The 55,990-nt window shown below is 63.5% G+C and carries 56 protein-coding genes (1 of these 56 cut by a window edge); 33 read left to right on the forward strand and 23 right to left on the reverse strand.

Annotated features, from left to right (window positions below; translation table 11 throughout):
• Positions 1 to 418, forward strand: a 418-nt coding sequence (locus NCR35_RS13420; RefSeq protein WP_250534733.1) for a hypothetical protein, incomplete at its 5' end; no start/stop codon positions are given.
• Here the strand turns inward: NCR35_RS13420 and NCR35_RS13425 are convergent.
• Complete coding sequence (locus tag NCR35_RS13425) at positions 405 to 1,181, reverse strand: enoyl-CoA hydratase (RefSeq protein ID WP_250534734.1); 777 nt, start codon at positions 1,179 to 1,181, stop codon at positions 405 to 407. The two genes, NCR35_RS13420 and NCR35_RS13425, sit on opposite strands and share 14 nt — an antisense overlap.
• Before the next feature lie 137 nt (positions 1,182 to 1,318).
• Between NCR35_RS13425 and paaN the strand changes: the two genes are divergently transcribed.
• The 4 genes from paaN to paaK all read left to right on the forward strand — a co-directional run bounded on the left by paaN (position 1,319) and on the right by paaK (position 5,745).
• A complete protein-coding gene (gene paaN, locus NCR35_RS13430; RefSeq protein WP_250534735.1) occupies positions 1,319 to 3,028 on the forward strand; it encodes a phenylacetic acid degradation protein PaaN in 1,710 nt (569 codons plus the stop codon).
• A gap of 129 nt (positions 3,029 to 3,157) precedes the next feature.
• Entirely contained in the window at positions 3,158 to 3,949 is a 792-nt protein-coding gene (gene paaG, locus NCR35_RS13435) for a 2-(1,2-epoxy-1,2-dihydrophenyl)acetyl-CoA isomerase PaaG (protein ID WP_250534736.1), read from the forward strand.
• A gap of 59 nt (positions 3,950 to 4,008) precedes the next feature.
• A complete protein-coding gene (paaI, locus tag NCR35_RS13440; RefSeq protein ID WP_241269903.1) occupies positions 4,009 to 4,395 on the forward strand; it encodes a hydroxyphenylacetyl-CoA thioesterase PaaI in 387 nt (128 codons plus the stop codon).
• Between the two features lie 45 nt (positions 4,396 to 4,440).
• Positions 4,441 to 5,745, forward strand: a complete 1,305-nt coding sequence (gene paaK, locus NCR35_RS13445; protein ID WP_250534737.1) for a phenylacetate--CoA ligase PaaK — start codon at positions 4,441 to 4,443, stop codon at positions 5,743 to 5,745.
• 12 nt (positions 5,746 to 5,757) lie between these two features.
• On the opposite strand, the gene mltA is transcribed toward paaK, so the two are convergent.
• A complete protein-coding gene (mltA, locus tag NCR35_RS13450) occupies positions 5,758 to 6,921 on the reverse strand; it encodes a murein transglycosylase A (RefSeq protein ID WP_502801672.1) in 1,164 nt (387 codons plus the stop codon).
• Here mltA and NCR35_RS30080 point away from each other — a divergent pair.
• Positions 6,920 to 7,069 carry a hypothetical protein gene (locus NCR35_RS30080; protein WP_502800073.1) on the forward strand — a complete coding sequence of 50 codons (150 nt, stop codon included), beginning with the start codon at positions 6,920 to 6,922 and terminating at the stop codon, positions 7,067 to 7,069. The genes mltA and NCR35_RS30080 overlap by 2 nt on opposite strands.
• Positions 7,070 to 7,095: 26 nt before the next feature.
• Here NCR35_RS30080 and apaG read toward each other — a convergent pair whose 3' ends face one another.
• Positions 7,096 to 7,470: a Co2+/Mg2+ efflux facilitator ApaG/CorD gene (gene apaG, locus NCR35_RS13455; protein ID WP_250473135.1), complete on the reverse strand. Its 375-nt coding sequence runs from the start codon at positions 7,468 to 7,470 to the stop codon at positions 7,096 to 7,098.
• A gap of 263 nt (positions 7,471 to 7,733) precedes the next feature.
• On the opposite strand from apaG, the gene rpe reads away from it, so the two are divergent.
• The 8 genes from rpe to NCR35_RS13495 all read left to right on the forward strand — a co-directional run bounded on the left by rpe (position 7,734) and on the right by NCR35_RS13495 (position 14,922).
• Complete coding sequence (rpe, locus tag NCR35_RS13460) at positions 7,734 to 8,423, forward strand: ribulose-phosphate 3-epimerase (protein ID WP_206467084.1); 690 nt, start codon at positions 7,734 to 7,736, stop codon at positions 8,421 to 8,423.
• Entirely contained in the window at positions 8,420 to 9,160 is a 741-nt protein-coding gene (gph, locus tag NCR35_RS13465; RefSeq protein ID WP_175946639.1) for a phosphoglycolate phosphatase, read from the forward strand. The genes rpe and gph overlap by 4 nt, the downstream gene beginning before the upstream one ends.
• Before the next feature lie 408 nt (positions 9,161 to 9,568).
• Positions 9,569 to 11,065 carry an anthranilate synthase component I gene (gene trpE / locus NCR35_RS13470; RefSeq protein ID WP_244847305.1) on the forward strand — a complete coding sequence of 499 codons (1,497 nt, stop codon included), beginning with the start codon at positions 9,569 to 9,571 and terminating at the stop codon, positions 11,063 to 11,065.
• Positions 11,066 to 11,077: 12 nt separating this feature from the next.
• Positions 11,078 to 11,662: an aminodeoxychorismate/anthranilate synthase component II gene (locus tag NCR35_RS13475; protein ID WP_159837057.1), complete on the forward strand. Its 585-nt coding sequence runs from the start codon at positions 11,078 to 11,080 to the stop codon at positions 11,660 to 11,662.
• 4 nt (positions 11,663 to 11,666) lie between these two features.
• Complete coding sequence (trpD, locus tag NCR35_RS13480; protein WP_244847307.1) at positions 11,667 to 12,698, forward strand: anthranilate phosphoribosyltransferase; 1,032 nt, start codon at positions 11,667 to 11,669, stop codon at positions 12,696 to 12,698.
• An 11-nt stretch (positions 12,699 to 12,709) separates the two neighbouring features.
• Positions 12,710 to 13,495: an indole-3-glycerol phosphate synthase TrpC gene (gene trpC, locus NCR35_RS13485; protein ID WP_244847308.1), complete on the forward strand. Its 786-nt coding sequence runs from the start codon at positions 12,710 to 12,712 to the stop codon at positions 13,493 to 13,495.
• A gap of 12 nt (positions 13,496 to 13,507) precedes the next feature.
• Positions 13,508 to 14,161 (forward strand): CYTH domain-containing protein, encoded by a 654-nt coding sequence (locus NCR35_RS13490; protein WP_250534739.1) that lies wholly within the window; start codon positions 13,508 to 13,510, stop codon positions 14,159 to 14,161.
• Complete coding sequence (locus tag NCR35_RS13495) at positions 14,158 to 14,922, forward strand: uracil-DNA glycosylase (RefSeq protein ID WP_250534740.1); 765 nt, start codon at positions 14,158 to 14,160, stop codon at positions 14,920 to 14,922. Before NCR35_RS13490 ends, NCR35_RS13495 begins: the two co-directional genes overlap by 4 nt.
• Positions 14,923 to 14,993: 71 nt before the next feature.
• Here the strand turns inward: NCR35_RS13495 and NCR35_RS13500 are convergent, their stop codons facing one another.
• The 4 genes from NCR35_RS13500 to NCR35_RS13515 form a co-directional block, all read right to left on the reverse strand.
• Positions 14,994 to 15,590 (reverse strand): FMN-dependent NADH-azoreductase, encoded by a 597-nt coding sequence (locus NCR35_RS13500; RefSeq protein ID WP_244847310.1) that lies wholly within the window; start codon positions 15,588 to 15,590, stop codon positions 14,994 to 14,996.
• Between the two features lie 146 nt (positions 15,591 to 15,736).
• Positions 15,737 to 17,548, reverse strand: a complete 1,812-nt coding sequence (locus tag NCR35_RS13505; RefSeq protein ID WP_250534741.1) for a M61 family metallopeptidase — start codon at positions 17,546 to 17,548, stop codon at positions 15,737 to 15,739.
• Positions 17,549 to 17,666: 118 nt separating this feature from the next.
• Positions 17,667 to 18,398 carry a DsbC family protein gene (locus NCR35_RS13510; protein ID WP_244847311.1) on the reverse strand — a complete coding sequence of 244 codons (732 nt, stop codon included), beginning with the start codon at positions 18,396 to 18,398 and terminating at the stop codon, positions 17,667 to 17,669.
• A 79-nt stretch (positions 18,399 to 18,477) separates the two neighbouring features.
• Positions 18,478 to 19,650, reverse strand: coding sequence for a UbiH/UbiF family hydroxylase (locus NCR35_RS13515; protein WP_250534742.1), 1,173 nt, complete (start codon positions 19,648 to 19,650; stop codon positions 18,478 to 18,480).
• A gap of 211 nt (positions 19,651 to 19,861) precedes the next feature.
• Here NCR35_RS13515 and ychF point away from each other — a divergent pair, with 211 nt between their 5' ends.
• Together ychF and NCR35_RS13525 are read left to right on the forward strand one after the other, a co-directional pair.
• Positions 19,862 to 20,956 carry a redox-regulated ATPase YchF gene (gene ychF, locus NCR35_RS13520; protein WP_250534743.1) on the forward strand — a complete coding sequence of 365 codons (1,095 nt, stop codon included), beginning with the start codon at positions 19,862 to 19,864 and terminating at the stop codon, positions 20,954 to 20,956.
• A 122-nt stretch (positions 20,957 to 21,078) separates the two neighbouring features.
• Positions 21,079 to 21,378 (forward strand): DUF3761 domain-containing protein, encoded by a 300-nt coding sequence (locus NCR35_RS13525; protein ID WP_502801673.1) that lies wholly within the window; start codon positions 21,079 to 21,081, stop codon positions 21,376 to 21,378.
• A 41-nt stretch (positions 21,379 to 21,419) separates the two neighbouring features.
• Here NCR35_RS13525 and NCR35_RS13530 read toward each other — a convergent pair whose 3' ends face one another.
• The 7 genes from NCR35_RS13530 to NCR35_RS13560 all read right to left on the reverse strand — a co-directional run bounded on the left by NCR35_RS13530 (position 21,420) and on the right by NCR35_RS13560 (position 28,911).
• Entirely contained in the window at positions 21,420 to 22,610 is a 1,191-nt protein-coding gene (locus NCR35_RS13530; RefSeq protein WP_250534744.1) for an MFS transporter, read from the reverse strand.
• Between the two features lie 550 nt (positions 22,611 to 23,160).
• The gene (locus NCR35_RS13535) at positions 23,161 to 23,859 is read right to left on the reverse strand and encodes an ATP-grasp domain-containing protein (protein WP_250534745.1); all 699 of its coding nucleotides are present in this window, start codon (positions 23,857 to 23,859) and stop codon (positions 23,161 to 23,163) included.
• A 16-nt stretch (positions 23,860 to 23,875) separates the two neighbouring features.
• Complete coding sequence (locus NCR35_RS13540) at positions 23,876 to 25,231, reverse strand: ATP-grasp domain-containing protein (RefSeq protein WP_250534746.1); 1,356 nt, start codon at positions 25,229 to 25,231, stop codon at positions 23,876 to 23,878.
• A gap of 25 nt (positions 25,232 to 25,256) precedes the next feature.
• The gene (locus tag NCR35_RS13545) at positions 25,257 to 26,558 is read right to left on the reverse strand and encodes an ATP-grasp domain-containing protein (protein ID WP_250534747.1); all 1,302 of its coding nucleotides are present in this window, start codon (positions 26,556 to 26,558) and stop codon (positions 25,257 to 25,259) included.
• Positions 26,559 to 26,620: 62 nt separating this feature from the next.
• Positions 26,621 to 27,370 (reverse strand): iron-containing redox enzyme family protein, encoded by a 750-nt coding sequence (locus NCR35_RS13550; RefSeq protein WP_250534748.1) that lies wholly within the window; start codon positions 27,368 to 27,370, stop codon positions 26,621 to 26,623.
• 81 nt (positions 27,371 to 27,451) lie between these two features.
• Positions 27,452 to 27,775 carry a 2Fe-2S iron-sulfur cluster-binding protein gene (locus NCR35_RS13555; RefSeq protein WP_250534749.1) on the reverse strand — a complete coding sequence of 108 codons (324 nt, stop codon included), beginning with the start codon at positions 27,773 to 27,775 and terminating at the stop codon, positions 27,452 to 27,454.
• A 173-nt stretch (positions 27,776 to 27,948) separates the two neighbouring features.
• Entirely contained in the window at positions 27,949 to 28,911 is a 963-nt protein-coding gene (locus NCR35_RS13560) for a LysR substrate-binding domain-containing protein (RefSeq protein ID WP_250534750.1), read from the reverse strand.
• Between the two features lie 222 nt (positions 28,912 to 29,133).
• Between NCR35_RS13560 and ettA the strand changes: the two genes are divergently transcribed.
• A complete protein-coding gene (ettA, locus tag NCR35_RS13565) occupies positions 29,134 to 30,801 on the forward strand; it encodes an energy-dependent translational throttle protein EttA (RefSeq protein ID WP_250534751.1) in 1,668 nt (555 codons plus the stop codon).
• Between the two features lie 136 nt (positions 30,802 to 30,937).
• Positions 30,938 to 32,062, forward strand: a complete 1,125-nt coding sequence (locus NCR35_RS13570) for a DUF748 domain-containing protein (protein ID WP_250534773.1) — start codon at positions 30,938 to 30,940, stop codon at positions 32,060 to 32,062.
• A 30-nt stretch (positions 32,063 to 32,092) separates the two neighbouring features.
• Here NCR35_RS13570 and NCR35_RS13575 read toward each other — a convergent pair whose 3' ends face one another.
• From NCR35_RS13575 to NCR35_RS13585, 3 genes are read right to left on the reverse strand one after another with little or no spacing between them, the layout of a single operon-like run.
• Entirely contained in the window at positions 32,093 to 32,716 is a 624-nt protein-coding gene (locus NCR35_RS13575) for an HAD family hydrolase (RefSeq protein ID WP_250534752.1), read from the reverse strand.
• Between the two features lie 23 nt (positions 32,717 to 32,739).
• On the reverse strand, positions 32,740 to 34,569 hold the full coding sequence (locus NCR35_RS13580) for an aminopeptidase P family protein (RefSeq protein WP_250534753.1): 1,830 nt from the start codon (positions 34,567 to 34,569) through the stop codon (positions 32,740 to 32,742).
• A gap of 40 nt (positions 34,570 to 34,609) precedes the next feature.
• A complete protein-coding gene (locus NCR35_RS13585) occupies positions 34,610 to 34,882 on the reverse strand; it encodes a hypothetical protein (RefSeq protein ID WP_250534754.1) in 273 nt (90 codons plus the stop codon).
• A gap of 305 nt (positions 34,883 to 35,187) precedes the next feature.
• Between NCR35_RS13585 and NCR35_RS13590 the strand changes: the two genes are divergently transcribed.
• The 7 genes from NCR35_RS13590 (at position 35,188) to NCR35_RS13620 (ending at position 41,355) form a co-directional block, all read left to right on the forward strand.
• A complete protein-coding gene (locus NCR35_RS13590; RefSeq protein ID WP_250534755.1) occupies positions 35,188 to 36,000 on the forward strand; it encodes a galactosyltransferase-related protein in 813 nt (270 codons plus the stop codon).
• A gap of 168 nt (positions 36,001 to 36,168) precedes the next feature.
• On the forward strand, positions 36,169 to 37,467 hold the full coding sequence (gene hemA / locus NCR35_RS13595; protein WP_250534756.1) for a glutamyl-tRNA reductase: 1,299 nt from the start codon (positions 36,169 to 36,171) through the stop codon (positions 37,465 to 37,467).
• Positions 37,468 to 37,566: 99 nt separating this feature from the next.
• Positions 37,567 to 38,649: a peptide chain release factor 1 gene (prfA, locus tag NCR35_RS13600; protein ID WP_175946602.1), complete on the forward strand. Its 1,083-nt coding sequence runs from the start codon at positions 37,567 to 37,569 to the stop codon at positions 38,647 to 38,649.
• A complete protein-coding gene (gene prmC / locus NCR35_RS13605; protein WP_250534757.1) occupies positions 38,646 to 39,482 on the forward strand; it encodes a peptide chain release factor N(5)-glutamine methyltransferase in 837 nt (278 codons plus the stop codon). The genes prfA and prmC overlap by 4 nt, the downstream gene beginning before the upstream one ends.
• A 63-nt stretch (positions 39,483 to 39,545) precedes the next feature.
• Entirely contained in the window at positions 39,546 to 39,857 is a 312-nt protein-coding gene (gene grxD / locus NCR35_RS13610; RefSeq protein WP_250534758.1) for a Grx4 family monothiol glutaredoxin, read from the forward strand.
• 13 nt (positions 39,858 to 39,870) lie between these two features.
• Entirely contained in the window at positions 39,871 to 40,470 is a 600-nt protein-coding gene (locus tag NCR35_RS13615) for a UbiX family flavin prenyltransferase (protein ID WP_250534759.1), read from the forward strand.
• Positions 40,471 to 40,569: 99 nt separating this feature from the next.
• Positions 40,570 to 41,355 (forward strand): DODA-type extradiol aromatic ring-opening family dioxygenase, encoded by a 786-nt coding sequence (locus tag NCR35_RS13620; protein WP_250534760.1) that lies wholly within the window; start codon positions 40,570 to 40,572, stop codon positions 41,353 to 41,355.
• 98 nt (positions 41,356 to 41,453) lie between these two features.
• On the opposite strand, the gene NCR35_RS13625 is transcribed toward NCR35_RS13620, so the two are convergent.
• A complete protein-coding gene (locus NCR35_RS13625) occupies positions 41,454 to 43,046 on the reverse strand; it encodes an APC family permease (RefSeq protein WP_250534761.1) in 1,593 nt (530 codons plus the stop codon).
• Positions 43,047 to 43,499: 453 nt separating this feature from the next.
• Between NCR35_RS13625 and NCR35_RS13630 the strand changes: the two genes are divergently transcribed.
• Entirely contained in the window at positions 43,500 to 43,703 is a 204-nt protein-coding gene (locus tag NCR35_RS13630) for a cold-shock protein (protein WP_007000074.1), read from the forward strand.
• A 73-nt stretch (positions 43,704 to 43,776) separates the two neighbouring features.
• Here the strand turns inward: NCR35_RS13630 and NCR35_RS13635 are convergent, their stop codons facing one another.
• Positions 43,777 to 45,027, reverse strand: coding sequence for an Hsp70 family protein (locus NCR35_RS13635; RefSeq protein ID WP_250534762.1), 1,251 nt, complete (start codon positions 45,025 to 45,027; stop codon positions 43,777 to 43,779).
• A gap of 185 nt (positions 45,028 to 45,212) precedes the next feature.
• Here NCR35_RS13635 and NCR35_RS13640 point away from each other — a divergent pair, with 185 nt between their 5' ends.
• Positions 45,213 to 46,700, forward strand: a complete 1,488-nt coding sequence (locus NCR35_RS13640) for an MFS transporter (protein WP_250534763.1) — start codon at positions 45,213 to 45,215, stop codon at positions 46,698 to 46,700.
• 693 nt (positions 46,701 to 47,393) lie between these two features.
• Here NCR35_RS13640 and NCR35_RS13645 read toward each other — a convergent pair.
• Positions 47,394 to 47,990, reverse strand: a complete 597-nt coding sequence (locus NCR35_RS13645) for a nitroreductase family protein (RefSeq protein WP_250534764.1) — start codon at positions 47,988 to 47,990, stop codon at positions 47,394 to 47,396.
• A gap of 73 nt (positions 47,991 to 48,063) precedes the next feature.
• Positions 48,064 to 49,347 carry an MFS transporter gene (locus tag NCR35_RS13650; RefSeq protein WP_250534765.1) on the reverse strand — a complete coding sequence of 428 codons (1,284 nt, stop codon included), beginning with the start codon at positions 49,345 to 49,347 and terminating at the stop codon, positions 48,064 to 48,066.
• Positions 49,348 to 49,459: 112 nt separating this feature from the next.
• Here NCR35_RS13650 and NCR35_RS13655 point away from each other — a divergent pair, with 112 nt between their 5' ends.
• Complete coding sequence (locus tag NCR35_RS13655; RefSeq protein ID WP_250534766.1) at positions 49,460 to 50,119, forward strand: TetR/AcrR family transcriptional regulator; 660 nt, start codon at positions 49,460 to 49,462, stop codon at positions 50,117 to 50,119.
• Positions 50,116 to 50,670 carry a DUF1415 domain-containing protein gene (locus NCR35_RS13660; RefSeq protein ID WP_250534767.1) on the forward strand — a complete coding sequence of 185 codons (555 nt, stop codon included), beginning with the start codon at positions 50,116 to 50,118 and terminating at the stop codon, positions 50,668 to 50,670. The genes NCR35_RS13655 and NCR35_RS13660 overlap by 4 nt, the downstream gene beginning before the upstream one ends.
• Here the strand turns inward: NCR35_RS13660 and NCR35_RS13665 are convergent, their stop codons facing one another.
• Entirely contained in the window at positions 50,671 to 51,540 is an 870-nt protein-coding gene (locus NCR35_RS13665) for a class I SAM-dependent methyltransferase (protein WP_250534768.1), read from the reverse strand.
• Positions 51,541 to 51,925: 385 nt separating this feature from the next.
• On the opposite strand from NCR35_RS13665, the gene NCR35_RS13670 reads away from it, so the two are divergent.
• Positions 51,926 to 52,246, forward strand: coding sequence for a hypothetical protein (locus NCR35_RS13670; RefSeq protein ID WP_061125643.1), 321 nt, complete (start codon positions 51,926 to 51,928; stop codon positions 52,244 to 52,246).
• Between the two features lie 48 nt (positions 52,247 to 52,294).
• On the opposite strand, the gene NCR35_RS13675 is transcribed toward NCR35_RS13670, so the two are convergent.
• Positions 52,295 to 52,993 (reverse strand): FadR/GntR family transcriptional regulator, encoded by a 699-nt coding sequence (locus NCR35_RS13675; RefSeq protein ID WP_350029201.1) that lies wholly within the window; start codon positions 52,991 to 52,993, stop codon positions 52,295 to 52,297.
• A gap of 268 nt (positions 52,994 to 53,261) precedes the next feature.
• On the opposite strand from NCR35_RS13675, the gene NCR35_RS13680 reads away from it, so the two are divergent.
• The 3 genes from NCR35_RS13680 to NCR35_RS13690 all read left to right on the forward strand — a co-directional run.
• Positions 53,262 to 54,392, forward strand: a complete 1,131-nt coding sequence (locus NCR35_RS13680) for a mannitol dehydrogenase family protein (RefSeq protein WP_250534769.1) — start codon at positions 53,262 to 53,264, stop codon at positions 54,390 to 54,392.
• Between the two features lie 119 nt (positions 54,393 to 54,511).
• Positions 54,512 to 55,792: an MFS transporter gene (locus NCR35_RS13685; protein WP_250534770.1), complete on the forward strand. Its 1,281-nt coding sequence runs from the start codon at positions 54,512 to 54,514 to the stop codon at positions 55,790 to 55,792.
• 8 nt (positions 55,793 to 55,800) lie between these two features.
• Positions 55,801 to 55,990: the start of a UxaA family hydrolase gene (locus NCR35_RS13690; protein WP_244847334.1), read on the forward strand. It continues 1,352 nt past the right edge of the window; 190 of the gene's 1,542 nt are visible here — the first part of the coding sequence; it begins with the start codon at positions 55,801 to 55,803; the stop codon falls past the right edge of the window.

Here is a 55,990-nt window from a genome sequence, read left to right on the forward strand (position 1 = left end):
AGATAAACCTTCCTCTGATACTTCGTGTGAGACTCTTGATACTTTCGCTTGCCCGGCTCCGAAGAACCGGCCGCACTCACCATCAAGCGCCCACACTTATCGGCTGTTAGTTTTTAAAGAGCAATCCGCCAAGACTTTCAACTTTACCGCACCGAGAACCTCGCTCAGCACCGCTTCGTCTTGCGTCGCTGCATCAGCAGCAGAGAAACGAGATTATGTACGTCGTTTCGGTCAGTGTCAACAAGTTTTTGAAGCATTTCACTCGTCAACCGCGCTTGGAACACTTCTTATCTTCCAAGCCCACCACGACACCACCTTTCCCGCTTCCTTCGCGTTCGTTGAATCGCGAAGGAACGGAATTCTAGTGACCGGGACGGCAATACGCAAGGGTCCCGCGCAAGAAATTATCGATGTTTGAACGCCGGTTTGCGCTTCTCGACAAACGCCGCCATTCCCTCCTTCTGATCCTCGGTCGCGAACAGCGAATGAAACAAACGCCGCTCGAAGTGGACGCCTTCGGCGAGCGTCGTCTCGTAGGCGCGGTTCACCGACTCCTTGGCCATCATCACCGCGGGCAACGAGAAGCCGGCGATGACGGTGGCAGCCTCGACAGCCTCGTCGAGCAGACGCTCCGCCCCGACCACGCGTGACACCAGTCCCGCACGCTCGGCTTCGGCGGCATCCATCATTCGCGCCGTAAGGCACATGTCCATCGCTTTTGCCTTTGACACGGCACGCGGCAACCGCTGGGTGCCACCCGCTCCCGGAATCACCCCGAGCTTTATTTCAGGCTGACCGAACTTCGCCGTGTCCGCCGCGATGACGATGTCGCACATCATGGCCAACTCGCAGCCGCCGCCGAGCGCGAACCCGGCCACCGCCGCGATGACCGGCTTTCGAATGGACCGGATCGTCTCCCAGTTTCGCGTGATGTAGTCGCCTTTGAAGACGTCCATATAGGAATACTTGGCCATCATGCCGATGTCCGCGCCCGCCGCAAAAGCCTTCTCACTGCCGGTCAGCACGATCGCGCCGATGTCGTCGTCCGCATCGAACGCCTTCAGGGCCGCGCCGAGTTCATCCATTAACGCGTCGTTCAGCGCGTTCAGCGCCTTCGGACGATTCAGCGTAACCAGTCCTACCCGCCCGCGTGTCTCGACCAGCAGATTCTCGTAAGTCATGCGCTCCTCCTAGCGATCCTCAGGTAAGCCCTAATGAAAAGACCTCTTCTCCGTCATCTCGATAATGCTAACATCACCAACCAACCGGTCGGTCAATTAATCCGGCCGCGACGTCCTTCACTTCCGTTCTCGCGACCATGACACATCCGCTATTCACTAAGCATGAGGCGATGCTCGACAAAGCTCTCGCCGCCATCGAAACCCGCGGCTACTGGAGCCCGTTCGCCGAAATGCCCAGTCCCAAAGTGTACGGGGAAACCGCCAACGCGGACGGAGAAGCGACGTTCAAGGCGCACCTCGGCAAGACGTTCGAGCTGGACCAACCGTCGACGGGCGAAACCGTCGGCAAAGAGCAATCGCCTTTCGGCATCGCGCTCGATATTCGCTATCCGAAGGCGGACCCGGACGCGCTCATTCACGCCGCTGCGAAAGCGCAAGCCGAATGGCGCGCCGCCGGGCCGCAGGCTTGGGTCGGCGTGAGCCTCGAGATCCTGTCACGTCTGAATCGCGCGAGCTTCGAGATCGGCTACAGCGTGATGCACACCACCGGACAGGCTTTCATGATGGCCTTCCAAGCAGGCGGCCCGCACGCGCAGGACCGCGCGCTCGAGGCCGTGGTCTACGCCTGGGACCAGTTGCGCCGGATTCCTGCCGAAGCGCACTGGGAAAAGCCGCAGGGCAAGAATCCGCCGCTCGCCATGCAGAAGCGTTACACCGTCGTGCCTCGCGGCACGGGGCTCGTGCTCGGCTGCTGCACCTTCCCGACGTGGAATGGATACCCCGGCCTCTTCGCGGATCTCGCCACCGGCAACGCCGTTATCGTCAAACCACACCCCGGTGCGATCCTGCCGCTGGCAATCACCGTCCGAATCGCCCGCGAGGTGCTTCGCGAAGCGGGCTTCGATCCCAACATCGTCACGCTGCTCGCAACTGAACCGGACGATGGCGCACTCGTTCAGCAGCTCGCGGTTCGCCCCGAGATCAAGCTCATCGACTTCACCGGTAGCACGCAAAACGGCACCTGGCTCGAGCGCAATGCGCATCAGGCTCAGGTCTACACCGAGAAGGCGGGCGTCAATCAGATCGTCATCGATTCCGTCGACGACATGAAAGCCGCCGCCCGCAATATCGCGTTCTCGCTCGCGCTTTACTCCGGCCAAATGTGCACCGCGCCGCAAAACATCTATGTGCCGCGCGACGGCATCCGTACCGCCGACGGTCACCTGAGCTTCGACGATGTCGCGAAGTCGCTCGCCAGCGCGGTCGAGAAGCTGACCTCCGATCCGGCGCGCGCCGTCGAACTGATCGGCGCAATCCAGAACGAAGGCGTCGTCGCGCGCATTGCCGAGGCGCGTGGAATTGGCGAGGTGCTGCTCGATAGCCAGATACTCGCCCATCCGGTTTTCCCCGACGCACGCATTCATACGCCTCTCGTGCTAAAGATGGACGCGCGCTCCGACCAAGCGAAGTTCACCAACGAATGGTTCGGGCCCATCTCGTTCGTCATCGCAACGGATTCGACCGCGCACTCCCTCGACCTCGCCGGCTCGATCGCTCAGGAGCACGGCGCGCTCACGTTGTCCGTCTACAGCACCGACGACGCCGTTATTCACTCCGCGCATGAGGCCGCGATACGCGGGGGCGTCGCGCTTTCAATCAATCTGACCGGTGGCGTGTTCGTCAATCAGTCGACCGCGTTTTCGGACTTCCACGGCACCGGCGCGAACCCGGCCGCCAACGCTGCGCTCGCGGATGCCGCCTTCGTCGCGAATCGCTTCCGCGTTGTCCAGAGTCGGGTCCATGTTGCGCCGAAAGCAACGCCCGCGGAAGCTGACCAAACGGCATAGGCGAAAACGACAAGCCGCGAAACCGTGCAATCGGCTTATGCCGTTCGGCCGAATGGAAAGCGGCGTGCAGCACGTCTAGTATCGGCGGGTGAGTGAGCAACGCAGCCGGCACGTGCCCAAGGAGATGCCATGTCAGAGAAGTCTGTCCTGTACCACATCGACGGCGATACGCGCGTCGCGACCATTACGCTGAACCGCCCGGACAAGCTGAACAGTTTCACGCGCGAGATGCACGGCCATCTCAGCCACGCGCTCACGGAGATCGAGGCCAGCAACGCGCGCGCGGTCGTCATCACGGGCGCGGGGCGCGGCTTCTGTGCGGGGCAGGACTTGGCCGACCTCGACTTCACGCCCGGTTCGATGTCCGATCTCGGCGAGCTGATCGACGCGCACTTCAATCCGCTCGTGCGTCGCCTGCAGACGATGCCGCTTCCCGTCATCGCAGCCGTCAACGGCACGGCCGCCGGCGCGGGAGCGAATCTGGCGATGGCGTGCGACATCGTCATCGCCGCGCGCTCGGCGAGCTTCATCCAGGCATTCGTGAAGATCGGCCTCGTTCCCGATTCGGGCGGGACGTGGCTGCTGCCGCGCCGCGTCGGCGAAGCGCGGGCCCTCGCCCTCGCGCTCACCGGCGAGAAATTGAGCGCGGATAAGGCGGAAACCTGGGGCATCGTGTGGCGGGTCGTCGAAGACGGTGAATTGCAGCAGGCAGCCGCGCAACTGGCGGCGCAACTCGCGCAACAGCCGGCGCGCGCAGTGGCCGCAATCAAACAACTGATGCGTGCGAGCGCGAACAACACGTTCGACGCCCAGCTCCATCTCGAACGCGACATTCAGCGCGAACTCGGCGCATCGCCCGACTATGTCGAAGGCGTCGCTGCGTTCAAGGAGAAGCGCGCGCCGCGCTTCGAGGGCCTGTAAGACCATTACCGGAGAGACCTGTGACGCCTCAACAGCTTGCGGAAGCCACCGCCAAGGCCATGTACGAAGCGGACGCTTGCTCGCGCGCGCTCGGCATCGAGTTGATCGAAGTGCGCCCCGGCTACGCGCGCCTGCAGATGAACGTCCGTCCGGACTTTCTCAACGGTCACGCCATCTGCCACGGCGGTCTCATCTTCACGCTTGCGGATTCCGCGTTCGCTTTCGCGTGCAATTCGTACAACGTGAGCACGGTCGCGGCGGGCTGCTCGATTGAGTTCTTGCGGCCCGTGCAAGGCGGCGACCGGCTGACTGCGGAGGCGGTCGAACAGACATTGAGCGGACGCGCCGGCATCTACGACATCCGCGTGACGAACCGCGATAGCGAAACCGTGGCGATGTTTCGCGGCAAGTCGGCACAAATCAAGGGAACCGTGATTCCCGTCTGACGGGCCGTCCAGCGCACCGAGACAGCGAGCATGAAGGAGACACCGATGACCACAGCATTGCCGCTCGATCCGATCGAAAAGGCGAGCCGCGACGAACTCGTCGCGCTGCAACTGCAACGCCTGAAATGGACGCTCAAGCACGCCTACGAGAACTCGCCGGTCTATAGGCGCAAGTTCGACGAAGGGGGCGTGCATCCCGACGAAGTGCAATCCCTCGCCGATCTCGCGCGGTTTCCGTTCACGACCAAGAAGGACTTGCGCGACAACTATCCGTTCGGCATGTTCGCCGTGCCGCAAGAGCGTGTCGCGCGCATTCACGCGTCGTCGGGAACCACGGGCAAGCCGACTGTCGTCGGCTACACCGCGGCAGATATCGACACGTGGGCGGATCTAGTCGCGCGTTCGATTCGCGCAGCGGGCGCGCGGCGCGGCGACAAGGTGCACGTGAGCTATGGCTACGGCCTCTTCACCGGCGGGCTCGGCGCGCACTACGGCGCCGAACGCGCGGGGCTGACCGTGATCCCGTTCGGCGGCGGGCAAACCGAGAAGCAGGTGCAACTCATTCAGGACTTCCGGCCCGACATCATCATGGTCACGCCGAGCTACATGCTGTCCATCGCGGACGAGCTCGAGCGGCAAGGCTTCGATCCGTCGAACTCGTCACTGCGCATCGGCATTTTCGGGGCGGAGCCGTGGACGAACGACATGCGCCATGCCATCGAGCAACGCATGGGTATCGATGCCGTGGACATCTACGGATTGTCGGAGGTCATGGGACCGGGCGTCGCGTCCGAGTGCGCCGAGACCAAGGACGGCCCGACGATCTGGGAAGATCACTTCTATCCAGAGATCATCGATCCCGAAACGGGCGAAGTCCTGCCCGATGGCGAATTCGGCGAGCTTGTGTTCACGTCGCTCACGAAGGAAGCGTTGCCGATCATCCGCTATCGCACACGCGATCTGACGCGCCTTTTGCCCGGCACCGCACGCACGATGCGCCGCATGGAGAAGATCACCGGCCGCTCCGACGACATGATGATCGTGCGCGGCGTCAACGTGTTCCCGACGCAGATCGAGGAATTGCTGCTGAAGCGTCCGGTGCTGGCGCCGCACTATCAGATCGTGCTGACGAAGGACGGCCCGCTCGACGTGCTGACGCTCAACTGCGAGCCGTGTCCCGAGTCGGCACAGGATGTCGCCGCGCTGGAAAGCGCGAAGACCGCGCTTGCCTACGACATCAAGGCGCTGATCGGCGTGAGCGCGGTCGTGAACGTCCTTGCGGTCAATGGCATAGAGCGGTCGGTCGGCAAGGCGCGGCGTGTAGTCGACAAGCGCAAGTTAAGCGCGTAAGCGTCCCTGCGTTCAGGAGTTCGGCATCAGCAGCCACATCCGGCCGCCCTGCTTCATACGCCCGGCAAGGTCGCCGGCGTTGTCGCCGAGGCCCCAGAAATAATCGGCGCGCACGCCGCCCTTGATCGCCGTGCCGGTGTCCTGCGCGAAGACGAGGCGGTTCATCGGCTGGTTGCTGAGCGGCCGCGTGGTTTGCAGGAACACGGGCGTGCCGAGCGGAATGGCGGACGGATCGACAGCAATCGAACGTTCGGGTGTGAGCGGCACGCCGAGCGCGCCGACGGGACCATCGCCGAGACTCGCGCTCATCACGTCGTTCGCGGGCATCTCGCGAAAGAACACGAAGCGCGGATTCACGTCGAGCAGCGCATCGACGCGCGCCGGGTTCGCCTTTGCCCAGGCCTTGATGCCCTGCATCGTCGCCTGCGCGGGCGTGAGTTCGCCGCGATCGAGCAATTCCTTGCCGATGGATCGGTACGGCTGGTTGTTCGTCCCGCCGAAGCCCACGCGCATGACGCTGCCGTCTTCCATCACGATGCGCCCCGACCCCTGCACTTGCAGGAAGAACGCTTCGATCGGGTCGTCGACCCACACGAGTTCGTTGCCGTTCAGCACGCCGGAGCGTTCGAGCTGCGCGCGCGCCGGCAGCGCGGAGCCAGGCTTGTACCGATACGGCCAGCGGTACAACGCGTACTGATACGCCCCATGGCGCGTGCGCGAACCGCGCAGCAACGGCTCGTAATAGCCGGTCACGAGGCCGTCGACGGTGCCGTCCGTATTAGCGAGCTGGAACGGCGTGAAATACGCTTCGAAGAAACTGCGCGCCGCCGACATGTCCAGATCGTCGAGGCTTTGCGCCGCCGCGCAGGCCTTCTGCCATCCGGGCTGGCGCGCGAGCCGGCTGCAGTTTTGTCGCAGCGCAGCCGTCGCGCCGATCAGGCTATCGTCCTGCCAGCCGGGAACCTGCTGCCAACTGACCGCGGTCAGTCGCGACGACGCGCGCTGGCCCGTGGTGATGGGGGTGCCGCCCGCCGTGCTCGGCCCCGGCTTCACGTAACTGCCGCCGCCGCACGAGGCGAGCAGCACGGCCGTTGCAATCGACGCGGCCCAGGCCGCTCCTCGCGCGGCGCGTGGCGCTAACCGCATACAATGCTCGTTCTTGATGGGAACCGCCATGTCTGATCTGTTCGACGAATATCCAATGCTGATCTTCGCGCTCGAGGCGCTCGTGGCGCTCGGGCTCTTGATTTTCATCGTCGCGTGGACGGCTTCAGGCAAAAAGAAACACCAGAACCGCGCGAACGACTCGGCCAAACGCCGCTAACTTGCGCTTGCCCGCTGCTTGCCCAGTCAGTGCAGCGTGCGCGGCACGTGCAGCGCGAATTCCGCGATAGGCGCTTCGAAGCGTTCGCCGTCGTCCGCCACGCAAAAATACTCGCCGCGCATGGTGCCCACCGGCGTCGCGATCACAGCCCAGCTCGTATATTCGAACTGCTCGCCCGGCGCAAGCAGCGGCTGCTGCCCGACCACGCCCAGTCCCTTCACTTCCTGGACCTGGTTGTCGCTATCCGTGATGATCCAGTGACGCGAAATCAACTGAGCCGTCACGTGGCCCGTATTGCGGATCGTCAACGTGTAGGCGAAGGCGTATTGGCGGCTGTCCGGGTCGGACTGCTCGGGCATATATCGCGTCTCGACGGACACGGTGAATTCGTACTGGCTCATCGTCGTTCCAAGTCAATTCATCGCTGCGCTGCGCAAAAACAGCGCGCGGGTGCGCCGCTACTGGTCAGGCATTCTGCTTGATGCAGCCCGCGCCCGCAACACGGACGGGGCCTTGCGCGCGTTTTCCGCGCCGTCAAGCTGGCCGTCCGGCCGACTTACGCCAAAGACAACGCGCGTTAGAATCACGCTTCAGACCGTCGGCTGCACGCTCGGCCGCGCGAATCGAGTCTCCTGGTCCCTGCGGCCTCAAACCGGATACGTCCATGGCGCAATTTCACATCGCTCCCAGCATCCTTTCCGCCGACTTCTCGCGGCTCGGCGAGGAAGTCCGCAACGTCGTCGCCGCGGGAGCCGACTGGATTCATTTCGACGTGATGGACAACCATTACGTGCCGAATCTCACGATTGGCCCGATGGTGTGCGAAGCCATTCGTCCGCACACGGAAGTGCCTATCGACGTGCATCTGATGGTGCGGCCGGTGGATCGCATCGTGCCCGATTTCGCGAAAGCCGGCGCGAACGTGATCAGCTTTCACCCGGAAGGTTCCGACCACATCGATCGCACGCTTTCGCTCATTCGCGACCACGGCTGCAAGGCGGGTCTCGTCTTCAATCCCGCAACGCCGCTGAATTATCTCGATCACGTGATGGACCGGCTCGATCTCGTGCTGATCATGTCGGTGAATCCGGGCTTCGGCGGGCAGTCGTTCATTCCGGAAGCACTCAACAAGCTGCGCGAAGCGCGGGCGCGCATCGATGCGTACCGCGAGCGCACGGGCCGCGAGATTCATCTGGAAATCGACGGCGGCGTGAAAGTGGACAACATCGCGGAAATCGCAGCGGCCGGGGCGGACACGTTCGTCGCGGGCTCGGCCATTTTCGGCAAGCACGACTACAAGCAGGTCATCGACGCCATGCGCGCCGAACTGGCCAAATCGGGAGCGCAGCAATGAGCGACGTCATCGCGCCCCCGCCGGCATTCACGAACCGCCCTATCCGCGCCGCGATCATCGATCTGGACGGCACGATGGTCGACACCGCCGACGACTTCGTCGCCGCGCTCAACGGCATGCTCACGCGCGTCGGCATCGACCAGCCCGCCACGCGGGAAGAAGTCGTCGGCTACATCGGCAAGGGTTCGGAAAACCTGATCCGCAGCGTGCTCGGCGCGCGCCTGCCGCACCCGCAGGCCACCGCTCAGTTCGACGACGCCCTCGCCACCTATCAGAGCGAATACGCGAAGATCAACGGCAAGCATTCGACGCTCTTCCCCGAAGTCGAGGCAGGGCTCGAAGCCATGCGCGAACTCGGCATTGCGCTCGCGTGCGTCACGAACAAGCCGCATCGCTTCGCGGTGGAATTGCTGTCGCACTTCGGCATCGCGCAGTACTTCAAGGTCATTCTCGGCGGCGATTCCGTGCCGTTGAAGAAACCCGATCCGCTGCCGATGCTCACCGCATGCGAGCGGCTGGACGTGCTGCCGCGCGAGACGGTGGCAGTCGGCGATTCCGAAAACGACGCGCTCGCGGGCCGCGCCGCCGGCATGGCGACGCTCACGGTGCCCTACGGTTACAACCATGGGAAAGCCGTGCAATCGGTGAAATCCGATGGTATAGTTTCCTCGCTGCGCGCGGCCGCTTCGGCAATCGCTGCCACGCTCGCGCCGCCGAACACCACACTGACTGAATAGTCCATCTCTCATGTTTCTCAACAGAAAACGGAGTCTGAGCAGCATCGACCGGGGAGCCTGGCCCTGGCGTCGCTGGTCGCGCTAACCTCGCCCGAGGTACGCTGAAGTGACGTTGCGTTCTGCTTCACTCGCTTCAGCAGCCGTTTTTTGTTTCGCTGCGCATCCCCGCGCCGTTTCCGTTGATTGGTCGTACATCTCGTACATCGAGCCTTGCTTCGGCATGCGCCGTCTAGCGTCGCGCGCGGCATGTGCCGTACGCGCAGGCCGCCCACGTGACATCGAACTAGTTCGGTGCCGCGCGGCCAAGCTGCATCGACCGACAATCCGGCAAACGAGCCGCCCGCAGCGCCGTAAGCATCCCCTTTGACGCGCCCTGACAAAACGAACGCGTCGCTCAAGGACAGCAAGATGACCGAACTCGAATTCCAATCGCTGGCGAACGAAGGCTACAACCGCATTCCGCTGATCGCCGAAGCCCTCGCCGACCTCGAAACGCCGCTCTCGCTCTACCTCAAGCTCGCCCAGAGCGAGCGCAATGGCGCGAACTCCTTCCTGCTGGAATCGGTTGTCGGCGGGGAGCGGTTCGGGCGTTATTCGTTCATCGGCTTGCCGGCCCGCACGACGGTGCGCGTGCAGAACGGCGTGTCGCAAGTGGTCACCGACGGTACGGTTACCGAAACCGACGAAGGCGATCCGCTCGCGTTCATCGAACGTTTCCAGAAACGCTTCAAAGTGGCCATGCGCCCCGGCCTGCCGCGCTTCTGCGGCGGTCTCGCAGGATACTTCGGTTACGACGCGGTTCGCTACATCGAAAAGAAGCTCGCCGATACGGCCCCGCGCGACGACCTCAACCTGCCCGACATCCAGTTGCTGCTGACCGAAGAAGTCGCGGTCATCGACAATCTCGCGGGCAAGCTCTATCTCATCGTCTATGCAGACCCGACGAAGCCCGAAGCGTATGCAAAGGCGAAGCACCGTCTGCGCGAGTTGCGCGGCCGTCTGCGCGCGACGGTCCAGCCGCCAGTGACATCGGCGAGCGTGCGCACGGAGACGTATCGCGAGTTCGCGAAAGAGGACTATCTCAACGCCGTTCGTCGCGCGAAGGAGTACATCGCGGCGGGCGAGCTCATGCAGGTGCAAGTCGGCCAGCGTCTGATCAAGCCGTTCCGCGACAATCCGCTTTCGCTGTATCGCGCGTTGCGGTCGCTGAATCCGTCGCCGTACATGTACTACTACAACTTCGGCGGCGACGTTCACGTGGTCGGCGCATCGCCCGAAATTCTCGTGCGTCAGGAAAAGCGCGCCGAGGACCGTATCGTCACCATTCGCCCGCTCGCCGGCACGCGGCCGCGCGGCAACACGCCCGAGCGCGACGCCGAACTCGCCACCGAACTGCTGAACGATCCGAAGGAAATCGCCGAACACGTGATGTTGATCGACCTCGCGCGTAACGACGTGGGCCGTATCGCCGAGACGGGCTCGGTCGCGGTGACGGACAAAATGATCATCGAGAAGTACTCGCACGTTCAGCACATCGTGAGCTCGGTCGAAGGCCGACTCAAGCCCGGCATGAATAACTTCGACGTGCTTCGCGCGACGTTCCCCGCCGGCACGCTTTCCGGCGCACCGAAAGTCCGCGCGATGGAACTCATCGACGAACTCGAACCCGTCAAGCGCGGGCTGTACGGCGGCGCCGTCGGCTATCTGTCGTTCAGCGGCGAAATGGATCTGGCCATTGCCATTCGCACGGGTCTCATCCACAAGGGCAATCTATACGTGCAGGCCGCGGCGGGCGTCGTCGCGGACAGCGTGCCCGAATCGGAATGGCAAGAGACGGAGAACAAGGCGCGCGCCGTACTGCGCGCGGCCGAGCAAGTGCAAGACGGCCTCGACAGCGACTTCTGAGGAGACAAGACCATGCTGCTGATGATCGACAACTACGATTCGTTCACCTATAACCTGGTCCAGTACTTCGGCGAGCTCGGCGAGGACGTGCGCACGTATCGCAACGACGAAATCACGCTCGACCAGATCGCGGAGCTGCAACCCGAGCGCATCTGTCTCTCGCCGGGTCCAAGCAATCCGCAGCACGCGGGCATCACGCTCGACGTGCTGCGCGAATTTTCCGGCAAGCTGCCGATTCTCGGCGTCTGCCTCGGCCATCAGGCGATCGGCGAGGCATTCGGCGGGCGCGTCGTGCGCGCGCAGACCATCATGCACGGCAAGGTGAGCCAGATCGAGACGGACTGCAAGGGCGTCTTCTCCGATCTGCCGAAGCACTTCAACGTCACGCGCTATCACTCGCTCGCCATCGAGCGCGAGTCGTTGCCGGACTGCCTCGAAGTGTCGGCGTGGACGGCGGACGGCGAAATCATGGGCGTGCGCCACAAGGAACTCGCCGTGGAAGGCGTGCAGTTCCACCCGGAATCCATTCTTTCCGAGCACGGCCACGCGCTGCTCGAAAACTTCGTGAAGAACACGGCGTCCGGCAAGCGGGCTTAAGACCATGACGATCACTGCACAAGAAGCCCTGCAACGCACCATCGAGCATCGCGAAATCTTTCACGACGAAATGCTGCATCTCATGCGCCAGATCATGCGCGCCGAGATGTCGCCCGTGATGGCCGCCGCGATCATCACCGGCTTGCGCGTGAAGAAGGAAACCATCGGCGAGATCGCGGCGGCGGCGACCGTCATGCGCGAGTTCGCCAATCACGTCGACGTGGCGGACAACTCCAATTTCGTCGATATCGTCGGCACCGGCGGCGACGGCTCGCATACTTTCAACATCTCCACGGCGTCGATGTTCGTCACGGCAGCGGCCGGCGCGAAGGTGGCCAAGCACGGCAATCGCGGCGTGTCGAGCAAGTCGGGCAGCGCGGACGTGCTCGAAGCACTCGGCGTCAACATCGACCTCACGCCGGAGCAAGTGGCCGCCTCCATTGCCGAAACCGGCATGGGCTTCATGTTCGCGCCGAATCATCATCCGGCCATGAAGAACATCGCGGCCGTGCGGCGCGAACTCGGCGTGCGAACCATCTTCAATATTCTCGGGCCGCTCACGAATCCGGCGAGCGCGCCCAACCAGCTTCAGGGCGTGTTCCACGAAGACCTCGTCGGCATTCAGGTTCGCGTGATGCAGCGGCTCGGCGCGAAACACGTGCTCGTCGTGCACGGCAAGGACGGCATGGACGAAGTCTCGCTCGGCGCGGCGACGAAAGTCGGCGAACTGAGGCACGGCGAAGTGCGCGAGTACGAGATTCATCCGGAAGATTTCGGCTTGCAGATGGTCTCGAACCGGTCGCTCAAAGTGCAGGACGCGCAGGAGTCGAAGGCCATGCTGCTCGGCGCGCTGAACAACAAGGCGGGCGTCGCGCGCGAGATCGTCATACTGAACGCGGGCGCGGCGCTCTACGCCGCCGACAGGTGCGAATCGATCGCCGACGGCATGACCGCCGCGCGCGAAGCCATCGAAAGCGGTGCGGCGCGCGAGAAGGTCGAGGCCTTGGTACGCTTCACGCAGCAATTCACGAAATAACGGAACCCATCATGAGCGACATTCTCGATCGCATCATCGCGGTCAAGCGCGAGGAAGTTCGCGCCGCCGAACAGAGCGCGCCGCTTGAAGAGCTGAAGCTCGAAGCGAGCGCGCGGGACCTGCGCGATTTCGTCGGCGCATTGCGCGCGAAGCACGCCGCCGGACAAGCCGCGGTGATCGCCGAAGTGAAGAAGGCGAGCCCGTCGAAAGGCGTGATACGCGAGGACTTCGTGCCCGCCGACATCGCGCGTTCGTACGAGAAAGGCGGCGCCGCGTGCCTCTCCGTGCTCACCGACGTGCAGTTCTTCAAAGGCAGCGTCGCGTATCTGGAAGAGGCGCGCGCCGCGTGCAGCCTGCCGGTGCTGCGCAAGGACTTCATCGTCGATCCGTATCAAGTGATCGAAGCTCGCGCGATGGGCGCGGACTGCATCTTGCTGATCGCAGCAGCACTGGAACTCTCGCAGATGCAGGACCTGGAAGCGTATGCGCATTCGCTCGGTCTCGCGGTCCTCGTCGAAGTCCACGACACCGACGAACTGCGCGACGCGCTCACGCTCAAGACGCCGCTCATCGGCATCAACAACCGCAATCTGCGCACGTTCCAGACGACGATCGACACGACCATCGGCATGCTCGAATCCATGCCGGACGACCGTATCGTGGTGACGGAATCGGGCATCCTGTCGCGTCTCGACGTCGAGCGGCTGCGCGCGATGCGCGTGAACACCTTCCTCGTCGGCGAGGCGTTCATGCGCGCCGACGACCCGGGCGCGGAACTCGCCCGCATGTTCTTCTAACCGGACTGCATCGTGGGAATCGAACGCGAAATCAAGCTGGCGCTGCCGCCGTCGCAACACGACGACGTGGCGCGTTTCTTCGACGAACGCGCCGGCGCGGGCAGGCCGTTCGATCTGGGCAACGTGTACTTCGATACGCCTCAGCTCGCGCTCGCCGAGGCCAAGGCCGCGCTGCGCCTGCGCCGCGCGCCGGACGAATGGCTGCAAACCTACAAGACGCTCGGCGAATCGCGCGCGGGCATGCACAGCCGCCACGAATGGGAAATGCCGGTGAAAGGCGAGGCGCTCGAAATCGACGCGCTGCTCGCCGCCTGCGACGACGAAGCCGCCCGCGAGGCGCTCGAAGCCGCCGCGCCGGAACTGGTCGCGCTGTTTCGCACGGACTACCGGCGCATCGTGTGGGACGTCGAGCATGAGGGCGCGCAGATCGAAGTGGCGCTCGATCTCGGCGAAGTGACGGCGGACGTCGACGGCGAAACGCGTCGCGCGGAAATCAGTGAACTGGAGTTCGAGTTGAAGTCCGGTAACGAACACGCGCTGGAAACGCTTTCCGCCGAAGTGCGCGGCGCGTTTCCCGAACTCGTTCCCGAAGATCTGAGCAAGGCGCAGCGCGGCTACCGGCTGCGCGAGCAGCCGCAAAGCGGTATTCAAGACGCCGAAGCATGAATCGCCAGTCTTCCCTCTTTGCGGAGCCGGACAGCGCGACGGACGCGCCCGCGTTCACCACGCTCGAAAGCCAGTTCGACGCGCTACCCGCCGACTGGCGGCGGCATCTGATGCCGTTCATCGAAAGCCGGCGCTACGCGACGCTCTGCGCGTTCGTGGATGCGGAGCGCGCCGCCGGCAAGACCGTCTATCCCGCCGACGTTTTTCGCGCACTGCGTCTGACGCGCCCCGGCGACGTCAAAGTGATCATTCTCGGCCAGGACCCGTATCACGGCGAAGACAAGGGCGCGCCGCAAGCGCACGGTCTCGCGTTTTCGGTGCCCGCGCCGGTGCGCCCGCCGCCGTCGCTGCGCAACATCTTCAAGGAAATTCAGGCGAGTCTCGGCTTCGCGGCGCCGTCGCATGGGTGTCTCGATGCCTGGGCGAAGCAAGGCGTGCTGCTTCTGAACACGTCGCTCACCGTCGAGCGCGACAAGGCGGGCAGCCACGCGAAGCGCGGCTGGGAGCAATGCACCGACACGCTCATCCACGAGATGGCGCTGCGGCACGACGGCCTCGTGTTCATGCTGTGGGGCGCGCACGCACAAGCCAAGCGCGGGTTGATCGAGGGCACCGGCAAGGCGCATTGCGTGCTGGAAGCGCCGCATCCGTCGCCGCTTTCCGCGCATCGCGGATTTCTCGGCTGCGGGCATTTCGCGCGGGCGAATGCGTATCTCGTCGAACACGGACGAGCGCCGATCGACTGGCGTTTGCCCGACTAACGCCGCCTGCATGAAAAAACCCGCTGCATCCGAGGACGCAGCGGGTTTTCTTATCGACTAGAACGAGTCGCTTACAGCGCCGCGATCGCCTCGCGCGCTTGCGCCAGCGCCGTGCCGGCCACGTCCGCGCCCATGTTCAGGCCTTCGGCGTAGATGAAGTTCACGTCCGTCATGCCGAGGAAGCCGAGGAACGACTTCAGATACGGCGTCTGCGAGTCATGCGGCGTGCCGACGTACTTGCCGCCGCGCGCCGACACCACGAACACCTTCTTGCCCTTCACGAGGCCTTCCGGACCGTTCGCCGTGTAGCGGAACGTGATGCCGGCCCGCGCGATCTGGTCGAAGTACGCCTTCAGTTGCGACGAGATGCCGAAGTTGTACAGCGGCGCCGCGATCACGACGATATCCGCCGCTTGCAGTTCTTCGATCAGCGCAATGCTCTTTGCGTCGATGGCGGCCTGCTCGGGCGTGCGCTTGTCGGCGGGCGTGAAGAACGCGCCTAGCGTGGCGTCGTCGAGGTGCGGCAGGTTGTCGGCGAGTAGATTGCGCACAACGACCTTCGCGCCCGGATTGCTTTGTTGCAGCTTCGCGGTGAGTTCGTCGGCGAGCAGCGTCGACTGAGCGCCTTGCGAACGCGCGGCGGAATTGATTTGCAGAATCGTCGTCATGATGGCTTCCTTCCTGAGTGGGGAGCGGACGGCAAGCGCGCCCGCGTTAGGAAGCATTTTTCAGTTTTCGACGTTCGGGAAAAAGCGGCGCGGCCGTGAAGGATCGTTGCATCGGTAGAACAATCCTTCGACGGTCGCGCTTCAGATCACCCTTTCAGCCAGCGTTCGCGCCACTGCTTCGACGGACCGCGGCCGTCCATCGCCGTCAGTACATAGCGCGACACTTCCGGCGCGTCGAGCCTGACCTCGGTGCGGCGCAGTTCGTCCCGGCGGAACGCGTGCACCTCGATTCTCGCGCCCGGCAGATAGCGCGACAGCAGCGCGTCCAGATTCGACCCGGTGACGCGCAGGCCGTCGATGGCCACGAGCACGTCGCCTGCCGACAGTCCCGCCTTCTGCGCCGCGCCGCCGTCATGGACGACCGCGAGCGTGCATTCCGGGCCGCCGCGCACCCGCGCCCCGAGCGACGGCTTGCCGGCCGTGCCGTTCGTCGGCATGTCGGGCGCGAGCGCGATGCCGAACGGCTCGAGCAGCGCATCGAGCGGCAGATCGCGCGTGCCGCGCACGCCGTCGCGAAAGAGCGCGCGCAGATCCGCGCCGGTCGCCTCGGTGAACAGTGACTCGACGTCTTCCTCGCGGATGCCGCGCGGCTTGCCGTTGTAGAAGTCGCGGCCGTATCGTTGCCAGAGCAGCCGCATGACGTCGTCGAGCGACTTGCGGTTGTCGGTCTGCGCGCGGATCGACAAATCGAACGCCAGCGCGACCAGCGATCCCTTCTGGTAATAGCTGACGATGGCGTTGGCCGCATTTTCGTCGGCGCGATAGTACTTGACCCACGCATCGAACGAACTCTGCGCGACCGATTGCTTGAGCCGCCCGCTGCCGCGCAGCACGCCGCCGATGGTCTTGCCGAGCAGCGAGAAATAGTCGCCCGCGCTGATGAGACCGCTGCGCACGAGCATCAGGTCGTCGTAATACGACGTGAAGCCCTCGAAAAGCCAAAGCAGCGACGTGTAATTTTCCCGCGACAAATCGTACGGCGCGAACGCCGCCGGCTTGATGCGCTTCACGTTCCACGTATGGAAGTACTCGTGGCTGCACAAGCCCAGATACGTGCGATAGCCGTCCGTCATTTCCGGGCGGCCCTGCACCGGGAGGTCGGTGCGGTTGCAGATGAGCGCCGTCGATGCCCGATGCTCCAGCCCGCCGTAACCATCGCTGACGGCGACGGTCATGAACACGTAGCGGTCCATCGGCGCTTTCTTGGTGCGCGGTTCGAAGAGCGCGATCTGAGCCTCGCACACGCGCTTCAGGTCCGCCGCGAGCCGTTGCATGTCCAGCGCGACGACGCGCCCGGCGATCACGATGTCATGCTTCACGCCGTGCGCGGTAAAGTTGCCGAGCGCAAATTCGCCGAGCGTGACCGGATGGTCGACCAGTTCGTCGTAATTCGCCGCTTCGTAGCTGCCGAAGCCGTAGCGCTTCGTTCCTCGCGATTCGGCGAGCGCCGTCGCCACGCGCCAGTTGCGGTGCGCGCCGCCGGGCGGCGGCTGAATATCCACGACGCACGGCGCGCTCGACTGCCCTTCCACCGCGAGAAAGACGCTGGTGCCGTTGAAGAACCCGACCGTATCGTCCAGATGCGCCGCGCGCACCGACATGTCCCACGCGTAGACTTCGTAGCGCAGCGTGAGCGGGCCGTCGACCGGCGCGGCTTGCCACGCGTGTTTATCCGTCTTTTCGATGGCGACGCGCCGGCCGGCCGCGTTGAACGCCTGCAGCGTCACGATATTGCGGGCGAATTCGCGAATCATGTAGCTGCCGGGAATCCACACGGGCAGCAGGAATCGCTGTCCAGCCGGATCGGGCGCGGCAACCGTCAGCGTCACTTCGAACAGATGCGCCGCCGGGTTCTTCGGAACGATGCTGTAGCGCACCGGTTGCGGGAGCGGAGTCATTGCCATAGTCGTCCTTGTTCTTGTTCTGGGCGTTGCTTCATTGCGCCGGATGCGCAACGGCCAGCCGTAAAACGAAAGGAGGCGCCCTCACGCCTCCTCGTGCCAGATGGGGCCGTGCTCAATGCGCGGCCGAGATTTCCTTTTCCAGCCGGTCGGCAGACACCGCGCCCGGCAGACGGCGGCCGTCCGCGAGGAACACGGTCGGCGTGCCGGAGACGTTCATCGCGTGGCCGAGCTTCAGGTTCTTGTCGATCGCGGCGGTGTCGCATGTGCCGGCGGTGGTCGGCGGTTTGCGGTCGAGCATCCAGCTTTCCCAGCTCATCGCGCGGTCTTTCGAGCACCAGATCGACTTCGACTTCTCGGTCGAATCCGGCGAAAGCACCGGATACAGGAACGTGTACACCGTCACGTTGTCGATGGACTTCAGCGACGACTCCAGTTGCTTGCAATACGGACAGTTCGGATCCGAAAACACCGCGATCTTGCGGCTGCCGTTGCCTTTGACGACCTTCACCGCGTTCTCGAACGGCAGCTTCGCGAAGTCGATCTTGTTGGTTTCCGCCAGGCGCGCTTCGGTCAGATTCTTTCTGCTGCGCGTGTCGACGAGATCGCCGATCATCACGTAGTTGCCGGTCGCGTCGCTATAGACGATTTGCGTGCCGAGGTTCACTTCGTAGAGCCCCGGAATCGGCGTCTTGTCGATGCTCTTGATGGTCGCTTCGCCCATGCGCGTTTCGAGCGTCGATTTGAGCTTGTCGGTGGTTTGATCGGCCTGCGCCGAACAGCCGAGGCCGAGCGTCGCGGCGAGCGTGGCTGCCGTGGCGAGAGCAAGGCGAAGAGTGGTTTTCATGCCGTTTCCCGAGAATGGGGCGACGCGTGACGACCGCGCCCGCCTTGGTGTTGTGAGTTGGACCGTGGAACTTGACGCGTCACCCGAGCGCCGCCGAGACGAGCCAGCGTTTGGCGAGCGGCTGGGCGCCGACGAGCGCCATGCCGGTATTGCGAATCGCCTGCGCGAACGTGCCCGGCGCCGAAAAGAGGCGCTGCATGCCGTCCGTCACGATCGTCAGCTTCTGGATGTCTTCGCGGCGCGCGCGCTCGTAGCGGCGCAGCAGAATCGGATCGCCGAGATCGCGGAAGCCTTCCTTGTTCGCGATGACGTCGGCGAGCGTCGCGACATCGCGCAGGCCGAGATTCATGCCCTGCCCGCACAGCGGATGAATGAGATGCGCGGCATCGCCGACGAGCGCCACGCGCGGCGCGATCAGCCGGTCCACCGTCTGCAGCCCGAGCGGGAAGCCCTGCGCGGGCGTCACGCATTCGAGCGCGCCGAGCGTGTTTTGCGTGGCCTGCTCGACTTGCGCCGCCAGTTGCGCCGGTTCGAGCGCGAGCAGTTCGTCCGCGTGCTCCGTGCGCGCCGACCAGACGAGCGACACGTGATCGCCCGGAAGCGGCAACAGCGCGATGATTTCGGTATCGCGAAACCATTGGTATGCAGTTTCGCCGTGCGGCCGCTCCGCCTTGAAGTTCGCGACGACGCCCGTTTGCCGGTAATCGCGCCGATGCATCTTCGCGCCCATCTGCGCGCGCACCCACGAATGCGCGCCGTCCGCGCCGACGATCAGATCCGTCTGCAGCGTTTCGCCGCTCGACAGCACGACGTGCGCGGCATCGTCGTCGATCGTCATGCCCTGCGCGCGCGCCTCGAACCACGAAAGGCTCGGCTGAAAGCGCAAGGCGGCGTCGAGCGCCTGTTCGATCAACGTCGATTCGACGATCCACGCGAGCTGCGGCACCGAAGCCTGAAAGGCCGAAAAGTGCAGTTCCGCGTGCGTGTCGCCGAACACGCGCATGTCGAACACCGGGCCGAGCCGCGAGCGATCGAGCGCCTGCCACACGCGCAGTCGTTCGAGCAGCGTCTCCGAACTGGACGACAGCGCGTAGATGCGCGAATCGAAGACGGCGCCCGGCGGCAAACCGGCCGCGGGCGGCGCGAGCAGCGCGACGCGTCGCCCGGACCGGGCGAGCGCGAGCGCGGCGGTCTTGCCGACGAGCCCGCCACCGACGACGACCGCGTGAAAGGTCAGGGGATGCGAAGTCATGCGGGCATTATAGCTGCGAGGGTTGCGCGGGTTTTGGCGCTCGCTTAACTGAAACGCCCGGGAAACGCCGGCCCGGCCCGGCGGTACAATACCGGTTTGCCCGGCCGCCCGAGCGGCCGCTGCGCTGGCGGACGCCCTTGTCGCCGCCCGGCGCGCATCGTTTGACGAACCCCGCGCGGCGAAGCGCCGTCTCACCAGTTCGAAGGATTCCATGAGCCTCCAATGCGGCATCGTCGGCTTGCCTAACGTCGGCAAGTCCACGCTTTTCAATGCACTGACCAAGGCGGGGATTGCCGCCGAGAACTATCCGTTCTGCACCATCGAGCCGAACGTCGGCGTCGTCGAGGTGCCGGACGCGCGCCTTCAGGCGCTCGCCGAGATCGTGAAGCCCGAGCGCATCCTGCCGGCGGTCGTCGAGTTTGTCGATATCGCGGGTCTCGTCGCGGGCGCGAGCAAGGGCGAAGGCCTCGGCAACCAGTTTCTCGCGAACATTCGCGAAACGGATGCCATCACGCACGTCGTGCGCTGCTTCGAAGACGAAAACGTGATTCACGTCGCGGGCAAGGTCGATCCGCTGGCGGACATCGAAGTCATCGACACGGAACTCGCGCTCGCCGACCTCGCCACGGTCGAGAAGGCGCTCACGCGCTATTCGAAGGCCGCGAAGTCGGGCAACGACAAGGAAGCGGCGAAGCTCGTCGCAGTGCTCGACAAAGTGCGCGCGCAGCTCGATCAAGCGAAGCCGGTGCGCGCGCTTTCGCTGACCGAAGAGGAGCAGGCGCTCATCAAGCCGTTCTGCCTCATCACGTCGAAGCCGACGATGTACGTCGCGAACGTGAAGGAAGACGGCTTCGAGAACAATCCGTATCTCGACGCCGTGCGTAAGCATGCCGAAGCGGAAGGCGCGCCGGTGGTCGCGGTGTGCGCGGCAATCGAAGCCGAGATCGCCGATCTCGACGACGCCGACAAGCAGGATTTTCTGGCCGACATGGGCATGGACGAGCCGGGGCTGAACCGTGTGATCCGCGCCGGTTTCAAGCTGCTCGGCTTGCAGACCTACTTCACGGCGGGCGTGAAGGAAGTGCGCGCGTGGACGATTCATATCGGCGATACCGCGCCGCAGGCGGCCGGCGCGATCCACACGGACTTCGAGCGCGGCTTCATCCGTGCGCAGACCATTTCGTTCGATGACTACGTCGCGTTCAAGGGCGAGCAAGGCGCGAAGGAAGCCGGGAAGATGCGGGCGGAAGGGAAGGAATACGTCGTGCAGGACGGGGATGTGATGAATTTCTTGTTCAACGTCTGAGCGTCAAAAGTCGTCACAGCGGCTTGATTCGAAAAGCGGAGTGCCTGAAAAATGGCACTCCGCTTTTTTCATGTGCGGACGGCGGCAAAGACCGTCGGGAACAACAACGAGAGACCAGAAAAATGAAGAGACAGCCACGAATCGGCGCGTTCGTCGTCGGTTGCATGATCGCGCTCGCATGCGCACCGGCTCACGCGTACAACCACTACGGCTACAGCCCGCAGCAACCCGACGAATCCGACCTCGACTCACACCGCCACTACCGCAACCACGACGGCAACGTCATCCACTCCCCCGCCCGCTCGCGCTCCGGCGCCGTTCCCGAAGGCGCGAGCGCTCAATGCCGCGACGGAACCTACAGCTTCAGTCAGCATCACAGCGGGACGTGCTCGCGGCATGGGGGCGTCGCGCGGTGGGAATAGGCCGGGAGGTGTCGTGCGCATTTGGCCTAGCCGATTCTCGGCTAGGCCACATCGCGTCGAGCAGTCGCCCGTCGCAGATCGAACGTTGCTATTCCGCCGATGACAGCCATCGCAGAGAAAGCGACGAACGGAACAAACGCACCGCGCTCCCAAGTTTGCGCGTACAGAAGCGCGAGGACCGCGAGCACCGGAAATCCGTATGCATTGCACGATGCAACCGTCTGCCCGACCCGATGTGCGGGTTGCGTCGCGATGAGCTGCCTGCGCAGACTCACACGGAGCAGCCCAAAGCCGATACCACAGACGAAGAATGCAAGCGCCAAGACGGGAAGCAGATAAGGGGCAGCCAACAGCACGACGAATGGCAAGGGGACGCAGCACACAGCCGCCGCAACGAAGCCCCGCCGCATTTGGGTAGGCAGCTGCGCCACGCGCTCATAAGCCACACCAATGCAGGCCATGCCGAGGCCAATGGCAGCGTCGAGAACCGCCGCATGCTCCACCGTTCCATGCCCTTTCGAGTTCGCGACCAGCGGCACCACCATGTTGACGAGCGTGAGGCATGGCCACACCAGCGCGAGCGTCGTCATCACTCTCCAATCAGTCAAGGGCACCGGCTCAGTCGCCTCCGTCATCGCCGCCGCGTTCTCTTCGGTCGCAAGGAGCCGCGGCTCGTTCCATACGATGCGCCGTAGCGCGGGCAAAGTGAACAAGAGCAGCGCCGCCACGTAAAGCACAGCTGCTGCGATGAACGGTGTGGCACTGCCGCCGAGACGAACGAGCCAACCGAGCGGCAGTCCGCCTAGCATGAGGCCGGCCTGCGTGGCGGCGCTTTGCCGTGCGTTGAGTCTGTCGCTCACGCTCTCTGTCAGACTGCTCGCGATCGTGGCTAGAAGTGCATCCCACGCGCCTTCAAGTACGAAAAAAATGGATAACACCGCGAAGTTGATGACTAGCAGCGCGACCGAAAAATGCAAGAAGAGCGTGAATGCCAATGCACACACGGACAACGCAACCATGCCCCAAAGTGTCAGTCTGCCGACATCCACGCGCTCAAGCAGACGGCGCGCGAACGGCGCGGCGATGACCGCGGGGAGGAAACCGCCGATGGCCGAAACCGCGAGTGGCATCGCGCCGCCGTTGGCAGACCTCACGAGATTCCATGCGACTGCGAGAAACAGTAGGCCATTGGCGAATCGATAGATGAACGTAGCCAGTAAGAAGAGATTCATCTGCCCTCCGCGGACGCACGGTGCGGCACCGTTTGTTGGGACGCGGACGCAAACAAGGTTTGTATCCAGTCGCGGGTGTGGCTCGCACAATCAGTCGCAATGACGCCGGCGAGCGGCGTCTCGTGCGCTTGGTAAGTGATGTTTCGAGGCAACGTCGCACCGACGGGCAATTCGTGCCAGTGAACGACGTGTGGACTTCGGCTGAACGCAGCCGCGCCAGCGACGCCAAAGTTGGCCGCATTCCTGAGATGATGCCCCGGGTAGACGAACCACCCGTGCCACTTCGTGCGTGACTTCTCGCAACTGCGAAAGTCACCGCCTCCCCCGAGCAAGATGCGCAGTTCCTGCGACGGCAGATGTATTCCTGTCGCCAATTCAAACGTTCTTACGACATCAGCGCCGCCGACTCGGTTGCCGACCTCGAGAAATACCAACTCGTCGCGCCGTCGGATCGCCTCCAGGTGAAAGCTGCCATTGCAGATGCCGGTAGCCCTCAGTGCGCGTGATACCCAGGCACGGGCGGTGTCATCGAATGGAATGTGAAATGACCCTAGCGGTTCGCCATGGCGAATCGCAGGCAATCACCAACATACTCACTTGCAGTCATCGTGAGGACATGCCCATCTTGCACAAGTCCGTCGAAATGCAGTATCGCCCCTTCGACGAACTCTTCAACCTCGTACTGCGCCGCGTCGCGGTGCCCGGAATCAAGCCCTGGCGCCCCCGAACGGTGTGCGTTGATGGCCGCGTACGCATCCGCGACGCTCGGAAAGACAACCACCTCTTCGCTCGACGCGCCGCTGTGCGGCTTCAGCACCGTCTCGCCCTGCCACGCCGCCTTGCCCTCCGACGAAAGGAAGTCCGGAAGCAGAAGAAAGCGCGGCGCGCTCAGTCCCGCCTCTATCACCGCGGTTTTCATCAGCGTCTTGTCGCGCGCGAGTCGCACCTGTTCGAGCGCCGGGCCGGGCACGCCGAGCCACTCGCGCAGACACGCCGCGTCGAGAAGTTCGTACTCCGACAGCGAGATGATCCGGTCGAACCGTTTCGGCTCGCGAGTCAGCCACGCGCGCGCTTCTTCGAATGCGCTCGCAACACCGGGCCGTTCGAACGTGGCGCAGCGCAACGATGCCGGAAGCGTGTCGAGCGCCTCACGCTTGCCGAAATACGTCACCTCGTGCACGTCGTGATCAACGGCGCGGTGATACTCGATCTTTTGATACGGGATGCGGTGCAGGATTAGAATTCTCATGAGCGTCCCATCGGGGTCACGATGCCAGTTGCACGCCGACTTGCTCCAGTGACTCAAGTTTGTCGTCGGCCGATGTAACGCGCCGCAGCGACTCCGTCCAGCAATCGCGCACGCTCGCCACCACTTCACGAATATCAACGGCATCTGTGTGCAGCGAAATACAGACGCACGCGACGAAATCGCCGTTGTCGCGGGGCACTGCCGGCACGAACCTGCGTTCTTGCCCAAGCCAGTTGAAATCGATAACGCGCAGTGCTTTTTCGGCGAGGCCGTGCCGTTGGCGAGTCGCTGCAAGCGCTTGATTCAGCAGCTCCTCGCCGGGTATTGCCTCCTCCGGTGCGAACCAGCTATCCGCGCCCACGCCTAGCATCACGCTCGCTGCTTGACACGTCGGTGCGAGCACCGATGCTTCGAAGCCAGCGCCGAGCACTGAATCGATCCACAACTGATAAAAATCGACGTGAAACACAGTCTCCGCGAGCGTCCAGATCTTCATGCCGGCGGGGCGGCGGTTTGGCTCAACCACGGCAGCGGACCGGCCGTCGTCGCTCAGCTTGATCTCGTTATGGAAGGGCCCGTCGCGCTGGCCCACGAGCCAATTCGCCGCTTCTCCGGCGCGACGCAGCGTCTCACTTTCGTGCTGACCGAGGCGCGCCGGCACTACCTGCGCCACTTCGACTGGATAACGACCTGACGCGCTGACTTTTTCAGTGACGAACGACAGCCTCCCTACGCCGTCGTATGAGAATTCCCGGTGATAGGGAATGAGTTGTTCGCAAATGACGCCGCTTTCGAGATAGGGCATCACCTCGTTGAGCGCGCTCGTCAGGTCGTCGCCCGACCGGAGCATCACGACGCCGCGATTGTTGCCCTCGCAGGATGGTTTCATGACGAAGCCCTCCGGATGAGCAGCGGCGAAGCGCTTCAAGTCCTCGAGGGTCGCCACGGCCTGGCAGCCGGGAGTCATGATGCGCTGCGCTGCCAATATGTCGCGAAAGCGAGCCTCCGTGCGTCGGTATTCCAGCTTGCTGAATGCGCCGAGCGCGAGTTCGGCGGAGTCGGCGGGCAATCCGAGACGTTTCAGCAGTGCAGCGCCGTTGAATACTGCATTGTCCGAGAATACGATCGCACCGCGCAGAGCATGGCGCCACGGCGAAAGCGCCTCGAAAGCAGCATCGACAAAACCGGGGGAACGTGGATCTAGCGCGATCACATGGTCGCAGAGGCGTTTGTCGTGCTCGCCCGGATTCGCGCGAATCAAAAGCGTCTCGACGTGATAGCGGCGGCGCGCATAGTCGGACATATGCGCGACTTCGGCGACACGAGCTAGGTTGTAGTCGATTATTAGGAACACTGATTTGTTTGTAGTCATGGCGGTCTCTCGTTAGCTTGCGTTCTCAGGCGGCACGTACCGCGTTCGGCTCGGTATAGCGGACTTCGACGGCCTGTTCGGAGATCCGCATCAGCTTCGGCAACGACGCTTCAAGTTCCTGACGAGCGACGCGCCACAACAATTGCCCGATGAACACTTCTCGGGACGCCTGCGTGATTTCGGTTCCCGCAGTGACAAATAATTGACTCAAGATGGGCGCCGGGTCCACGTCACGCACACCGACGTAGTCGAGCTTGCCCCTACGCCCGAAATAGGCCCGGAAAAATGTCGCGTGCTCGTAGGGGGGCGCGCCGTCCGCAGTGAATGAGAGGGACGCGAGGCGGGCCTCGAAGGCGTCGAGCGCACTCTCGCTTCCTGCGCTCGACGCGAGCAACAAGTCGAGCCACAACTCCAGTATGCCGTCCTCGCCGTTCAGCGCCTTTACGCTGGGCGAGATGAGACAGCCGCCGACGCGCGGATTGATTTCGATCAGATCCCAGCGCGTGCCGTCGTGCCGCGCCTCGACGTGAAAGCATCCCCACTTCAGGCCGAGTTGCCGGAAAGTCCGGTCGATCCATTCGATTCCTTCAGCACACACCGCAGCGTCGATGGATATTGGCGGACTCGCGCATGCGTCCTCGAGTACAGTTCCCGCCGTCTCGGTGACTGCGCACTTCTCGTGAATGGCCAACACGTGAACATGCCCCCTCGTCAAGAGCAGTTCGAAGCTGTACTCCCGTCCAGGTATGTAGTCTTCGGCCATGAAAGCGAGGCCCTCGCCGAACGCGGAACGGTACACTTCGTCGATGCGCGCCTCCTGGGCGATGCGTTGAATCGAATCCCATGTCGTGTCCGGACGAAGCGCAAAGGCGCCGTAGGATGCGATCCCGCAGACTGGCTTGATAAAGTAAGGACGTGCCTCGCACTTCAGCACGTCCACGTTGTCTCGCGTTAGTGCTACAGCGCGGGCATGACTCAAGCCCGCCGCAGCGAGCTGGTTCCGGACTGCGAGCTTGTTTCTCAGGAAGTTCACTTGCGACGGGCTCAAGTCGGCGACACCGAGCTTTTCATTGCCGAGCGCCATCAGGCCTCGATAGCCTTCCCATACCGATACGCAAGCTACGACGCGCTCACCCCGTTTCCGCAACTCATCCAAGGCGGCTTCGACGTCATCCGCCGTCAGTGCATCCCAATCGGTGCATAAGAGAGCGTCCGCTTTCGTCGACAATTCCTGTAGCCGCTTCGCCCGGCCAGGCGCCAAAGGCGACGACGACAAGACGAAGCTGCGCAAGCCGCGCGCTTCGAGCGCAGCGATCAGGTCCTCCATGAAGGAAAAGCCGCAGTGGCTAAGAAGCAATACTCCAGTTCTCGTCATCGTCGTGCGCCTCTTCACGCGGCTTGCCGCCGTTCGCCCAAGATTTTGTCGTCGTGGAGTTCCTTGAAGTACATCGCAAGGATGGCTTGGTGCTCGGCGAGGTAACGTTTCAGGTTTTGCACGTCAGCGTCGGAGCGGATCAAATGACGGATCGCTTGCCACACTTCGCCCGGGTGATCGTCGTTGATGTCGGTATGCGAATGCGAAACCTGCCCGCCAATATTCGCCTCGCCGACCGATTGCTTGAGCGCCTCGATCTTCTTCGGCTCGAGCTTCACATTGACATATTCGACCAAGTACGAGTAAGCCACGACGCCAAGAGGTCCTTGGTGATCCAGTAGGTACGAGAAGAAGCCGGTCAGCAGCTTGGTGGACAGATACGGCTCCGTTGCAAGAAACTGCTCGCGTGTCACACCCGCGCGAGCCAGATCCTGTATGAAGAGCTCGTCGTGGAGCATTTCCTCGCGTTCGTAGTTCGCCCAGACTTGCGCCGCCTCCGGGCTGCACTTGGCAATCTCTGCAAGGGCTTTCGACTCCGAAACACGCAGAAGCCGAATTCGCCATGCGGTCTCGATGAGATGGCGCTTGTAGTACCCCGAATCTACCGCTTTGCCTTCGAGGTGCGCAGCATACGGCACGGTCTCGTACCACTGCTCGATCTGGCGATCAATGATCGTATCGATTTCGCTGCGAAGGTTTATCGATGCTGCCGCGGTCAGGAACGGCGTCCTGTGCTCAAGTCCAACGTTTTTTACGCGATTCACTACTTTTGCCTCTTGGAACGTTTGACGAAATGCCGATCGAACGCCGGACTTGTCTCGTCAGGGTGGGAATTGGCCGATTCTTTATTCATCGACTTCGATGCTTTCTGCTAATGGACGCGCCGCCGTGCTAATGGTGACGTCACCGATCAGCCGGCACTGGCAAGCCAGCCGGAATCGCTCGCCCTTATAGCCGAGGTGGTCGAGGAACTCCGCCTCGCGGCCGTGCTTCTCGCCAAGTGCCGCGGGACCATTCAACACCTCTATGACACAGGCGCCGCACGCGCCAGAGCGACAGCCGAATGGAATGCCGTCCTGACCATGCAGCTCGAACTCAAGTTCTGTCAGCGAGCTATTCGCGGGTAGCAGAACTTCCACGTCCTGCGGCACCAACGTTAACTTGAACATTCGACACTTCTCCCGATAGGTCAGACACCTGCAATCGAGCGACGCGCTTCTACACCGATCGCCTTCGCCAGAGCATGTCAGGTCCGAAATTGCAGTCCTAAACGAGTAGTCATCCTATCTAACATCCACACCGTTGACCAATCGAACGTTTGCAGCCTACCTATCGAAATCACTCATCCGTCACGACGTTGCACGGCTGCCGCAGCGGCGTGCCTTATCCAGTCGACGAACCGCTCGATCGGGCCATCCGCCGAACGTTCGGCCGTGACCAGCCAATAGCCGATGCTTCCTTCGTAGACTGAACCTGGAACCGCCTCGACGAGCGTCCGCGCCGTGAGCCGCCTCTCGATCAAGCGGTGCCGGCCCATCGCAATTCCGTGGCCAGAAGCAGCAGCTTCAAGCACGATGTTGTAATCGTGCAGCATAATTCTCGGAACCTGTGACAGATCACATCCAAAGCGGACGCCCCATGCGTCCCATTCGAAGTGACGTTGTGCGTAGGACATAAGCAGCGGTCCCTTCCGCATGGCCGACGCATCTGGAAACGGCCCGTGCGCCGCGAGAAAAGCCGGGCTGCAGACCGGTGACAAGCGCTCCGCCATGAGGAGCGATGCGTTGACGTTCTTCCAGTCGCCCTCGCCGTAGCGGATTGCGACATCCGGCCCCCCCTCGCCCACGTTTGCCAGCTCGATCGACGGCAGTAGTTGAAGATGAATCTCTGGATACATGGCGCTGAAGTCAGCGAGCCGCGGAGCCAGCCAGTGCGTCGCGAATGACGACAGCAAACTGACCCGCAGAAGCGCGCGCGACTCTCGCTTGTTGCGCATCTCGCGCGTTCCCTCGGCGATCCATTCGAGCGCCCGACGTATCTTCGCGTAGTAGATGCTGCCATCGGGCGTCAATTCGATAGAGCGTGTCCGGCGCACGAAAAGCGACGCGCCGAGGTGGTCCTCCAACTTGTGGATCTGGTGGCTCACGGCGCTTTGCGAGACGGCAAGTTCGCTGGCGGCGCGAACAAAGCTTAAATGCCGCGCCACCGACTCGAAAACGCGCAGAGTGAGTAGAGGCGGTAGATCATGCGTGAGAGGTTCGTTGGAGTGTTGCATGTCAAGTAGAACGATAAATGCGTCCGTCAAGGGCTGTGTCATGACGAGCCGATATCATCCTGCATTGCGTCAGACAAGAGAACCGCCGCCGACACGCGGAACGTGAGTGCCCCGGCTCGACGAACGCCCGCGCAGTACAATCACAACCTGTTTACGCCGGGATCGCCACAGAGCAAGAAAGCATCGCGCACGCGCCGATTGTCCGTGCGCCACGCCCCGACTTCGATCAACACATACATTGCACCCATCCAAATGGCCCAATACGTCTTCACCATGAACCGCGTCGGCAAGATCGTGCCGCCGAAGCGTCAGATTCTGAAAGACATCTCCCTCTCGTTCTTTCCCGGCGCGAAGATCGGTCTGCTCGGGCTGAACGGTTCGGGTAAGTCCACGCTCATCCGGATCATGGCGGGCGTCGATAAGGACATCGAAGGCGAAGCGCAGCCGATGCCCAATCTCAACATCGGCTATCTGCCGCAGGAGCCGCAGCTCGATCCGCAGCAGACCGTGCGTCAGGCCGTCGAGGAAGGCCTCGGCGATGTGTTCCAGGCGCAGAAGAAGCTCGACGAGATCTACGCCGCGTACGCCGAGCCCGACGCCGACTTCGACAAGCTCGCCGCCGAACAGGCGAAGTACGAAGCCATTCTCGCGACGAGCGACGGCGGCAGCCCCGAGCAGCAGCTCGAAGTCGCCGCCGACGCGCTGCGCCTGCCCGCGTGGGACGCGAAAATCGAACATCTGTCGGGCGGCGAAAAGCGCCGCGTCGCGCTGTGCAAGCTCCTGCTGCAAAAGCCCGACATGCTGCTGCTCGACGAGCCCACCAACCACCTCGACGCGGAATCCGTCGAATGGCTCGAACAGTTCCTGACGCGCTATCCGGGCACCGTCGTCGCCGTCACGCACGATCGCTACTTCCTCGACAATGCCGCCGAATGGATTCTCGAACTCGACCGCGGCCACGGCATTCCGTGGAAAGGCAACTATTCGAGCTGGCTCGACCAGAAGGAAGATCGCCTCAAGCAGGAAGAAGCGAGCGAATCCGCGCGCCAGAAGGCCATCAAGAAAGAACTGGAATGGGTGCGCCAGAATCCGAAGGGACGTCAGGCGAAGTCGAAAGCGCGTATCGCGCGTTTCGAGGAACTTAATAGCCAGGAATACCAGAAGCGCAACGAGACGCAGGAAATCTTCATTCCGGTCGGTGATCGGCTCGGCAACGAAGTCATCGAGTTCAAGAACGTCACCAAGGCGTACGGCGATCGTCTGCTCATCGACAACCTGAGCATGAAGATTCCGGCGGGCGCGATCGTCGGGATCATCGGGCCGAACGGCGCGGGTAAATCGACGCTGTTCCGCATGTTGACCGGCCGCGAGCAGCCGGATTCGGGCGAGATCATCATGGGGCCGACCGTCAAGCTGGCCTATGTCGATCAGAGCCGCGACGCGCTCGCCGCGGACAAGACCGTCTTCGAGGAAATCTCCGGCGGCGCGGATGTGCTGACGGTCGGCAAGTACGAAACGCCGTCGCGTGCGTATATCGGCCGGTTCAACTTCAAGGGCAGCGACCAGCAGAAGCTCGTCGGCAACTTGTCGGGCGGCGAGCGCGGGCGGCTGCATCTCGCCAAGACGCTGATCGCGGGCGGCAACGTGCTGCTGCTCGACGAGCCGTCGAACGACCTCGACGTCGAAACGCTGCGCGCGCTTGAAGACGCGCTGCTCGAATTCGCCGGCTCGGTGATGGTGATCTCGCACGACCGCTGGTTCCTCGACCGCATCGCGACGCACATCCTCGCGTTCGAAGGCGAATCGCACGTCGAATTCTTCGACGGCAACTATCAGGAATACGAGGCCGACAAGCGCAAGCGTCTGGGCGAAGAGGCCGCGAAGCCGAAGCGTCTGCGGTACAAGCCGATCACGCGTTAATCATGCGATGAACGGCTATGCGCGCCCAATGCGGGCGCGCGCACCGACATCGGCTCCGAAAATGGCGACCGTCTAGCGACCGTCGCCATTTCTGTTTTTGGCGGCACGATAACGCCCAAAAATGGAGACGCATCAGATGGCGGGACGGCGCGCGCAGCGGGGAGCGCGGTGGGCAGTGGGAATCGTCGCGGCGCTGGTCGTCGTGGCGGTCGGCGGCTGGTTCTTCGTCGCGCATCAGATGAAGGAGCGCATCCGCGAGACGCTCGGGCCGAACGGTTCCGTCGATGAAATCGATGTCGGCTTCGGACACATCACCCTCTCGCGCGTGCGGCTGCGCGGCCCGCAGGACTGGCCGACCAGCGATGCGTTGCGCGCCGAGCGCATCGTGCTCGACGTGGACATGCGCGCGGCGCTGTCGAACCGCGTTCACTTGCGCGATGTGAGCGTCGACAACTATTACCTTTCGATCGCCCGTTCCGCCGATGGCCGCATACGCGTGCTGCCCGGTCTGAAGGAAACGGCGCGCGAAGCCGACGCGAAGCCCGGCGACAAAGCCGCCCAACGCGCGGAGGAAGAGAAGTTGATCGACCGCGTGTCGTTCGAGCGCGGCGCGATGGAGTTCTTCGATGCTTCCGTGCGGCAGCCGCCGTATCGCGTGCTGATCAGCGACGCGCGCGCGACCATCGACCATTTGCATCTGCCCGCGCTGACCGACCGCACCGCGCTGTCGATGAACGGCTCGATCAAAGGTCCGTCGCACACGGGCGCCGTGTCGTGGGGCGGCTGGATGGTCATCGCGAATAAGGATTCACAAACGCACGCGATGCTGCGCAGCGTCGATGTTTCCACGCTCGATCCGTATCTGCTGAAGAAAGCCGGCGCGAAGGCCGCGGTGACGGGCGGGACCATCGACATGACCATCGACGCGAACGTCCGCGATTACCGCATCCACGCGCCGGGAACGCTCACGCTGAACCACTTGCAGATCAGCGACGGCGACAGTCCGCTCGACACTTTTCTGTCCATTCCGACCAAAGCCGCGATTGCCGCGCTGAAAGACCGCAAGGAGGAAATCAAGCTGGACTTCGTGCTCGAAGGCGACTTGCGCGATCCGAAGTTCTCGCTCTCGGAGAGTCTGTCGAAGAAGCTCGCGGCCGGCTTCGCGAAGGCGCTCGGTGTGAGCGCGGAAGGCGTGGCGAAAGGCGCGGGCGAAACGGTGAAGGGAATCGGCAACGCGCTGAAGAACCTGCTGGGGCAATAGCGCGCCGCCGTTTGCTTCGCTCGGCGTGGCTCAGACGGGAACGCCCAGCGCGCGCAGCTTCGCTTCCGTTTCCTGCGCGCCGGTGTGATGCACGCCGTGCCAGCCGAGATCCGTCGCGGCTTGCGCGTTGGCCGCGTTGTCGTCGATGAAAACGAGTTCGTGCGGCTGAATGCCCGGCAGATGCTTTTCGATTTCCGCGCGCATCAGCGCGAAAATCTGCGGATTCGGCTTCACCAGCCCGACGCGCCCCGACACCACGATCTCCTTGAAGCGCCGCAGCACGTCAAATCGTTCCCACGCGTACGGGAACGTCTCTGCCGACCAGTTCGTCAGTCCGAAAAGCGGAATGCCGGCGGCATCCAGCCGGTCGACGAGCGCCACGCCTTCTTCCAGCACGCCCGCCACCATTTCGTGCCAGCGCGCATAGAACGCGCGGATCAGCGGCTCGTGTTCCGGGTACAGCGCGACCAGTTCCGCCGTGCCCTCTTCCACGCTTTGCCCGCCGTCCTGCTGCACGACCCAGTCCATCTTGCAGACGTTGTCCAGGAACCAGCGGCGCTCGGCTTCGTCCGGAATCAGCTGCTTGTACAGATATTCCCGGTTCCAGTCGATCAGCACGCCGCCGAAATCGAACACGACTGCTTTGATGGTCATCTCGCGCTGCTCCTGTTCTGGTCTCAAACCGCCTGCGTCCGCTTCTCCAGCCACGCCTTCGCCGCGCCCTCGACATGCGGCGACACGCGCCGGCGCACCGTCTCGTGATATGCGTTGAGCCACGCGCGCTCGTCTTCACGCAAGAGCGACAAGTCGATGCAGCGCGTGTCGATCGGGCACAGCGTCAGCGTTTCGAACGAGAGGAAATCGCCGAACTCGGTTTTGCCCGCGCTCTGGTTCAGCACCAGATTTTCGATGCGGATGCCCCACTTGCCCGGCCGATAGATGCCCGGCTCGATCGACGTGATCATGCCCTCTTCCATGGCCGTCCACGGCTCGGCGGGCGCGTAGTGCGAGATGACCTGCGGTCCTTCATGCACGTTCAGGAAGTAGCCGACGCCGTGGCCCGTGCCGTGGCCGTAGTCCGCGCCCGCTTCCCAGATCGGCGCGCGGGCGATGGAATCGAGCATCGGCGAGCGAATGCCGCGCGGAAAACGCGCGCGCGAAAGCGCAATCGTGCCTTTGAGCACCGTCGTGAAGTCGCGCTTGTGCTCGGGCGTGATGTCGCCCACGGGCACGACGCGCGTGATGTCCGTGGTGCCGCTTACATATTGACCGCCGGAATCGATCAGCAGCAGTCCGTTGCCTTCAATCACCGAATGCGACGCCTCCGTCGCGCGGTAGTGCGGCATCGCGCCGTTCGCGTTGAAGCCCGCGATCGTGCCGAAGCTCAGCGTGACGAAGCCGGGCCGCCGTGCGCGCGCCGCCGTGAGCTTCTCGTCGATGGTCAGTTCCGTGATGCGCTCGTGCCCCAACGCGTCTTCGAACCATGCGAAGAATTCGGCGAGCGCCGCGCCGTCCTGCTCCATCGTCGCGCGAATGTGCTCGGCCTCCGCCGCCGTCTTGCGGGATTTCGCGAACGTCGACGGATTCACCGCTTCGACGATCTTCACCGCCGACGGCACTTTCTCCAGCAAGCCGTGCGTGATGCGGCGCGGATCGACGAGCAGCGTCGAGCCGGCCGGCAGCGAAGCGAGCGCCTGCATTGCGTCCGCGTACGGGGCGACGCGCACGTTGTCGCGGGCGAGCGTGGCTTTCAGCGCGTCGGGCACCTTGCCGTCGGCGACGAAGAGCGTGGCGTCGTCCAGACCGACGAGCGCGTGCGCGACGAACACCGGGTTGTAGCTGACATCCGCGCCGCGCAGGTTGAAGAGCCACGCGAGGTCGTCGAGCGTCGAGACGAAATGCCACTGCGCGCCCTTCGCCCGCATGGCTTCGCGGACGTGCGCCAGTTTCTCGGCGCGGCCGACGCTCGCGTGCGGCGCGGCGTGTTCGTAGACGGGCGCATCCGGCAGGCCGGGACGCTCGGGCCAGACGGAATCGAGCACGTCCACGTCGGTGCGCAACACAATGCCGCGCGCCGTCAGCGCATCGGCCAGCGCGCGCGCCGCCGCCACGCCGAGCACCGCGCCATCCACCGCGACGACGCCGCCCGACGGCACGTTCTCCGCGAGCCATTCGACGTGCGGCGCGGTCTGCTGCCCGCCCATCATCTTCATCAGCGCGATGCCGGTGCCGGCCAGTTGTGCTTCCGCCTGCGTCCAGTAGCGGCTATCGACCCAGACGCCCGCAAAGTCTTTCGTCACGACGAGCGTTCCCACCGAGCCCGTGAAGCCCGACAGCCATTGGCGGCCCTGCCAACGCTCGGGCAAATATTCGGAAAGGTGCGGATCGGCCGACGGAACGAGAACGGCGTCGATGCGCTCCGCTGCCATCCTGCTGCGCAGCGTGTCCACGCGCGCGGCGAATGTCGAGGGATCGGGAACAGCGGATTGTGCGATGCGGTCGTTCATGAATCACCTGCCGAAAGTGGCGAATAAAGATACGAAAACCTCAGCGGCGCGCGGCCAGTCCGACGGTCGCCGTCACGGCGATGAGCGCGAACAGCGTGCAGGCGAACCATTCGAGCGTCTCGCCGTCGTGATAGACATCGACGACATTGCCGAACATGCGCGCAACCACGGTGGCGATGATGCCCGCGACGATTGCGGCCCACACGCGCCCCGCCGCGCCCCGACCGACGCGCCCTGCCCGCCGCAGCGGATGCAGCCACCAGCCTGCCGCGCCGATGACCGCGCCAAGAAAAATCAAGCCGACCCAGTTCATCGGGACGCTGCTCCACTGCTCTGAAGAAGTAAAACGGCGCGCGGCGCCGGACGTAAGCGAACGAGTTTAGGGGGCCGGGTTGGCGAAGGCAAGCGCCCGGAAGGCGGCATATCGGTTCAGTTTCGCGATTTGTTTCTGCGAATATGCCTAAAAATGAAACGTCGCGCGAGTGCTAAACTCCGAAATACATTTCGCGCCGAGAAGTCAATCGAATAACGTTGATTCGCGGGCTAGCGATTCTTTCGGTCAAATGTTGTCGCGCTGAAAGCCGAGGCATTTGTCCGCGAAAGGTTTTACAAAGCATCATGAGCGGCAACAATCTGATCTCTCTCGGCGGTCTCGAACTGATTATGACTTATCGCGGCGCTACGCAAGAGCGGCGCGAGAATCTGCGCGGCGTCCTGCGCCATCTCGACCTCACTTACTGCGATTACGTGCTGTATCTGATGGAAGCGGACGCGACGCCGACCTTTCACTGGTCCGGTTTGGGCGACGATAAAATCCGTCACGTATTCATTCGCGACGACGGGCCTTTTCCCAAAGCGAAACTCTGTAATCTCGGCGCGCGTTTATGCACCGGCAATATCATTTGCTTTCACGACGCGGATATGATCGCCAATCCGGAATACATGCTCATCAGCCTCAAGTCGCTGAGAGACGGAACAGCGAGCGATGCGTTATGCCCGTTCCTTCGCGTCATCAATATCACGGGCGATTATCGGAGCAACTTCATCCGGTCCGGAAACTACGCGGCACTGGAGAAGCACCTCGAATCCGATTTACCGGATGGAATGGAAGTGCTCTACGAAAATACGCCGGGCGCAATCGTGCTGATGAAGCGGTCCGAATACATGCGCGTGGGCGGTTACGATCCGCGCTTCACCGGCTGGGGCGGCGAAGACGACGATCTGCTCACGCGCGCGACGCGCCTCGGCGTGCGCTGGCATTCCATTCCCGAATCGCGGGCGGCGTTGTTCCATCTGCATCACGACGCCACTTCGCGCCAGGACGCGATCGCCGCCGCGCAGCGCAATCGCCAAGCCGCCGCCGAAACGCACGCGATGCCGCTTCCCGAACTCGAAGCACGCGCCGCCCAACTCGCCCGATATTTCGGATAAGCGTCGCTGCGGTCGATTGTCGCGCCGAACGACGCCGGATTTTCCGCGAGCCCCGCGCCGCCGTCCACGGTCCGTCCCCGAATGCCGCCTATAAATGAACGAATTCCTAAAACGCTATAATATTGGGCCATCTGAAAGGCGAACGGCTTAGGGCCAACGCATAACTACATGCAGCTCCTCACGATCGGAATCAATCACCACACTGCGCCTGTCGCCTTGCGCGAACGCGTGGCGTTTCCGCTCGAACAGCTCAAGCCCGCGCTCTCCGCGCTGAAGGACGTCTGGCTCGGCCCGCTCGCGAAGGCGTCGCCCGAAGCGGCCATTCTGTCCACCTGCAACCGCACCGAACTCTACTGCGCGACGGACGACACCGCCGCGCGCGACGCCGCCATCCAGTGGCTGTCGAAGTACCACAATCTGCCGGTCTCGGAACTCGCGCCGCACGTCTACGCGCTGCCGCAGTCCGAAGCCGTGCGCCACGCCTTCCGCGTCGCGTCCGGTCTGGATTCGATGGTGCTCGGTGAAACGCAGATCGTCGGTCAGATGAAGGACGCCGTGCGCACCGCGTCGGAAGCAGGCGCGCTGGGCACGTATCTGAACCAGCTTTTTCAGCGGACGTTCGCGGTCGCGAAGGAAGTGCGCTCGACGACCGAGATCGGCGCGCAATCCGTCTCGATGGCCGCCGCCGCCGTGCGCCTCGCCGAGCGCATCTTCGAAGACATTTCGAGCCAGCGCGTGCTGTTCATCGGCGCGGGCGAGATGATCGAGCTTTGCGCCACGCACTTCGCGGCGCAAAATCCGCGCGAACTCGTCGTCGCGAACCGCACCGCCGAACGCGGCGAGAAGCTCGCGGAGCGTTTCAACGGCCGCGCGATTCCGCTCTCCGAGCTGCCCACGCGCATGCACGAGTTCGACATCATCGTGTCGTGCACGGCGTCCACGCTGCCGATCATCGGTCTCGGCGCGGTCGAGCGCGCGGTGCGCGCGCGGCGGCATCGGCCGATCTTCATGGTCGATCTCGCCGTGCCGCGCGATATCGAGCCGGAAGTCGGCAATCTGCAGGACGTCTTCCTCTATACCGTCGATGACCTCGGCGCCATCGTCCGCGAAGGCAATGCGTCGCGGCAAGCGGCGGTCGCGCAGGCCGAAGCGATCATCGAAACGCGCGTCGCCAATTTCATGCAGTGGCTGGATGCGCGCAGCATCGTGCCGGTCATCCGCCACATGCACACGCAGGCCGACGCGCTGCGCCGCGCCGAAGTCGAACGCGCCCGCAAGCTGCTCGCGCGCGGCGACGATCCGGCCGCCGTGCTCGAGGCGCTGTCGCAATCCCTCACGAACAAGCTCATTCACGGCCCCACGCACGCGCTCAACCGCGCGAGCCGCGAAGAGCGCGACCAGCTCATCGATCTGATGAGCGGCTTCTACCGCCACGGCGGCGCTGGCAGCGATTCATCGGACCGTTAGCGGCCGTCTCTTTGCTACTCTCGAATGCTCCGCGTCTAATGCGCGGCGGCTTCTCCGATTGCAGTTTTTCCTGACGCCCCAGCGCGTCATTCCCGCCCGATGAAAACCAGCATGCAAAGCAAGCTCGACCAGCTTGCAAAACGGCAGGTCGATCTCAACGAACTGCTGAGTCGTGAAGACGTGACGTCCGACATGGACCAGTACCGCAAGCTCACGCGCGAGCACGCGGAAATCAGCCCGATCGTCGAGCAATACGCGCTCTGGCGTCAGGCGCTCACCGACGAAGCCACCGCGCAGGAACTGCTCGCCGACCCTTCGATGCGCGATTTCGCCGAAGAGGAAATAGGCGAGGCGCGCGAGCGCATGGCGAAGATCGAAAGCGATCTGCAGACGATGCTGCTGCCGAAGGACCCGAACGACGAACGCAATATCTTCATCGAAATACGCGCGGGCACGGGCGGCGACGAATCGGCGCTGTTCGCGGGCGATCTGCTGCGCATGTATCTGCGCTACGCGGAACGCAATCGCTGGACCGCCGAGACGATGTCCGAAAGCGTCTCGGATCTCGGCGGCTATAAGGAAGTGATCGTGCGGATAGCGGGACAAGGCGCGTATTCGCGGCTCAAGTTCGAATCCGGCGGGCATCGCGTGCAGCGCGTGCCGGCGACGGAAACGCAGGGGCGCATCCACACGTCCGCCTGCACGGTCGCGGTCATGCCGGAAGCCGATGAAATCAGCGAAGTCGTCATCAATCCTGCGGATTTGCGTATCGACACGTTCCGCGCGTCGGGCGCGGGCGGGCAGCACATCAACAAGACGGATTCGGCCGTGCGCGTCACGCACTTGCCGACGGGCATCGTCGTCGAATGTCAGGACGACCGCTCGCAGCACAAGAACAAGGATCGCGCGCTGAAGGTGCTCGCCGCGCGCATCAAGGACAAGCAGTATCACGAGCAGCACGCGAAGGAAGCCGCGACGCGCAAGAGCCTGATCGGTTCGGGCGACCGTTCCGAGCGCATTCGCACGTACAACTTCCCGCAAGGGCGCATGACGGATCACCGCATCAATCTGACGCTCTACAAGCTCGAATACATCATGGACGGCGATCTGGACGAACTGATCGGCGCGCTCGTGTCCGAGCATCAGGCGGAACTGCTCGCGGCGCTCGGGGAAGCGGAGTGACGACCGCGACGGACTTGCTGCGCGCCTCGCCGCTGCCGGCGCTGGAGACGCGCGTGCTGCTGACGCATGTGCTCGGCTGGCGGCGCACGGAACTGATCACGCGCGATGCCGAAACGCTCGATGCGACGGCCGTCGCGCGGTTCGAGGCGCTCGCGGCGCGGCGCGGCGCGGGCGAACCGATCGCGCAACTGACGGGCAAGCGCGAATTTTTCGGCCTCGATTTCGACGTGACGCCCGACGTGCTGATTCCGCGTCCGGAAACCGAATTGCTGGTCGAAACGGCGCTCGACGCCATCGCCGGGACGCCGAATGCCCGCGTGCTCGATCTCGGCACCGGAACCGGCGCCATCGCCATTGCAATCGCTCACGCGCGGCCCGATGCGCGCGTCTTCGCCGTGGACCGCTCGCCCGCCGCGCTCGATGTCGCCCGGCGCAATGCCGATCGGCTGCTCGATCCCGCACGCGCGGGCGGCGCGCTCACGTTCATCGAAAGCGACTGGACCGCGAACGTCGATGCATCGCTGCGCTTCGATGCGATCGTCAGTAATCCGCCGTATATCGCGTGCGACGATCCGCATCTCGCGCAAGGCGACCTGCGCTTCGAGCCGCGCGGCGCGCTCACCGACGAGGCCGACGGGCTTTCGGCGATTCGCGTCATCGTCGAGACGGCGCCTTTGCTGCTCGCGCCGACCGGCGCGCTGTGGATCGAGCACGGCTACGATCAGGCCGACGCCGTGCGCCAGTTGCTGTCCGCGCGCGGCTTCACCGCCGTGCGTTCGCTGCGCGATCTCGCGGGCATCGAACGGATCAGCGGCGGCCTCGCGCCGGCCTGAGCGAGCGCCCGGACAGGCGAAATCCGCTATCATTTCGAGACTTACCTTCTTCGCAGGAACGCCATGGAAACGCAAGAACGCATCAAGCAGATCGTCGATCAGAACCGGGTCGTCCTTTTCATGAAAGGCACCGCGCAATTCCCGATGTGCGGCTTCTCGGGCCGCGCCATTCAGGTGCTGAAGGCGTGCGGCGTCGATCAGATCACGACGGTGAACGTTCTCGAAGACGACGCCATTCGCCAGGGCATCAAGGAATTTTCCAACTGGCCGACCATTCCGCAGCTTTACGTGAACGGCGAGTTCATCGGCGGCTCGGACATCATGATGGAGATGTATCAGTCGGGCGAGTTGCAGCAACTGTTCGCCGCCGCTTAAAGTCGCATTGCAAGTGAGTGCGCCTGCTGCTGCCAAGCGACGGCTGATCGTCGCGATCACCGGGGCAACGGGCGCCATCTACGGCGTACGTCTGCTCGAGACGCTGCGCCGGCTGGGCGGCGTGGAAACGCATCTGCTCGTGTCGAGCGCGGGCTGGCTCAACGTCCAGCACGAACTCGATCTCGACAAAGCCGCCGTCAATGCGCTCGCGGACGTCGTGCATAACGTGCGCGATGTCGGCGCGAGCATCGCCTCGGGTTCCTTCGCGACGGACGGCATGATCGTCGCGCCCTGCTCCATGCGCACGCTCGCGAGCATCGCGCACGGCCTCTCCGACAACCTCGTCACCCGCGCCGCCGATGTCGTGCTCAAGGAACGCCGCCGGCTTGTGCTGCTCGTGCGCGAGACGCCGTTCAATCTCGCGCATCTGCGCAATATGACGGCCGTTACCGAAATGGGCGGCGTCATTTTTCCGCCGCTTCCGGCGTTCTATCAAAAGCCCGCGAGCATCGACGAAATGGTCGATCACACCGTCGCGCGCGTCATCGATTTGTTCGGCGTGACGCAGCCGATCGCAGCCGCGTGGTCGGGCATGGGCGGCGCGAGCGACTGATTGCCAACGGGGCGGACATAATCCGTTGCCCCGGCCGCCGTTTATCTTCGTTGCGGCTGGCTATACATTGGTGGCATCTCATCCTCCGAGGCTGCTGCCATGAGCCGACTACCGACCGTCTTCATCTCCCACGGCGCGCCGACGCTGCCGATCGATCCGGCCATGCCTTCCGCCGAATTCGCCGCGCTCGCCGCGACGCTGCCGAAGCCTCGCGCGATTCTCGTACTGTCCGCGCACTGGGGCACGGCGCAACCGGTGGCGAGCGTCGCTGCGCGGCCCGACACCATCCACGATTTCTACGGCTTTCCGCCCGCGCTGTACGAACTGCGCTACCCGGCGCCGGGCGCGCCGGAGGTTGCGGAACGCGCCGCCGCGTTGCTTGCGGCTCACGGCGTGCCGAGCGCAACGGCGGTCCACGGACTCGACCATGGCGCGTGGGTGCCATTGCTGCTGATGTTCCCGGATGCCGCCGTGCCGGTCGCGCAGCTTTCCATTCAGCCGCGCCTGGACGCCGCGCATCACTTTCGCGTCGGCCGGGCGCTGCGTGATCTGCGCGATGACGGCGTAATGATCGTCGGTTCCGGGCAAATTACGCACAATCTGCGCATGGCGGATTTCGGCGCGCGGCCGGAAGACGCCGATCCGCGCGTGGTCGAGTTCACCGACTGGTTCGAGTCGCGGCTGAAAGCGCGGGACATCGACGCGCTGCTCGACTATCGCGCCCGCGCGCCGCACGCCGCGCTGATGCATCCGACGGACGAACATCTGCTGCCCGTCTTCGGCGCGATCGGCGCGGCGGCGGACGATTACGACCTGCGCATCCAGTCGCTCGGCACGTTCCAGCGCGCGCTGGCGATGACCAACTACGTTTTCGCGGACGCTTGATCCGGCCCAGAAACGACGAAGCCCGCCTGAACGTTGGTCCAGGCGGGCTTCGTTTTACTGCAGCGGATGACGCTTTAGGTGACGCTTTAGGTGACGCTTTAGGCGCCGATTTCGTGCAGGATGTCGTCGCGGCTTTCGCGCTCGTCCAGATACTCAGAGCGATAACCGGTGTGCACGCCCCAGTAGTAATACAGCAGCGACATGACGGCGACCACGGCCATGTCCCAGCCATACGGCAACAGGCCACTGCCGCCGAACTGCTTGCTGCCGATGAGCGACAGCACGGCCATCGACGGCAGATAGCCGATCAGCCACCACGCCGCCTTCAGGTCGCGGCCCCAGCCGGCGAAGCCCGTCTTGCTCTGAAAGTAGAAATACACGGGCAAGGCAACCACCATCAGCAGAATGATGTGTCCCGTCAGCGGCCACTTCGCCCAGTAAAGCACGAGCGACGCGCACACGAATGCGAACGGCGCGATCACGCCCATCATCGGCAACTTCAGCGGGCGTTCCAGATCCGGAGCGGAACGGCGCAGCGCCATCAGGCTGATCGGGCCGGTGAGGTACGAAATGACCGTCGCCACCGAGATGACCGCCGCCAGCGTGCCCCAGCCGCGGAAGAAGAACATGAAGATGAACGCGACGATCAGGTTGAACCACATGGCCGGACGCGGCACGCCGTAGAACGGATGCACGTTGCCGAACATCTTCGGCATCGTGTTGTTGCGCTCCATCGCGTAGATCATGCGCGTGGTCGTCGCCATGTACGTGGTGCCGGTGCCGCTCGGGCTCACGAACGCGTCGATGTAGAGCAGCACAGCGAGCCAGTTCAGGTTGAGCGCAATCGCCAGTTCCGCGAACGGCGACGCGAAGTGGAAGTGCTTCCAGCCCTGCATGACGTCGCTCGGGTTCACCGCGCCGATGTACGCAATCTGAAGCAGCACGTAGATCACGAGCGCGATCAGAATCGAGCCGACCACGGCGAAGGGCACGCTGCGCGCGGGGTTGCGCGCTTCGCCGGCCAGATTCACCGGGCTCTGAAAGCCGTTGAAGCTGAACACGATGCCGCTCGTCGCAACCGCCGTCAGCACGGCAGGCCAGCCATAGGGCGCGAAGCTCGACACCGTACCGAAGTTGTCCGAGTGAAAGCCGCTGAAGATGAGGCCCGCGATGGTCGCGCCGGGAATCAGGAACTTGAAGATGGTGATGGCCGTGTTCGCCCGCGCGAACACCTTCACGCCCCAGTAATTCAGCATGAAGTAGACGATGACGAGCAGCGCGGACAGCGCGAGCCCGCTCGTGGTGAGCGTCTCGTTGACGAAGAGCGCGTGCGCCCAGTCGTACGGCCACGTGCTCATGTACTGAATGGACGCTTCGGCCTCGATGGGGATCACCGAAACGATGGCGATCCAGTTGGCCCACGCCGCGATGAAGCCGACGAGCGCGCCATGCGAGTAGCGCGCGTAACGGACCATGCCGCCCGATTCCGGAAACATGGCGCCCAGCTCCGCGTACGTCAGCGCAATCGCCAGAATAACGACCGCACCGATCACCCACGCGCAGATGGCGGCAGGCCCGGCGATCTGCGACGCTTTCCACGCCCCGAACAGCCAGCCCGAACCGATGATGGATCCCAGGCCGGTCAGCATCAACGCCAACGGCCCGATATTTCTTTGTATCGAACTCTTCACGATCTTCTCCAATGTCTCGCGTCGCACGCGAGGTCGAACACGGCTAAGCGGCCGCATTCGCCGGGGTGCCGGTATGAGTGCCGGCGACACGGCGACGCTGGTGCAACCCCTCTTGACGAGGCGCGTAGTTTAACGGTTGCACCTTTCGATTGCAGCCGGGTGGCTCAGAATTCAGCATTTCTGGGCGGTGTGACGGGCTGCTGACAGTGGAGAAACGCGTCGTGCGAAAGCGATCGGATCGTGTCTCAAAAAATCCCTTCAGACTGGTCGGATATTATTTGACCGCGAAATGGTTTCGCCGTATAACCCTTCTTGCAGGATTTCAAGTGGCGAGTGAAGTGGTTCTTTCGTAGTTCGCCATCACGGTACTCCGGTTGGTCCCATTGCCCCTTCCTTGATTTTCATGCACCCCTGGCTTCGGCCTTAATCATCAAATTTTTTGGAATAAGTAATATGGAAACCGGTACCGTCAAGTGGTTCAATGACGCAAAGGGCTTTGGCTTCATCACCCCGGATGGCGGCGGCGAAGATCTGTTCGCGCACTTCTCGGAAATCCGCATCGAAGGCTTCAAGACGCTTCAGGAAAACCAGAAGGTCAGCTACGAAGTCAAGACCGGCCCGAAGGGCAAGCAAGCTGCAAACATCAAGCCGGTCTAAGACCCGCTCGATCGAAAAAAACCCCGCATTCGCGGGGTTTTTGCTTTGGGCGACTTGAATCATCAGGCGAAAATCAGCCGAACACGCGCTGCGCGTAGATGCCGAGGCCGGTGGCCACGCTCGCCAGCCGATCGCCGAACACGGGCTGCGCCGCCGGGAACGCCGCCGCGAGCGCCTCCGAAAGAAAGCGCAGGCCGGTCGTGCCGCCGGTGAAATAGATCGCGCCGACATCCGCCGCGTCGACGCCCGCGCGCTTCACCGTCTCCAGCGCCGCTTCCACGATGCGCCGCGTTTCGTCTTTTCCCGCCTCGATCAGTTGCTGCTCGTCGAACGGCACGCGCAGCGCCTCCTCGATTTCCTCCATGTCGATCTCGGTCGCGCCGCCCGCCGACACGTCGATCTTCGCTTCTTCGGCGTGCGCGGTGAGCGCGTGCCCCAGCCGGCGGTCGACCACGCGCATCAGCCGGTCGTGATGACGCGGATCGACGTACAGATGACGCATCAGCTGCAATTCGCCCACGCGCTTCGGCGTGTAGACGGTGTTGATGAGATGCCACGTCGCGAGGTCGAAGTAGACGCGGTTCGGCACTTCGCGGCCCTGCGGATCGAGCGCCTGATAGCCGAGCTGCCGGAGAATGGTCGCGAGTTCGACGCGACGGTCGAAATCCGTGCCGGCCACGTGAACGCCATGATGCGCGAGCACATCGCTTTTGCGATCCAGTTGGCGCGCCCGCTCCGGCCCCACACGCACGAGCGAAAAGTCCGACGTGCCGCCGCCGATGTCCGCCACGAGCACGAGTCCTTCTTGCGTGAGACGCGCTTCGTAGTCGAAGGCCGCGGCGATCGGTTCGAACTGGAAGTGAATCTCGCGGAAACCGACCGCGTGCGCGCACGCCTCGAGTTGCTGCTGCGCCATGCGGTCGGCGCGCGGGTCGTCGTCGACGAAAAACACCGGCCGGCCCAGCACGGCGCGGGTCAGTGGATCGGGCGCCACCGCCTGCGCCTTCTGCTTGAGGTGCTGGAGGAAGAGCGTGATGACGTCGGTGTATTTGATGGCCGAGCCGTCGCCGAGGTCGGTGACGTTGTCCGCGAGCGGCGAGCCGAGAATGCTCTTCATCGAGCGCATCAGACGGCCGTCGAAGCCGTCGATGTACGCCTTCAGCGCCGCCCGGCCATACGACTGCTCGTTCTCGTCGGTGTTGAAGAAGACGGCGGTCGGCAGCGTGGTCGCGTCGCCTTCGACGGGCGCGAGCCGCATGCGCAGGCCATCGGGCAGGGCGACAGCAGAGTTCGACGTGCCGAAATCGATCGCGCAATAGGTCATGGGATTCGCGGCGGCGTTACGAGGCAACGCCGCGTATCAAAAAACGTGGACGGGGTTTGTACCACGGCGACGCATGGGTCATCAATCTTTCACGCGTTAAAGATCGCCTATACGGTTGAGCCGAAGAAAGCGGAATGCAGCTTGCTCGGGCCTGTGCGTCGCTCAACCGCCGACAACCGGACGCCATGAACGAAACCAGCGCACCTGAAGACACCCGTTCGACAGCCCCTTCAGGTCAGCGATCCGGCATTATCGAGACAGATTTGCCCGGCCGGCTCGACCGTCTGCCGTGGGGCCGCTTTCATACGCTGATTGTCTTGGCGCTCGGCGTCACCTGGCTGCTCGACGGACTCGAAGTCACGCTCGCCGGCGCGGTCGCGAGCGCGCTGAAAACCAGTCCGGTGCTGCGCTTCTCGAACGCGGATGTCGGCTTCGGCGGCAGCGCGTACATTGCAGGCGCGGTGATCGGCGCGCTCGGCTTCGGCTGGCTCACGGACCGGCTCGGACGGCGCAAGTTGTTCTTCATCACGCTGTTTCTCTACGTGGCCGCTACCGCCGCGACCGCGTTTTCGTGGGACCTCGCCTCGTTCGTGCTCTTTCGGTTCCTGACGGGCGCGGGCATCGGCGGGGAATACACGGCGATCAATTCGACGATTCAGGAGTTCACGCCCGCCCGGCTGCGCGGCTGGACCGACCTCGCGATCAACGGCACGTTCTGGGTCGGCGCGGGCATCGGCGCGGCGGGGTCGCTGGTGCTGCTCGATCCGGGCATGCTGCCGCCCGACTGGGGCTGGCGCGGCTGCTTTCTGATCGGCGCGGCGCTCGGCCTCACGATTCTCTTCATGCGCATGTGGGTGCCGGAGAGCCCGCGCTGGCTCATTACGCACAACCGCGAAGACGAAGCGCGGCAGGTGGTCGAAGAAATCGAAGCGCATTTCCGCGAGCACGGCGTGACCGTGCCCGACACGCCGGTCAAGCCGCTGCGCCTGCACGCGCGCGAACACACGCCGCTGCGCGAAGTCGCCGATACGCTGTTCAAGGTGCATCGGCGGCGCTCGCTCGTCGGGCTGATGCTGATGACCGCGCAGGCGTTCTTCTACAACGCGATATTTTTCACCTACGCGCTGGTGCTGACCGACTTCTACCACGTACCGGGCGATCACATCGGCTGGTACGTGCTGCCGTTCGCCGCCGGCAATTTCCTGGGGCCCGTGCTGCTCGGCAAGCTGTTCGACGTGCTCGGCCGCCGCCGGATGATCGCGTTCACGTACGCGACGTCCGGCGTGCTCCTCACGATCAGCGGGTGGATGTTCACGCAAGGCATGCTCACCGTCACCACGCAGACCATCGCGTGGATGATCATTTTCTTCTTCGCGTCGGCGGCGGCGAGTTCGGCGTATCTGACGGTGAGCGAGACGTTCCCGCTCGAAATCCGCGCGCTGGCGATCGCCGTGTTTTATGCGTTCGGGACGGCGCTCGGCGGAATCATCGGACCGGCGCTTTTCGGACAGTTGATCGACACGCACGAGCGCGGCGCGGTGTTCATCGGTTATCTGATCGGCTCGGGGCTGATGGTCGCGGCGGCGGTGGTCGCGGGCATTTGGGGCGTCGCGGCGGAGCGAAAGTCGCTCGAGGATGTGGCTCGGCCGTTGTCGGCGGCGGATGATCAGTGAGTTTGGGGCGCAGCCGGACGCTTGTTTGTTGCGCTTCGCAGGCGGCCTTGGCGGGCGAGCGCCGCAGTTTCGCGATCGCGCAGGGTTTCGTCTGCCCGACTGGCGTCTTTGCAATGCCCGTCGATCAACTTCGCTCCTCAGTCAACCAAAAGCCTTGCCCCACCCGCCTTCGAACGCCTCCTCCACCCAACCGCCGACGCATGCGCGGCGCGGTTTTCTATGTCTTGCAGCGTCGCGTCCAGCAGACTCGCGTCGCCATGATGCCCGACGGTCACTGACGCCGCGTTCTCGACCGAACGCCTCGCACGCGCGCTTCCGAACGCCTTTTTCCGCATAGTCAGCGCTGTTTTGCCTTCGCACAGGCTTTCGCCGAGCGAACTGGCGTGACAGCAGTGCCCGACGATCACTGCCGCCCTGCGCTCAACCAAACGCCCCCGCGCGCCCTCGAACGCCATTTCGCCCAACGGCCGACGCGTGTGGCGCGGTTTCCCTCTCTCACAGGCTTTCATCTAGCAGACTCGGCTGTGACGCCCGACGCCCACTGACTGCGCGCACTGAACTCAACGCTTTGCCGCCGCGCCTTCGAACGTCTCGCTTCAAACAGGTGGGCGCGTGCGTGTTCCGCGTTCGCACAGGCTTTCGCCCAGCGAACCGGCGTCTCAGCAATGCCCGGCGATCACCGCCCACCCTCGCTCAACCAAACGCCTTCCCCCACGCGCCCTCGAACGCCGTCTCCCCCAGCGGCCGACGCGTGCGCGGCGCGCTTTCCCTCTCGCGCAGGGTTTCGTCCAGCAGACTCGCGTCGCCGTGATGCCCGACCGAAATCATCGCGATCAGCTGCACGTCGTCAGGCACCGAGAACGCCGCGCGGAAGGCGTCGCGATCGAAGCCGCCCATCTGATGCGCCGCGAGGTCCAGCGCGTGCGCCTGAAGCACGAGCGCCATCGCCGCCGCGCCGGTGTCGTAGGCGGCGGCCTGATTCGGCTCGCCCTTCGGCGTCAGCGTGGACGCCGCCACGCAGATCAACAACGGTACGTTCGCGCTCCATTTCTGGTTGAACGGCACGAGCGTGTCGAACGCGCGCTGAAACGCCGCTTCGTCGCGATGACGGTCGAACACGAGGAATCGCCACGGCTGCAAATTACTCGACGACGGCGCCCAGCGGGCCGCTTCCAGCAACCGATGCAACTGCGCGCGGTCGACCGGCTCGTTCGAATACGCGCGCGGGCTCCAGCGGCCGGCCAGCAGATCGTGGATGTCGATATCGGTCGGAGCGGGCTTTGCACTCATGGCGTGACTCCTTGTCATGTGAGAAAGATCAAGCATAAACAAGGACGCCGCAGCACGCAGGCACCCGTTCGCGTCAGGTAGCGGCCACGCCGGCAGCACGCCCCGCCCGGTTGATGCGCAGCACCGCCACTGCCGCGACCAGGCACAGAGCGCCGGAAATCATCGTGGCGACGGTGTAGCTGCCGAGGCTCGAGCGCAGCATACCGCCGCCCAGCGCCGCGAACGCCGCGCCCAACTGATGCCCCGCGACGATCCAGCCGAACACGATCGGCGCGGATTCCTTGCCGTACACGTCGGTGGCGAGACGCACGGTCGGTGGAACGGTGGCGATCCAGTCGAGGCCGTAAAACACTGCGAAGACCGGCAAACCGAAGAAGTCGATGCCGAACGCATAGGGCAAATACATCAGCGACAGACCGCGCAGCCCGTAGTACCAGAAGAGCAGCACGCGCGCGTTGAAGCGGTCGGACAGCCAGCCCGAAAGCGTGGTGCCGAAGAGATCGAAGATGCCCATGGCGGCGAGCAGCGTCGCGCCCTGCACCTGCGTCATGCCGTAATCCGCGCACATGGCGATCAGATGCGTGCCGACATAGCCGTTCGTGCTCGCGCCGCAGACGAAGAAGCTGAAAAAGAGCAGCCAGAAATCCCGTGTCCTGCTCGCCGACGACAGCGCGCCGAACGCCACCTTGATCGGATTCTTATGCGCCGCAGCGGCGGCGGGCGGCGTGCCGGCGGCCTCTCCGACGGGCCGCAGCGCGACATCGGCGGGACGCTCGGGAAGCAGCCACGCGACGAGCGGCAGCACGACCGCCGCCGCCACTGCGACCACGTACACGACCGGGCGCCAGCCGTGGTGCTCGGAAATGGATGCGAGGAACGGCAGGAACACGAGCTGACCGGTGGCCGAACTCGCCGTGAGAATGCCCATGGCGAGGCCGCGATGCGTCGTGAACCAGCGGTTCACGACCGTCGCCGAGAGCGTCAGGGCCGCGACGCCCGTCGCGCCACCGACCACCACGCCCCAGACCAGCACCATTTGCCACGGCGCGGTCATCATCGCCGAAGCGCCGACGCCCGCTGCCAGCGTCGCCAGCGCGGCGAGCAAGGTCGGGCGCACGCCGAAACGCTGCATCGCGGCGGCGGCGAACGGGCCGGTCAAGCCGTACAGCGCCAGATTGATCGAGATGGCCAGTGAAATGGTGCCGCGCGACCAGCCGAGCTGTTTTTCGAGCGGCAGCATCATCACGCTCGGCGTGGCGCGCGTGCCGGCTGCGGCCAGCAGCACCAGAAACACGACACCCACCGTCACCCATCCGTAGTGCATGCGGCCTTCGAGCCGTTTCGCTACCCAATTCATTGCCGCTCCGCTCAGTTGATTTTCTTCGTTACTGGTCAGTCACATTGGAGTTGCGAGCTTAGTTACTGATCGGTAACATGTCAAGACCCAAGCAGTTTTCGAGGACCCGACTTTGACACGATCATCGGCCGCCCCGGCCAAAGCCCCTGCCCGCCGTCAGGTGCGGACCGACGGCGCGACGGCGCAGGAGCAGCTACTCGACGCGGCGCAGGCACTTTTTTATCGCGAAGGCGTTCGCGCGGTCGGCGTCGATGCCGTCGTGGAGCGTGCGGGCGTCAACAAGATGAGTCTTTATCGGCGGTTCGCGTCGAAGGACGAACTCGTCGTCGCGTATCTGGAGCGCATGGACGACCGCTTCCGGCAACGGCTCGAGGCGAGCTTCGACAAACATCCGGGCGATCCGGCGAAACAACTCGTGCAGGCGTTCGACGATCTCGTCGAGCGGGCGTCGGCGCCGGATTATCGCGGCTGTCCGTTCGTGAACGTGTCGTGCGAGTTCGGCGACCCTGCGCATCCGGCGCGGCAACTCGTCGAGCGAAACAAACACTACGTGATGACGCGTTTCATCGAAAAATGTCAAGCGGTCGGCGCGGAACAGCCGGTCGAACTGGCAGAATCGCTGGCACTGCTTCTCGATGGCGTGTACGCGACGAGTCAGACTTATGGCCCCGGCTCGGGGCCGCTGCGCGCGGCATCGCGGGTGGCGCGCACGCTCGTTGATGCTGCATGCAAGAAAGGCAATCACCCGCAAGGAAATCAGGAAAGCTCATGAAGGACCGAAGCACCCGCGACGAAGTGATCGCGGCCACCGAGCACTGGCTCACGCGAGCGGTCATCGGCCTCAATCTGTGCCCGTTCGCCAAGAGCGTGCACGTGAAGGGACAGATCCGCTATGTCGTGAGCGAAGCGCGAACCGTGGAAGACGTGGTGGTAGAACTCGCGGACGAATTGCGCCTATTGCACGAGAGCGATCCGGAGGCCATCGACACCACGCTTTTTATCACGCCCGACGCCTTCGCCAATTTCCCTGATTACAACGACGCGCTCTTTTTTGCCGAACGTCTGCTCGGCGAACTGGGGTTGGCGGGCGAGTTGCAGATTGCCAGCTTTCATCCGCAGTACCAGTTCGACGGCACAGAGCCGGACGATATCGACAACTACACGAATCGCGCCCCGTTTCCCATCTTCCATCTGTTGCGCGAAGCGAGCATCGATCGCGCGGTCGCCGCGTTTCCGGACGCCTCGGACATCTACGAGCGCAACATCGAAACGCTGCGCCGTCTCGGGCACGACGGCTTCAAGGCGTGGATGAACAAACGATAACTACTGCGTAAAGAAACGCTCGCGGAGTTCGTCGAGCCCCAGCGTTTCGAGCACATCCGAAAGCCGCTGCGCCGGACGGCCGCGCGGCAAGTCCTTGAACTGCGCAATGATCAGTTCGTTCTTCATCGAATGTTCCCAGCCCACGAGCTCGGTCACGCTGACCTGATAGCCGTGCGATTCGAGTTGCAGGCAACGCAGCACATTGGTGATCTGGCTCCCGAATTCGCGCGTGTGCAGCGGATGCCGCCACATTTCGGTCAGCACGTTCTTCGAGAGCGCGTGTCCCTTGTTCTTGCGCAGCACCGACGCGACTTCCGCCTGACAGCACGGCACCACCACGATGTACTTGGCCTTCTTCTGTAGAGCGAAATGGATGGCGTCGTCCGTTGCGGTATTGCATGCATGCAATGCGGTCACGACATCGACTGTGTCCGGCAATTGCTGGGAATGAATCGATTCGGCCACCGACAGATTCAGGAAGGACATGCGATCGAAGCCGAGCCGTTGTGCCAATTCCTCCGACTTTTTTACCAGCTCCTCGCGCGTCTCGATGCCATAGATGTGTGACCGATCGCGCAGAGTCTTGAAGAAGAGATCGTAGAGAATGAAGCCCAGGTAAGACTTCCCTGCTCCGTGATCGACAAGCGACACGGAGCCTTGCCGCTGGTGCACATCGGCCAGAAGCGGTTCGATGAACTGAAACAAGTGGTAGACCTGCTTCAGTTTTCGACGGCTGTCCTGATTCATCTTGCCGTCGCGCGTGAGGATGTGCAGTTCCTTCAGCAGTTCGATGGACTGTCCTGGGCGGATTTCGTGCTTGGTTTGCGGATCGGACGCGCCGGGCGACGCGGCAGTGGACTTCTTGGCCATCGTAATCAGTGACTGGAGTGTGAAAAGCGGGGCATGTTCGCGCTGAATGTGCGCTAACCGCTGGTTCTGCCGTCTCAAAAGAGGAAGTTTACCCAAAAGCGCAAAGACGCTCTTGTTCCGCCTGACGGTTGGATGGCAAACGCGGCCCGAAAAGGCCCGTGGAACGGATCGTGCATCGTCTGACAATGAGGCCATTGATACAGACAGCACACGATGCGACCCGGAAGATCGCACGACGATGCAACAAGGCAGGAGCAACAAGCTGGGTAGCAAAGCCGCGTTTCGCAACGCTTTCGTTGTCGCCGCGTGTGGCTCTGTTACGTAACACCTAACGCACAGCGCGGCGAATGCGACTCGCCGGCGCCATGATCAAGAGAGGACGGCGATGGATGCGATCCCGGACAAAAAAGCAGAGAAGCAGTTTCAGGAGATGCTCGCGGCACTGACCGCAATGCCTGCGTGGAGCGAAAAGCAGCAACTCGAGCTGGAAATGGCCCGCGAGATTTCCGTGGAGATGTTGCGCCTGGCAGAATCGATGCGCGACGGCTCCACCGATATCGAAACATGCCTGACCATGCTCAAGTACGCGAAGGTGATGGACTTCGTGCTGACGACGCTCGCGTCGCGCCGGGACATCGCCCCGCAGACGCTGCGCGTGATCTTCAAGCTAGCCGGCTTGAAGGTCGATGAAGCCTATCCTGGCTGACGCACCGTCCCGCCTGAAGCCGGCCCGCCCTCCGAGGACGCGCCGGCTTCACGTCTTGCGTTTGGTCATGAGCCGTGCCGCGGAATTGCGCATGTGCCGCTGCATGGCGGCCTGAGCCTGAATCGCGTCGCGCGCTTCGAGCGCTTCAAGAATGTCGCGGTGCTCCGTCAGCGCGGCCGCCCACGTTTCTTCTCCCTCGAAATGCCCCCGAAGCGTCGATGACAGCGGGCTATGCCGCTCGTCGTAGAGCGCGCCGACGGTCCGCACCAGCACGTCGTTGCCGGACATCTGCGCGATCGCGACATGAAACGCGCGATCCGCGGTCATCGGTATGAGGCCGTTCTCCACTTCGCGCGCCATCGTTTCGTACACCGTACGCAGCGCCTTCAGCGCCTTCGGCCGCGCGAACGGCGCGACGCTCGCGGCAATCGCGCCTTCGATCACGCTGCGCGCATTCATGATTTCGATGGGACTCTCGCCGAGTTCGGCTTCGGCGCGCGGCGGCTTCGCGGCCGGCGTCGCACTGATATAGACGCCCGAACCCATGCGGATCTCGACGCGCCCTTCCAGTTCGAGCGCAACCAGCGCCTCGCGCACGGACGGCCGGGACACGCCGAGCGTCTGCGCCAGCTCGCGCTCCGAAGGCAGCCGGCCGTTCGGCGCGAAATCCTTCTGGTCGATCAACCCGCGCAGCTTGTCGGCGATCTGCAAATAAAGACGCCGGGTCTCCGGTGGTTTCACACTCACGTGCTGACTCCTGAAAGCTCGGGGAAAACGTGAATTGTAATCAGGCGAGGCGCTAAAGCACCGTAGACAGGCGGTTCAGCGAACATTGACTGCTTACAAGTGGCTTGACCAATCGCGATTGAAGCCACTAGTATGCGATCTGGTAAGGCCACGTGGCCATCTTTTTTTCGATCCTGCTGGAACCGTTTCCAGACAGGGACGGACCGAGCCCATTACGCCATCCGTCGCGGGCACGGCGAATGCCCCGCACGACGTGAGCGACGCAATCATGAGCAATCCGATTCTTCAGTTCGGCACGAGCCGCTTTCTTCAGGCACACGTGGACTTCTTCGTCGCCGAGGCGGCGCGGCGCGATCCATCGAAGGCGCTCGGCAAGATCACGGTCGTGCAGACCACGTCGAGCGCGGACAGCCGCGCGCGCACGGATGCGCTGCGTGCAACGGGACGCTATCCCGTGCGCATTCGCGGAAGGCGCGGCGACGAGACCGTGGACGTGACCATCGAAAGCGATTCGATCCCCGAAGCGCTGCACGCGAACGAAGACTGGCCGTTGCTCCTGCAACGCATTCAGCGCGACGTGAAAGTCATCGTCTCGAATACGGCCGATGCCGGCTACGCGCTCTTCGATGAAGACACCGCCGATCTGCTCGACGGCCAGGGCACGCCGCGCGGCTTCGCCGCGAAGCTCGCGGTGCTCTTGCATGCGCGCTTCCGCGCGGGCGCCGAGCCGATCACGCTGCTGCCCTGCGAACTGGTTTCCCGCAATGGCGACACGCTGCGCGACCTCGTGTGCGGCGTCGCGCGCGGGTGGCAAATGGACGACGCTTTCATCCGCTATCTGACGAACGATTGCATCTGGGTCAACTCGCTCGTGGACCGTATCGTATCGGAGCCGATCGTTCCGGTCGGCGCGATCGCCGAGCCTTACGCGCTGTGGGCCATCGAGCGGCAGCCGCGCATGGTGCTGCCGTGCGAGCACGAAGATATCGTCGTCACCGACGATCTTGCGCACTACGAACGGCTCAAATTGCTGCTGCTCAACCTCGGCCACACGATGCTGGCCGAACTTTGGCGTACGCGCAACGGCGCGCCGGACATGACCGTGCTCGACGCCATGCGCGATCCCGCTTACCGCGATCCGCTGGAGACAGTTTGGCGTGACGAAGTGTTACCGGTGTTCACCGCACTCGGCCAGCACGACGTTGCGACGGAATATCTCGCGAGCGTGCGCGACCGGTTCGAGAACCCATTTCTCGTGCATCGGCTCGCGGACATCGCGCGGAATCATGAGGAGAAAAAGGCCCGGCGCTTCCAGCCGGTCATCGAACTCGCCGGCGAGCTCAAGCTCGATGTCGAGCAGAAACGACTGCGCGAGGCATTGCGAACGACACCCCACTGATTAGCCACGCCAGTCCGCCGGAGAAGCGGACAGCACACTGAATTCCATCAACACGGCCCGCCGCACGGCATAGGCGGACCCGCCGACACGAACGTAGCCGCTTCCAGCAGGAGACACAAATGCGCAAGATGCGTTGGGTAGTAATATTTCTGGCCTTCCTGGCCATCGCCATCAATTACATCGACCGTGCGAATCTCGCCGTCGCGGCCCCTCAGATCGAAAAGGCGCTCGGCATCGGGCCGGCGGAGATGGGCTTCATTCTGAGCGGCTTCTTCTGGACTTACGCGCTGATGCAGATGCCGTTCGGCTGGTTCGTCGATCGCGTCGGCGCGCGCATCGCGCTTCCGCTGGCGGTCGGCTGGTGGTCGGTATTTACGGCGCTGACCGCGGTGACCACGAGCGTCGCCGGCATGTTCGGCTGCCGGCTGATGCTCGGCATCGGCGAAGCGGGCGCGTATCCGTCCTGCGCAAAACTCGTGTCGCAATGGTTCACGAAAGAACAGCGCGCCTTCGCGACCAGCATCTTCGATAGCGGCTCGCGCGTCGGCTCCGCGCTGTCGATTCCTGTCGTCGCGCTCATCATCAGTTCGTTCGGCTGGGAAGCGTCGTTCGTCATCACCGGCCTGCTCGGCTTCGTGTGGATCGTGGGTTGGTTCGCGATCTACCGGAACAAGTCGAAGGGCGACCTCACCGGCGAAGTCGATGCGCCGCCGCAACCGGTTGCCCCGAAGAACAAGGTGTCGTGGGCCTCGCTTTTCAAGTACCGCACGCTGTGGGGCATGATGCTCGGCTTCTTCTGCCTTAACTTCGTGATTTACTTCTTCATCACGTGGTTCCCGAGCTATCTGGTTCAGGCGCACGGCTTCTCGCTGAAATCGCTCGGCACGCTCGGCACGATTCCCGCGCTCATGTCGATTCCGGGCGGCTGGCTGGGCGGCTTCGTCTCCGACTCGCTCTTCAAGCGCGGCTGGAGCCTGACCGCGGCGCGCAAGACCTGCATGGTCGGCGGCATGCTGCTCTCGTCGGTCATCACGTTGTCGGCGTTCACGTCGAACATCTATCTGATGCTTGCGTTCTTCGGCATTGCTTACGCGAGCCTCGCGTTCGCGGCTGCCAGCATCTGGTCGCTCCCGAGCGACGTCGCGCCGACGCCGGACCACGTTGCGTCGATCGGCGGCATTCAGAACTTCGCGTCGAACCTGGCGGGCATCGTCATCACGACGTTCACCGGCGTGATGCTTTCGATCACCAAGGGCTCCTTCGTTATTCCGCTGTGCGTCGCGGGCGGATTTTGCTTCCTCGGCGCGTTCAGCTATCTTGTGATCGTCGGCAAGATCGAGCCGCTCGATGAAGCGGATAAACGCGCCGTTGGCGACAAGCGCGCACCCTCCACCATCTAAGAAAGATCATGTCCACCGTATCCAACGACCATGCGGTCATCCGGCTGCATCCGAAAGACGACGTCGTGATCGCGACACGTCAGTTGCTTTCCGGCGCGCGCATTGCGTCGGAGGATCTCGTCGTCACCGGGCTGATTCCGCCGGGTCACAAGATCGCCACCCGCGCGATCGCGGCGGGCGAGCCCGTCAAACGCTACA

The sequence above is a fragment of the Caballeronia sp. AZ10_KS36 genome, from assembly GCF_023631105.1.
In the GTDB taxonomy this organism is placed as follows: Bacteria; Pseudomonadota; Gammaproteobacteria; order Burkholderiales; family Burkholderiaceae; genus Caballeronia.

What these genes read in the sequence shown, in the direction of transcription:
- NCR35_RS13425 (WP_250534734.1), bottom strand. Translation starts at nt 1,181, where the DNA reads ATGACTTACGAGAATCTGCTGGTCGAGACACGCGGGCGGGTAGGACTG.
- paaN (WP_250534735.1), top strand. Translation starts at nt 1,319, where the DNA reads ATGACACATCCGCTATTCACTAAGCATGAGGCGATGCTCGACAAAGCT.
- paaG (WP_250534736.1), top strand. Translation starts at nt 3,158, where the DNA reads ATGTCAGAGAAGTCTGTCCTGTACCACATCGACGGCGATACGCGCGTC.
- paaI (WP_241269903.1), top strand. Translation starts at nt 4,009, where the DNA reads ATGTACGAAGCGGACGCTTGCTCGCGCGCGCTCGGCATCGAGTTGATC.
- paaK (WP_250534737.1), top strand. Translation starts at nt 4,441, where the DNA reads ATGACCACAGCATTGCCGCTCGATCCGATCGAAAAGGCGAGCCGCGAC.
- NCR35_RS30080 (WP_502800073.1), top strand. Translation starts at nt 6,920, where the DNA reads ATGTCTGATCTGTTCGACGAATATCCAATGCTGATCTTCGCGCTCGAG.
- mltA (WP_502801672.1), bottom strand. Translation starts at nt 6,921, where the DNA reads ATGGCGGTTCCCATCAAGAACGAGCATTGTATGCGGTTAGCGCCACGC.
- apaG (WP_250473135.1), bottom strand. Translation starts at nt 7,470, where the DNA reads ATGAGCCAGTACGAATTCACCGTGTCCGTCGAGACGCGATATATGCCC.
- rpe (WP_206467084.1), top strand. Translation starts at nt 7,734, where the DNA reads ATGGCGCAATTTCACATCGCTCCCAGCATCCTTTCCGCCGACTTCTCG.
- gph (WP_175946639.1), top strand. Translation starts at nt 8,420, where the DNA reads ATGAGCGACGTCATCGCGCCCCCGCCGGCATTCACGAACCGCCCTATC.
- trpE (WP_244847305.1), top strand. Translation starts at nt 9,569, where the DNA reads ATGACCGAACTCGAATTCCAATCGCTGGCGAACGAAGGCTACAACCGC.
- NCR35_RS13475 (WP_159837057.1), top strand. Translation starts at nt 11,078, where the DNA reads ATGCTGCTGATGATCGACAACTACGATTCGTTCACCTATAACCTGGTC.
- trpD (WP_244847307.1), top strand. Translation starts at nt 11,667, where the DNA reads ATGACGATCACTGCACAAGAAGCCCTGCAACGCACCATCGAGCATCGC.
- trpC (WP_244847308.1), top strand. Translation starts at nt 12,710, where the DNA reads ATGAGCGACATTCTCGATCGCATCATCGCGGTCAAGCGCGAGGAAGTT.
- NCR35_RS13495 (WP_250534740.1), top strand. Translation starts at nt 14,158, where the DNA reads ATGAATCGCCAGTCTTCCCTCTTTGCGGAGCCGGACAGCGCGACGGAC.
- NCR35_RS13500 (WP_244847310.1), bottom strand. Translation starts at nt 15,590, where the DNA reads ATGACGACGATTCTGCAAATCAATTCCGCCGCGCGTTCGCAAGGCGCT.
- NCR35_RS13505 (WP_250534741.1), bottom strand. Translation starts at nt 17,548, where the DNA reads ATGACTCCGCTCCCGCAACCGGTGCGCTACAGCATCGTTCCGAAGAAC.
- NCR35_RS13510 (WP_244847311.1), bottom strand. Translation starts at nt 18,398, where the DNA reads ATGAAAACCACTCTTCGCCTTGCTCTCGCCACGGCAGCCACGCTCGCC.
- NCR35_RS13515 (WP_250534742.1), bottom strand. Translation starts at nt 19,650, where the DNA reads ATGACTTCGCATCCCCTGACCTTTCACGCGGTCGTCGTCGGTGGCGGG.
- ychF (WP_250534743.1), top strand. Translation starts at nt 19,862, where the DNA reads ATGAGCCTCCAATGCGGCATCGTCGGCTTGCCTAACGTCGGCAAGTCC.
- NCR35_RS13525 (WP_502801673.1), top strand. Translation starts at nt 21,079, where the DNA reads ATGAAGAGACAGCCACGAATCGGCGCGTTCGTCGTCGGTTGCATGATC.
- NCR35_RS13530 (WP_250534744.1), bottom strand. Translation starts at nt 22,610, where the DNA reads ATGAATCTCTTCTTACTGGCTACGTTCATCTATCGATTCGCCAATGGC.
- NCR35_RS13535 (WP_250534745.1), bottom strand. Translation starts at nt 23,859, where the DNA reads ATGAGAATTCTAATCCTGCACCGCATCCCGTATCAAAAGATCGAGTAT.
- NCR35_RS13540 (WP_250534746.1), bottom strand. Translation starts at nt 25,231, where the DNA reads ATGACTACAAACAAATCAGTGTTCCTAATAATCGACTACAACCTAGCT.
- NCR35_RS13545 (WP_250534747.1), bottom strand. Translation starts at nt 26,558, where the DNA reads ATGGAGGACCTGATCGCTGCGCTCGAAGCGCGCGGCTTGCGCAGCTTC.
- NCR35_RS13555 (WP_250534749.1), bottom strand. Translation starts at nt 27,775, where the DNA reads ATGTTCAAGTTAACGTTGGTGCCGCAGGACGTGGAAGTTCTGCTACCC.
- ettA (WP_250534751.1), top strand. Translation starts at nt 29,134, where the DNA reads ATGGCCCAATACGTCTTCACCATGAACCGCGTCGGCAAGATCGTGCCG.
- NCR35_RS13570 (WP_250534773.1), top strand. Translation starts at nt 30,938, where the DNA reads ATGGCGGGACGGCGCGCGCAGCGGGGAGCGCGGTGGGCAGTGGGAATC.
- NCR35_RS13575 (WP_250534752.1), bottom strand. Translation starts at nt 32,716, where the DNA reads ATGACCATCAAAGCAGTCGTGTTCGATTTCGGCGGCGTGCTGATCGAC.
- NCR35_RS13580 (WP_250534753.1), bottom strand. Translation starts at nt 34,569, where the DNA reads ATGAACGACCGCATCGCACAATCCGCTGTTCCCGATCCCTCGACATTC.
- NCR35_RS13585 (WP_250534754.1), bottom strand. Translation starts at nt 34,882, where the DNA reads ATGAACTGGGTCGGCTTGATTTTTCTTGGCGCGGTCATCGGCGCGGCA.
- NCR35_RS13590 (WP_250534755.1), top strand. Translation starts at nt 35,188, where the DNA reads ATGAGCGGCAACAATCTGATCTCTCTCGGCGGTCTCGAACTGATTATG.
- hemA (WP_250534756.1), top strand. Translation starts at nt 36,169, where the DNA reads ATGCAGCTCCTCACGATCGGAATCAATCACCACACTGCGCCTGTCGCC.
- prfA (WP_175946602.1), top strand. Translation starts at nt 37,567, where the DNA reads ATGAAAACCAGCATGCAAAGCAAGCTCGACCAGCTTGCAAAACGGCAG.
- grxD (WP_250534758.1), top strand. Translation starts at nt 39,546, where the DNA reads ATGGAAACGCAAGAACGCATCAAGCAGATCGTCGATCAGAACCGGGTC.
- NCR35_RS13620 (WP_250534760.1), top strand. Translation starts at nt 40,570, where the DNA reads ATGAGCCGACTACCGACCGTCTTCATCTCCCACGGCGCGCCGACGCTG.
- NCR35_RS13630 (WP_007000074.1), top strand. Translation starts at nt 43,500, where the DNA reads ATGGAAACCGGTACCGTCAAGTGGTTCAATGACGCAAAGGGCTTTGGC.
- NCR35_RS13635 (WP_250534762.1), bottom strand. Translation starts at nt 45,027, where the DNA reads ATGACCTATTGCGCGATCGATTTCGGCACGTCGAACTCTGCTGTCGCC.
- NCR35_RS13640 (WP_250534763.1), top strand. Translation starts at nt 45,213, where the DNA reads ATGAACGAAACCAGCGCACCTGAAGACACCCGTTCGACAGCCCCTTCA.
- NCR35_RS13645 (WP_250534764.1), bottom strand. Translation starts at nt 47,990, where the DNA reads ATGAGTGCAAAGCCCGCTCCGACCGATATCGACATCCACGATCTGCTG.
- NCR35_RS13650 (WP_250534765.1), bottom strand. Translation starts at nt 49,347, where the DNA reads ATGAATTGGGTAGCGAAACGGCTCGAAGGCCGCATGCACTACGGATGG.
- NCR35_RS13660 (WP_250534767.1), top strand. Translation starts at nt 50,116, where the DNA reads ATGAAGGACCGAAGCACCCGCGACGAAGTGATCGCGGCCACCGAGCAC.
- NCR35_RS13665 (WP_250534768.1), bottom strand. Translation starts at nt 51,540, where the DNA reads ATGGCCAAGAAGTCCACTGCCGCGTCGCCCGGCGCGTCCGATCCGCAA.
- NCR35_RS13670 (WP_061125643.1), top strand. Translation starts at nt 51,926, where the DNA reads ATGGATGCGATCCCGGACAAAAAAGCAGAGAAGCAGTTTCAGGAGATG.
- NCR35_RS13680 (WP_250534769.1), top strand. Translation starts at nt 53,262, where the DNA reads ATGAGCAATCCGATTCTTCAGTTCGGCACGAGCCGCTTTCTTCAGGCA.
- NCR35_RS13685 (WP_250534770.1), top strand. Translation starts at nt 54,512, where the DNA reads ATGCGCAAGATGCGTTGGGTAGTAATATTTCTGGCCTTCCTGGCCATC.